General features: G+C 41.7%; 52 protein-coding genes and 1 pseudogene (1 of these 53 running past the window's edge). 49 read left to right on the top strand and 4 right to left on the bottom strand.

Features of this window, described 5'->3' with window-relative positions; genetic code table 11:
- From K6V48_RS06065 to K6V48_RS05960, 22 genes and pseudogenes are all read left to right on the top strand, one after another.
- On the top strand, positions 1-240 hold the final stretch of the coding sequence (locus tag K6V48_RS06065; protein ID WP_172006487.1) for an isoprenyl transferase. It extends 516 nt beyond the left edge of the window; the window shows 240 of its 756 coding nt (coding positions 517-756); its start codon lies beyond the left edge, outside the window; it ends in the stop codon at positions 238-240.
- A gap of 9 nt (positions 241-249) precedes the next feature.
- Entirely contained in the window at positions 250-1,056 is an 807-nt protein-coding gene (locus K6V48_RS06060; protein ID WP_172006486.1) for a phosphatidate cytidylyltransferase, read from the top strand.
- 9 nt (positions 1,057-1,065) lie between these two features.
- On the top strand, positions 1,066-2,325 hold the full coding sequence (gene rseP / locus K6V48_RS06055) for an RIP metalloprotease RseP (RefSeq protein ID WP_222368538.1): 1,260 nt from the start codon (positions 1,066-1,068) through the stop codon (positions 2,323-2,325).
- Positions 2,326-2,888: 563 nt separating this feature from the next.
- On the top strand, positions 2,889-4,751 hold the full coding sequence (locus K6V48_RS06050; RefSeq protein WP_222368536.1) for a proline--tRNA ligase: 1,863 nt from the start codon (positions 2,889-2,891) through the stop codon (positions 4,749-4,751).
- Positions 4,752-5,181: 430 nt separating this feature from the next.
- A complete protein-coding gene (locus K6V48_RS06045; RefSeq protein ID WP_172018527.1) occupies positions 5,182-9,573 on the top strand; it encodes a PolC-type DNA polymerase III in 4,392 nt (1,463 codons plus the stop codon).
- A 153-nt stretch (positions 9,574-9,726) separates the two neighbouring features.
- Positions 9,727-10,329, top strand: a complete 603-nt coding sequence (locus K6V48_RS06040) for a nitroreductase family protein (protein ID WP_024391671.1) — start codon at positions 9,727-9,729, stop codon at positions 10,327-10,329.
- A gap of 491 nt (positions 10,330-10,820) precedes the next feature.
- The gene (locus K6V48_RS06035) at positions 10,821-12,062 is read left to right on the top strand and encodes an aminopeptidase (RefSeq protein WP_222368533.1); all 1,242 of its coding nucleotides are present in this window, start codon (positions 10,821-10,823) and stop codon (positions 12,060-12,062) included.
- Positions 12,063-12,121: 59 nt separating this feature from the next.
- Positions 12,122-12,355: a GlsB/YeaQ/YmgE family stress response membrane protein gene (locus K6V48_RS06030; protein ID WP_024391424.1), complete on the top strand. Its 234-nt coding sequence runs from the start codon at positions 12,122-12,124 to the stop codon at positions 12,353-12,355.
- A gap of 344 nt (positions 12,356-12,699) precedes the next feature.
- A complete protein-coding gene (locus tag K6V48_RS06025) occupies positions 12,700-15,294 on the top strand; it encodes an SEC10/PgrA surface exclusion domain-containing protein (RefSeq protein ID WP_222368531.1) in 2,595 nt (864 codons plus the stop codon).
- A 162-nt stretch (positions 15,295-15,456) separates the two neighbouring features.
- Positions 15,457-16,122, top strand: coding sequence for a TIR domain-containing protein (locus K6V48_RS06020; protein WP_222368529.1), 666 nt, complete (start codon positions 15,457-15,459; stop codon positions 16,120-16,122).
- Positions 16,123-16,200: 78 nt separating this feature from the next.
- A complete protein-coding gene (locus K6V48_RS06015; protein WP_222368527.1) occupies positions 16,201-16,404 on the top strand; it encodes a hypothetical protein in 204 nt (67 codons plus the stop codon).
- Between the two features lie 27 nt (positions 16,405-16,431).
- The gene (locus K6V48_RS06010; protein ID WP_222368525.1) at positions 16,432-17,358 is read left to right on the top strand and encodes a hypothetical protein; all 927 of its coding nucleotides are present in this window, start codon (positions 16,432-16,434) and stop codon (positions 17,356-17,358) included.
- 133 nt (positions 17,359-17,491) lie between these two features.
- The gene (locus tag K6V48_RS06005) at positions 17,492-17,818 is read left to right on the top strand and encodes a hypothetical protein (protein ID WP_222368524.1); all 327 of its coding nucleotides are present in this window, start codon (positions 17,492-17,494) and stop codon (positions 17,816-17,818) included.
- Between the two features lie 200 nt (positions 17,819-18,018).
- Positions 18,019-18,735 carry a hypothetical protein gene (locus K6V48_RS06000; protein WP_222368521.1) on the top strand — a complete coding sequence of 239 codons (717 nt, stop codon included), beginning with the start codon at positions 18,019-18,021 and terminating at the stop codon, positions 18,733-18,735.
- 104 nt (positions 18,736-18,839) lie between these two features.
- Complete coding sequence (locus K6V48_RS05995; RefSeq protein WP_222368517.1) at positions 18,840-19,382, top strand: hypothetical protein; 543 nt, start codon at positions 18,840-18,842, stop codon at positions 19,380-19,382.
- A gap of 9 nt (positions 19,383-19,391) precedes the next feature.
- Positions 19,392-21,041, top strand: a complete 1,650-nt coding sequence (locus K6V48_RS05990) for an AAA family ATPase (RefSeq protein WP_222368513.1) — start codon at positions 19,392-19,394, stop codon at positions 21,039-21,041.
- A 10-nt stretch (positions 21,042-21,051) separates the two neighbouring features.
- Positions 21,052-21,183: pseudogene (locus tag K6V48_RS05985) on the top strand (GlsB/YeaQ/YmgE family stress response membrane protein); the annotation flags it as partial.
- A 378-nt stretch (positions 21,184-21,561) separates the two neighbouring features.
- Entirely contained in the window at positions 21,562-23,124 is a 1,563-nt protein-coding gene (locus K6V48_RS05980; protein WP_174852559.1) for a 2-isopropylmalate synthase, read from the top strand.
- Positions 23,125-23,132: 8 nt separating this feature from the next.
- Positions 23,133-24,185 (top strand): 3-isopropylmalate dehydrogenase, encoded by a 1,053-nt coding sequence (leuB, locus tag K6V48_RS05975; protein WP_222368508.1) that lies wholly within the window; start codon positions 23,133-23,135, stop codon positions 24,183-24,185.
- Complete coding sequence (leuC, locus tag K6V48_RS05970) at positions 24,182-25,561, top strand: 3-isopropylmalate dehydratase large subunit (protein ID WP_222368506.1); 1,380 nt, start codon at positions 24,182-24,184, stop codon at positions 25,559-25,561. Before leuB ends, leuC begins: the two co-directional genes overlap by 4 nt.
- Entirely contained in the window at positions 25,561-26,154 is a 594-nt protein-coding gene (gene leuD / locus K6V48_RS05965) for a 3-isopropylmalate dehydratase small subunit (RefSeq protein WP_015647424.1), read from the top strand. Before leuC ends, leuD begins: the two co-directional genes overlap by 1 nt.
- A 62-nt stretch (positions 26,155-26,216) precedes the next feature.
- On the top strand, positions 26,217-27,002 hold the full coding sequence (locus K6V48_RS05960; RefSeq protein ID WP_014638675.1) for an L-threonylcarbamoyladenylate synthase: 786 nt from the start codon (positions 26,217-26,219) through the stop codon (positions 27,000-27,002).
- 298 nt (positions 27,003-27,300) lie between these two features.
- Here the strand turns inward: K6V48_RS05960 and def are convergent, their stop codons facing one another.
- Positions 27,301-27,915, bottom strand: a complete 615-nt coding sequence (gene def, locus K6V48_RS05955) for a peptide deformylase (RefSeq protein WP_222368504.1) — start codon at positions 27,913-27,915, stop codon at positions 27,301-27,303.
- Between the two features lie 129 nt (positions 27,916-28,044).
- Between def and K6V48_RS05950 the strand changes: the two genes are divergently transcribed.
- From K6V48_RS05950 to K6V48_RS05940, 3 genes are read left to right on the top strand one after another with little or no spacing between them, the layout of a single operon-like run.
- The gene (locus K6V48_RS05950; RefSeq protein WP_172089729.1) at positions 28,045-29,205 is read left to right on the top strand and encodes an MFS transporter; all 1,161 of its coding nucleotides are present in this window, start codon (positions 28,045-28,047) and stop codon (positions 29,203-29,205) included.
- Between the two features lie 36 nt (positions 29,206-29,241).
- Positions 29,242-29,892 (top strand): GNAT family N-acetyltransferase, encoded by a 651-nt coding sequence (locus tag K6V48_RS05945; RefSeq protein ID WP_222368502.1) that lies wholly within the window; start codon positions 29,242-29,244, stop codon positions 29,890-29,892.
- Positions 29,883-30,611 carry a pseudouridine synthase gene (locus tag K6V48_RS05940; RefSeq protein ID WP_222368501.1) on the top strand — a complete coding sequence of 243 codons (729 nt, stop codon included), beginning with the start codon at positions 29,883-29,885 and terminating at the stop codon, positions 30,609-30,611. Before K6V48_RS05945 ends, K6V48_RS05940 begins: the two co-directional genes overlap by 10 nt.
- 40 nt (positions 30,612-30,651) lie before the next feature.
- Here K6V48_RS05940 and K6V48_RS05935 read toward each other — a convergent pair whose 3' ends face one another.
- Positions 30,652-31,233, bottom strand: coding sequence for a xanthine phosphoribosyltransferase (locus K6V48_RS05935; protein WP_222368500.1), 582 nt, complete (start codon positions 31,231-31,233; stop codon positions 30,652-30,654).
- A 211-nt stretch (positions 31,234-31,444) separates the two neighbouring features.
- On the opposite strand from K6V48_RS05935, the gene K6V48_RS05930 reads away from it, so the two are divergent.
- Positions 31,445-32,752, top strand: a complete 1,308-nt coding sequence (locus tag K6V48_RS05930; RefSeq protein WP_222368499.1) for a nucleobase:cation symporter-2 family protein — start codon at positions 31,445-31,447, stop codon at positions 32,750-32,752.
- 346 nt (positions 32,753-33,098) lie between these two features.
- Positions 33,099-33,842 carry an aspartate/glutamate racemase family protein gene (locus K6V48_RS05925; protein WP_172071767.1) on the top strand — a complete coding sequence of 248 codons (744 nt, stop codon included), beginning with the start codon at positions 33,099-33,101 and terminating at the stop codon, positions 33,840-33,842.
- Between the two features lie 40 nt (positions 33,843-33,882).
- Here K6V48_RS05925 and K6V48_RS05920 read toward each other — a convergent pair whose 3' ends face one another.
- Positions 33,883-34,221, bottom strand: a complete 339-nt coding sequence (locus K6V48_RS05920; RefSeq protein WP_172066565.1) for a winged helix-turn-helix transcriptional regulator — start codon at positions 34,219-34,221, stop codon at positions 33,883-33,885.
- A gap of 182 nt (positions 34,222-34,403) precedes the next feature.
- Here K6V48_RS05920 and K6V48_RS05915 point away from each other — a divergent pair, with 182 nt between their 5' ends.
- The 15 genes from K6V48_RS05915 (at position 34,404) to rpsO (ending at position 49,903) form a co-directional block, all read left to right on the top strand.
- Positions 34,404-35,225, top strand: a complete 822-nt coding sequence (locus tag K6V48_RS05915; RefSeq protein ID WP_261311057.1) for an SIR2 family NAD-dependent protein deacylase — start codon at positions 34,404-34,406, stop codon at positions 35,223-35,225.
- The gene (locus tag K6V48_RS05910; RefSeq protein WP_222368498.1) at positions 35,213-35,959 is read left to right on the top strand and encodes a protein-ADP-ribose hydrolase; all 747 of its coding nucleotides are present in this window, start codon (positions 35,213-35,215) and stop codon (positions 35,957-35,959) included. The genes K6V48_RS05915 and K6V48_RS05910 overlap by 13 nt, the downstream gene beginning before the upstream one ends.
- A gap of 78 nt (positions 35,960-36,037) precedes the next feature.
- Positions 36,038-37,027, top strand: a complete 990-nt coding sequence (locus tag K6V48_RS05905; RefSeq protein WP_222368497.1) for a zinc-binding dehydrogenase — start codon at positions 36,038-36,040, stop codon at positions 37,025-37,027.
- Positions 37,002-37,451, top strand: coding sequence for a MarR family winged helix-turn-helix transcriptional regulator (locus K6V48_RS05900; RefSeq protein ID WP_222368496.1), 450 nt, complete (start codon positions 37,002-37,004; stop codon positions 37,449-37,451). The genes K6V48_RS05905 and K6V48_RS05900 overlap by 26 nt, the downstream gene beginning before the upstream one ends.
- Positions 37,444-38,175, top strand: a complete 732-nt coding sequence (locus K6V48_RS05895; protein ID WP_222368495.1) for an ABC transporter ATP-binding protein — start codon at positions 37,444-37,446, stop codon at positions 38,173-38,175. Before K6V48_RS05900 ends, K6V48_RS05895 begins: the two co-directional genes overlap by 8 nt.
- A complete protein-coding gene (locus K6V48_RS05890; RefSeq protein ID WP_222368493.1) occupies positions 38,175-39,689 on the top strand; it encodes an ABC transporter permease/substrate-binding protein in 1,515 nt (504 codons plus the stop codon). The genes K6V48_RS05895 and K6V48_RS05890 overlap by 1 nt, the downstream gene beginning before the upstream one ends.
- Before the next feature lie 9 nt (positions 39,690-39,698).
- Positions 39,699-40,460: a nuclear transport factor 2 family protein gene (locus K6V48_RS05885; RefSeq protein ID WP_222368490.1), complete on the top strand. Its 762-nt coding sequence runs from the start codon at positions 39,699-39,701 to the stop codon at positions 40,458-40,460.
- 329 nt (positions 40,461-40,789) lie between these two features.
- On the top strand, positions 40,790-42,652 hold the full coding sequence (locus tag K6V48_RS05880; RefSeq protein WP_261311056.1) for an AAA family ATPase: 1,863 nt from the start codon (positions 40,790-40,792) through the stop codon (positions 42,650-42,652).
- Between the two features lie 16 nt (positions 42,653-42,668).
- The gene (locus tag K6V48_RS05875) at positions 42,669-43,199 is read left to right on the top strand and encodes a hypothetical protein (protein ID WP_029751930.1); all 531 of its coding nucleotides are present in this window, start codon (positions 42,669-42,671) and stop codon (positions 43,197-43,199) included.
- Positions 43,200-43,232: 33 nt separating this feature from the next.
- Positions 43,233-44,183: a helix-turn-helix transcriptional regulator gene (locus K6V48_RS05870; RefSeq protein ID WP_222368486.1), complete on the top strand. Its 951-nt coding sequence runs from the start codon at positions 43,233-43,235 to the stop codon at positions 44,181-44,183.
- A 217-nt stretch (positions 44,184-44,400) separates the two neighbouring features.
- Positions 44,401-45,690: a DUF262 domain-containing protein gene (locus K6V48_RS05865; protein ID WP_222368484.1), complete on the top strand. Its 1,290-nt coding sequence runs from the start codon at positions 44,401-44,403 to the stop codon at positions 45,688-45,690.
- Entirely contained in the window at positions 45,687-47,582 is a 1,896-nt protein-coding gene (locus tag K6V48_RS05860) for a GmrSD restriction endonuclease domain-containing protein (RefSeq protein WP_222368481.1), read from the top strand. Before K6V48_RS05865 ends, K6V48_RS05860 begins: the two co-directional genes overlap by 4 nt.
- Positions 47,583-47,776: 194 nt before the next feature.
- Positions 47,777-49,054 (top strand): uracil-xanthine permease family protein, encoded by a 1,278-nt coding sequence (locus tag K6V48_RS05855; RefSeq protein ID WP_222368480.1) that lies wholly within the window; start codon positions 47,777-47,779, stop codon positions 49,052-49,054.
- Positions 49,055-49,131: 77 nt separating this feature from the next.
- Positions 49,132-49,482, top strand: a complete 351-nt coding sequence (locus K6V48_RS05850) for a hypothetical protein (RefSeq protein ID WP_172006714.1) — start codon at positions 49,132-49,134, stop codon at positions 49,480-49,482.
- Positions 49,483-49,633: 151 nt separating this feature from the next.
- Positions 49,634-49,903: a 30S ribosomal protein S15 gene (gene rpsO, locus K6V48_RS05845; RefSeq protein ID WP_024391455.1), complete on the top strand. Its 270-nt coding sequence runs from the start codon at positions 49,634-49,636 to the stop codon at positions 49,901-49,903.
- Positions 49,904-50,011: 108 nt separating this feature from the next.
- On the opposite strand, the gene K6V48_RS05840 is transcribed toward rpsO, so the two are convergent.
- A complete protein-coding gene (locus K6V48_RS05840; RefSeq protein WP_222368479.1) occupies positions 50,012-50,539 on the bottom strand; it encodes a GNAT family N-acetyltransferase in 528 nt (175 codons plus the stop codon).
- A 201-nt stretch (positions 50,540-50,740) separates the two neighbouring features.
- Here K6V48_RS05840 and pnp point away from each other — a divergent pair, with 201 nt between their 5' ends.
- From pnp to K6V48_RS05805, 7 genes are read left to right on the top strand one after another with little or no spacing between them, the layout of a single operon-like run.
- On the top strand, positions 50,741-52,960 hold the full coding sequence (gene pnp, locus K6V48_RS05835) for a polyribonucleotide nucleotidyltransferase (RefSeq protein ID WP_222368478.1): 2,220 nt from the start codon (positions 50,741-50,743) through the stop codon (positions 52,958-52,960).
- A 55-nt stretch (positions 52,961-53,015) separates the two neighbouring features.
- A complete protein-coding gene (gene cysE / locus K6V48_RS05830; RefSeq protein ID WP_024391461.1) occupies positions 53,016-53,633 on the top strand; it encodes a serine O-acetyltransferase in 618 nt (205 codons plus the stop codon).
- Between the two features lie 43 nt (positions 53,634-53,676).
- Positions 53,677-54,537, top strand: a complete 861-nt coding sequence (locus tag K6V48_RS05825; RefSeq protein WP_222368477.1) for a GNAT family N-acetyltransferase — start codon at positions 53,677-53,679, stop codon at positions 54,535-54,537.
- 1 nt (position 54,538) lies between these two features.
- Positions 54,539-55,312, top strand: a complete 774-nt coding sequence (locus tag K6V48_RS05820; protein WP_172055793.1) for a nucleoside phosphorylase — start codon at positions 54,539-54,541, stop codon at positions 55,310-55,312.
- The gene (locus K6V48_RS05815; RefSeq protein WP_024391464.1) at positions 55,306-55,491 is read left to right on the top strand and encodes a hypothetical protein; all 186 of its coding nucleotides are present in this window, start codon (positions 55,306-55,308) and stop codon (positions 55,489-55,491) included. Before K6V48_RS05820 ends, K6V48_RS05815 begins: the two co-directional genes overlap by 7 nt.
- 10 nt (positions 55,492-55,501) lie before the next feature.
- Positions 55,502-56,845, top strand: a complete 1,344-nt coding sequence (cysS, locus tag K6V48_RS05810) for a cysteine--tRNA ligase (RefSeq protein ID WP_160863988.1) — start codon at positions 55,502-55,504, stop codon at positions 56,843-56,845.
- Positions 56,838-57,242: a Mini-ribonuclease 3 gene (locus K6V48_RS05805; protein ID WP_024391466.1), complete on the top strand. Its 405-nt coding sequence runs from the start codon at positions 56,838-56,840 to the stop codon at positions 57,240-57,242. Before cysS ends, K6V48_RS05805 begins: the two co-directional genes overlap by 8 nt.
- Positions 57,243-57,671 lie beyond the last annotated feature (429 nt).

The following is a 57,671-nucleotide window of genomic DNA, read 5'->3' as shown; positions in this document are numbered from 1 at the left end:
ATTGACGAGAAATTAATTGCGGACTACCTCTATACAGGGACCTTGTCACCAACGCTACGCGATCCCGATCTAGTTATCCGTACAAGTGGCGAACTCCGTCTCAGCAATTTTCTGCCTTGGCAATCAGCATATAGTGAGTTGTATTTTACAGACGTTGCTTGGCCTGATTTTGATGGAGATGCCCTCAAATTAGCAATTAAAGAGTATAACCGGCGTCATAGACGATTTGGTGGTGTATAAGGAGAAGTTATGACAAATGATTTACAGAAACGAGTGATATTTGGTGCAATTGCTTTAGCTATTTTCACTCCCTTCTTGCTAGCTGGTGGCATGGCCTTTCAATTTTTTGTCGGTTTATTAGCTATGATTGCGACAGCTGAGCTGATTAAGATGCATCGTCTAGCGCCGAATTCAATTGAAGGTGTTTTAGCCATGTTGGCAAGTCTAGTATTGACGCTTCCGTTACAGAATTATTTAACATTCTTGCCGACAGATGGGAACTATACAGCATATGCGATTGTAGTCTTCCTTCTTCTTGGGTCTACAGTTATCAATATTGGTCAATACAATTATTCAGACGTAGTCTTTCCAATTGCATCAAGTTTCTATGTAGGAATTGGTTTCCATAGCTTGGTATTGGCTCGAATGGATGGTCTAGATAAGGTCTTTTTTGCCCTCTGTTTGGTTTGGGCTACGGATATAGGCGCTTACATGATTGGACGCCAGTTTGGACGCAGAAAACTATTACCAAAGGTTTCACCGAATAAAACAGTTGAAGGCTTTGTAGGTGGTATTCTTTCTGCGGTGGTAGTTGCTATCATTTTCTTGATTGTCGATAAGTCTTTGTTGGCTGGTTATTCCTTCGGCATGATGTTGTTGTTAGTTGTGATTTTCTCGATATTCTCACAATTTGGAGATTTAGTTGAAAGTGCTATTAAACGCCATTTTGGTGTAAAGGATTCTGGAAAAATTATTCCAGGACATGGTGGTATATTGGATCGCTTCGATGGTATGATTTTTGTCTTTCCGATTATGCACTTCTTTGGCCTATTTTAAGGAGGTCCTATGAAGGGAATTTTAGCATTTATTTTTATTTTTGGTGTCATTGTAGTCGTCCATGAATTTGGTCACTTCTACTTTGCTAAGAAATCAGGTATCCTTGTAAGGGAATTTGCGATTGGGATGGGGCCAAAGATTTTCGCTCATACAGGTAAGGATGGGACGCTTTACACGATTCGTATTCTTCCTCTTGGTGGTTATGTTCGAATGGCCGGTTGGGGTGAGGATAAGACAGAGATTAAGACAGGGACTCCTGCTAGCCTCAGCTTGAATGAAGCTGGTGTTGTGACGCGGATAAATTTATCTGGAAAACAGCTAGATAACCTTAGCTTACCGATGAATGTGACTAGTTTTGATTTCGAAGAAAAATTAGAAATCACAGGCTTGGTCTTGGAAGAAAGCAAGACTTATAAAGTCGATCACGATGCAACGATTGTCGAGGAAGATGGCACTGAAGTCCGAATTGCTCCGCTGGATGTTCAATACCAAAATGCGACAGTCTGGGGGCGCTTGATCACCAACTTTGCTGGGCCGATGAATAACTTCATTTTGGGCATCTTAGTTTTTATTCTTTTGATGTTCATGCAAGGTGGGGTCGCCGATTCGTCAAGCAATGCAGTTAGTATTACTGATGGTGGTGCCTTACAAGCAGCTGGACTTGTGACAGGTGATAAAATTTTATCTGTCAATGGTGATGCAACAGACAGCTACACAGAAGTCGCGACGATCATTAGCAAGGCGGCGGCAGATGCAACAACTGCTCCAAGCTTTGATTTGGTTGTGGAACATGATGGAGCAACCAAAAATGTGACCGTTACTGCGGAGAAAGTGGACGGAACCTATCGAATTGGAATTTCACCAATCTTGAAGACGGGCTTCGTTGATAAAATAGTCGGTGGTTTCCAAGAAGCAGGTGCGACAGCACTCTTGATTGTGACGGCTTTGAAAAATCTTATTGCAAACTTTGATGTGAAACAATTGGGTGGTCCTGTAGCCATCTATAAAGTTAGTGCCCAAGCTGCTGAATTTGGTTTAGCATCTGTATTGGGGCTAATGGCCATGCTTTCCATTAACCTTGGAATATTTAATTTGATTCCAATTCCAGCCTTGGATGGTGGTAAAATTGTGATGAATATTCTGGAAGCAATACGTAGAAAACCATTAAAGCCAGAAACAGAATCTTATATTACCCTAGCGGGTGTGGCCGTAATGGTAGTTCTTATGATAGTAGTCACATGGAATGACATTATACGTGTTTTCTTCTAGACTAATTGAAATTTATATAAGGAATTGAATGCGGGCTGAAACCTGTGTCTTCCTGTCAAACAAAAGATGAAAGGAATTAAGGAGGTTCGTAATTGAACTCGGTCTAAAAACTCGGAAAATAGATTGAGGACTACCCCTCTGGATTTCCAGATGATAAATATAAGAAAGGAATTGAATGCGTGCTAAACGCAGGATGTTCTGAAAACTACGAAAAAGAAAGGAACAGAGAGTTTCAGATTTGAACTCGAGCGTCAGCGAGTGGTTTGAAAAGTTAATTCTTTGTCTTCCAAATAAAGTAAACTACGAAAGGAATTGAATGCGTGCTAAACGCAGGATGTTCTGAAAACTACGAAAAAGAAAGGAACAGAGAGTTTCAGATTTGAACTCGAGCATCGGCGAGGGTTTTGAAAAGCTAATTCTTTGTCTTCCAATCAAGTAAACTACGAAAGGAATTGAATGCGTGCTAAAAACTTTACGAAAAAGATAAACCTGCCTAGTGCCAAAGGCACTGCGTTAGGTTTCCTATTTTCGTTTCGTTTTCTTAACGCACTTATATCTTAACTATGAAACAGTCTAAATTGATTATCCCTACTTTGCGGGAGATGCCTTCGGATGCGTCGGTGATTAGCCACGCTTTGATGTTGCGTGCGGGCTATGTCCGTCAGATTTCTGCTGGTATTTACAGCTATTTGCCATTGGCAAACCGTGTGATTGAAAAAACGAAAAAAATCATGCGTGAGGAGTTTGACAAAATTGATGCTATTGAATTCTTAGCGCCAGCGCTTTTGTCAGCAGATATCTGGCGTGAGTCAGGTCGTTACGAAACATATGGCGATGACTTATACAAACTCAAAAACCGCGAAGGTTCTGATTTTATCTTGGGACCAACCCACGAAGAAACGGTGACACTTTTAGCGCGTGATGCAGTTCAATCTTATAAGCAGTTGCCGCTTAATATCTATCAAATCCAACCAAAATACCGCGACGAAAAACGTCCTCGTAATGGTCTCCTCCGTGGGCGCGAGTTCATCATGAAAGATGGCTACAGCTTCCACGCTAGCTATGAGAGTCTGGACCAGACCTACGATGACTACAAGGCGGCTTACGAGGCAATCTTCACTCGTGCAGGCTTGGAGTTTAAGGCTATTATCGGTGATGGTGGTGCAATGGGCGGTAAGGATAGTCAAGAATTTATGGCTATCACCCCAGACCGTACCGATCTAAATCGCTGGGTTGTCTTGGATAAATCGGTTGCTTCTTTTGAGGAAATCCCAGAGGATGTCCTTGAAGCGATTAAAGCAGAACTCTTGGCTTGGTCTGTATCTGGTGAAGATACTATCGCTTACTCAAGCGAATCTGGCTACGCTGCCAACTTAGAGATGGCAACGAGTGAGTACAAACCACGGACAGCTGTGGTTGCTGAAGAGGCATTAGTAAAAGTTGCTACACCAGATGCAAAAACAATTGATGAAGTGGCTGCCTTCTTGAATGTTGCGGAAGAGCAAACCATTAAAACCATGCTCTTTATGGCAGATGGGGAGCCTGTTATTGCCCTACTTGTTGGCAACGACCAGGTCAATGATGTTAAGTTGAAAAACCACCTTGGAGCAGATTTCTTTGATGTAGCAAGTCCAGCGGATGCTGAAAAAGTCTTCGGTGCAGGTTTTGGTTCCCTTGGACCAGTCGGCTTGCCAGAAAACATTAAGATTATTGCAGACCGTAAGGTGCAAGATGTGAAAAATGCTGTTGTCGGTGCCAACGAAGACGGTTTCCACTACACAGGTGCCAATGCGGGACGTGATTTCCAAGTGACTGAGTATGTGGACATTCGCGAAGTCAAAGAAGGGGAGCCATCACCAGACGGTCACGGTGTTCTTAACTTTGCCCGTGGTATCGAGATTGGTCACATCTTCAAACTCGGTACACGCTATTCAGACAGTATGAATGCCAACATCTTGGATGAGAATGGTCGTTCTATGCCGATTATCATGGGATGCTACGGAATCGGTGTTAGCCGACTCTTGTCAGCCGTTCTTGAACAACACGCTCGCCTCTTTGTTAATAAGACACCAAAAGGCGAATACCGTTACGCTTGGGGGATCAATTTCCCTAAAGAATTGGCACCGTTTGATGTGCATTTGATTCCAGTTAATGTCAAAGATGAAGCGGCAATGGAATTGACTCAGTCTATCGAAGCAAGTTTGGTTGGTGCAGGCTATGAAGTATTAACTGACGACCGTAATGAGCGTGTCGGCGTGAAGTTCTCTGATAGTGACTTGATTGGCTTGCCAATCCGTGTGACAGTTGGTAAGAAAGCAGCGGATGGCATTGTCGAAGTGAAAATCAAGGGCACAGGTGATACTGTAGAAGTTCATGTGGATCAACTCCTTGAAACCCTTCAAATTCTTACTAAAGAAAATGAATAAACAGAAAAAGACTTGGTTGATGATAGCCAAGTCTTTGTTGATATTATCGGTTATCCCACGACAAAAAAATATGCTGTTTCCACTTTTGAGGTTGTACAGAAGATTCTAGCTTCTGGTAGCATTTCCGTGGTTTTAATCAGCTTGTACAATAAATTCTTCACAGGACATGACAAAAAGGAATTGACGTCAATACTTTGGCAAGTAACGGCCGTTTCTTTAGTTAAAATTAACGAGTCACCGTCCGTTTAACGGTTCTACAGTGGGTAGTTGTTGACGCATTTGCCTTTTTCTATTTCTATGATAACAAGGAAACTTGAAAAAGCAAGTTGAATAATGATGGCCTGCCGGAAAAGTCCGTCCCTCACTTAGTCCAAGAAAAATTCCTCCATTTGTGGTAAAATGATTCTAACTAATTACAAAGGAAATGGTCATGTCAGATAAATTTCAGCTTTTGCTTCAACAAATCGGGATGCCTCTTGATGCACGACAATCAGGGGCTTTTTCGACTGCAAAGATTGAGAAAGTGGTCTTGCACAAGGTCAGTAAATTATGGGAGTTTACCTTCCGTTTTGAAAATCCACTACCACTTTTAGATTATCAACTCTTTAAGGCTCATTTGAAAACAGAGTTTGAAAAACTAGGGAACAAGATTCAATTTTCTTTGGTAACAGATGCGGACCGTTTTGAGGCGGGTTTGGTGGAAGCCTATTATCCAGAGGCTTTTATGGAAGATTTGTGCCAGAGTGCTGGGTTCAGGGCACTGTTTCAGCCACTTGCTGTGACTTATCGAGACGGGGTTCTGTGGATAAAAGGACCAGAAACGATTGATACAGCTCATTTTCGCAAGAATCATTTGCCGAATTTAGTTGAACAATACAAGCGATTTGGTTTTGGGAATCTAACTGTAGATATTGAAGTCTGCCAAGAAATGACGCAACAACAGGCAGAGGTTTTCCATGCACAAAATGAAGAAATTTACCAGCAGGCTAATGAGGAAAATTTAGCGGCCCTGGAACAACTATCTCAAATGGCTCCACCACCAGAGGCAGCTCAGCCATTTGTCCCAGAATATAAGAAAAACCGTCCTGCTAAAGTCAATATTGAGAAAGCGGATATTACTCCGATGATTGAGGTGGACAGTGAAGAAAATCGTATTGTCTTTGAAGGGTTAGTTTTTGATGTTGAGCAGAAAACCACGAAGACGGGACGTGTCATTATCAATTTCAAGATGACCGACTATACATCTTCTTTTACCATGCAGAAGTGGGCTAAAAATGAAGAAGAGGCTCAAAAATTTGATATGGTAAAAAAAGGTAACTGGTTAAGGGTTCGTGGAAATGTGGAGACCAATAATTTTACGCGTGATTTGACCATGAATGTACAGGAAGTTCAAGAGGTCAAAAAAGAAATTCGTAAGGATCTGATGCCTGATGATGAGAAACGTATTGAATTTCACGCCCATACCAATATGTCAACGATGGATGCCCTGCCAGCAGTTGAGGATTTAATCGCGCGTGCAGCAGCTTGGGGTCATAAGGCTGTGGCGATTACGGACCACGGAAATGTTCAGTCTTTCCCACATGGTTATCATGCTGCGCGAAAGGCCGGTATTAAAGCTCTCTTTGGAATGGAAGCTAATATCGTTGAGGATTCTGTTCCGATTGCCTACAATGTAGCAGATGTGGTGCTATCAGATGCCACTTATGTGGTTTTTGACGTGGAAACAACAGGCCTCTCTGCAGTCAATAATTCCCTGATTCAGATTGCGGCCTCTAAGATGCATAAAGGAAATATCGTTGCTGAATTTGATGAATTTATCGATCCAGGTCATCCGCTGAGTCAGTTTACGACTGAGTTGACAGGGATTACGGATGAACATGTGAGAGGCTCGAAACCACTTGAGCAAGTCTTACGTGAGTTTCAAGACTTCTGTCAGGGTTCGATTTTGGTTGCGCATAATGCTACTTTTGACGTCGGTTTTATGGATGTCAACTACGAGCGGGCTGGTCTTCCAACGATTAGTCAACCTGTAATTGATACCTTGGAGTTTGCTCGAAATCTTTATCCAGATTATAAGCGACATGGTCTGGGGCCGTTGACAAAGCGATTTGGGGTAGCCTTGGAACATCACCATATGGCGAACTACGATGCGGAGGCGACGGGGCGCTTGCTCTTCATCTTCTTAAAAGATGCCTTTGAAAAACATCAAATAGCGAATCTTAACCAACTCAATACCGAACTAATTGTAGAAGATTCTTATAAGAAGGCTCGTGTCAAACACGCCACTTTATATGTGACCAATCAAGTTGGTTTAAAAAACATCTTCAAGCTCGTATCCCTGTCAAACACAAAATATTTTGAAGGTGTTCCTCGCATACCAAGAACGGTTCTGGATGCTCATCGCGAAGGACTAATACTAGGGACAGCTTGTCAAGAAGGTGAAGTGTTTGATGAGCTTCTGTCCAAGGGAATGGATGATGCGGTAAAAAAGGCTTCCTACTATGATTTTATCGAAGTTATGCCTCCAGCTCTTTATGAACCAATGATTGCCAAGGAACAGTTTAAGAATATTGCAGAGATTGAAGAAACTATCAAGCAGTTAATTGAGGTAGGACGTAGGGCAGGACTGCCAGTTTTGGCGACGGGGAATGTTCACTATATAGATCCCGAGGAAGAAATCTATCGGGAAATTATTGTACGGGCTCTAGGGCAAGGGGCACCGATTAACTGGACCATTGGAAATGGGGAAAATGCCCAACCAGCTCCACTGCCTAAGGCTCACTTTAGAACGACTAGCGAGATGTTGGACGAGTTTGCCTTTCTGGGAGAAAGTTTAGCTCGTGAGATTGTCATTACCAATCCTAATGCGATGCTGAATCGGTTTGAAGATGTAGAAGTCGTGAAGACGGATCTGTATACCCCTTATATTGAAAAGGCAGAGGAAACAGTTGCTGAATTAACCTATCAAAAAGCCTTTGAGATTTATGGTAATCCTTTGCCAGATATTATTGACTTGCGAATAGAAAAAGAGCTGTCTTCTATTCTTGGTAATGGGTTTGCAGTGATTTACCTGGCATCGCAGATGTTGGTACAACGATCGAATGAACGGGGCTACTTAGTTGGTTCTCGGGGATCGGTTGGTTCTAGTTTCGTAGCAACCATGATTGGGATTACAGAAGTAAATCCAATGCCTCCTCACTACGTCTGTCCAAATTGCCAGCACAGTGAATTTATTACAGACGGTTCCTATGGTTCAGGCTTTGATTTACCAGATAAGGTATGTATCAATTGTGGAACCAAGTATAAAAAAGATGGTCAGGATATTCCTTTCGAAACCTTCCTAGGTTTTGATGGAGATAAGGTTCCCGATATTGACTTGAACTTTTCTGGAGATGATCAACCATCTGCTCACTTAGACGTGCGTAAGATTTTTGGTGAGGAATATGCATTCCGTGCGGGAACAGTTGGTACAGTAGCTGCTAAGACGGCCTATGGTTTTGTACGTGGGTATGAACGTGATTATGGCAAATTCTACCGAGATGTGGAAGTGGAGCGTTTAGCAGCAGGAGCAGCTGGTGTGAAACGAACAACGGGTCAGCACCCGGGAGGGATTGTTGTTATTCCTAATTATATGGATGTTTATGACTTTACCCCAGTACAATACCCGGCTGATGATATTACCGCAAGTTGGCAAACTACTCACTTTAACTTCCATGATATTGACGAAAACGTTCTTAAGCTCGATGTTCTCGGACACGATGATCCGACGATGATTCGGAAGTTGCAGGACTTGTCAGGCATTGATCCACAGACGATTCCCGCAGATGATAAAGGAGTCATGGCTCTTTTCTCAGGAACAGAAATTTTAGGTGTTACCCCTGAACAGATTGGGACACCGACCGGTATGTTAGGAATTCCGGAATTTGGGACTAACTTTGTTCGAGGGATGGTTGAAGAAACCCACCCAACAACTTTTTCGGAATTACTTCAGTTATCTGGTCTATCACATGGTACAGATGTGTGGTTGGGTAATGCGCAAGACTTAATCAAATCCGGGATTGCTGACCTATCTACGGTTATCGGTTGTCGGGATGACATCATGGTGTACCTCATGCATGCTGGTTTGCCACCGAAAATGGCCTTTAACATCATGGAACGGGTGCGGAAAGGGATGTGGCTCAAGATTTCAGAGGAAGAGCGAAATGGTTACATCCAAGCCATGAAGGATAACAAGGTACCTGATTGGTACATTGAATCATGTGGTAAAATCAAGTACATGTTCCCTAAAGCCCATGCGGCTGCTTACGTTATGATGGCCTTACGAGTTGCCTACTTCAAGGTTCATCATCCGCTATATTATTATTGTGCATATTTCTCCATTCGTGCGAAAGCCTTTGATTTGGCGACCATGTCAGGTGGACTGGATAAAGTCAAGTCCAAGATGGAAGAGATTGCCCTCAAAAAGAAGAACAACGAAGCTTCAAACGTTGAACAGGATCTTTATACCACGCTTGAATTGGTCAATGAAATGCTGGAACGTGGTTTCAAGTTTGGTAAATTAGATTTATACAAATCTCATGCTACAGAGTTCTTGATTGAGGGGGATACCCTTATCCCACCTTTTGTTGCCATGGATGGTCTGGGTGAAAACGTTGCTAAGCAGGTCGTTGCAGCGCGTGCTGAAGGAGAATTTCTCTCCAAGACTGAACTCCGAAAACGTGGAGGATTGTCAGGTACGCTTGTTGAAAAAATGGATGAAATGGGAATCCTGGGTAAAATGCCAGAGGACAACCAGTTGAGTTTGTTTGATGATTTGTTTTAATAAGGAAGGTCACTGTTTCTCGTTATTTTGAGAGACAGTGATTTTTTACAAAAAATGAAGTCAAAACTCTTGATTATTTTTTTGAATAGGTTTATAATCTCTACATAGTGATAAAAATTACTAAATAGTAATAAATAGAAAAGAGGAAATCCTATGTCAAATTTTGCAAAACTTCAAGAAACTCGTCGTACTATTTATGCACTCGGTAAAGAATTGCCAGTATCAAATGAAGAAGTAGTAGCTCTCGTTGAGAAAGCTATGAAAGAATCACCATCAGCTTTCAACTCACAATCAAGTCGTGCAGTAGTACTTTTTGGTGCTGAATCAGAAGCTTTCTGGAACGAAATTGCTTACAGTGAATTGGAAAAAGTAACACCAGCTGAAGCATTTGAAGGCACTAAAGGCCGCTTGGCTAGCTTTGCTGCTGGAGCAGGTACTATCTTGTTCTTCGAAGACCAAGACGTAGTTAAAGGCTTGCAAGAAAGCTTCCCACTCTATGCAGAAAACTTCCCAATCTGGTCTGAACAAGCTCATGGTATCAACTTGTACGCAGTGTGGTTGGCATTTGCTGAGAAAAATATCGGTATGAACGTTCAACATTACAACCCATTGGTAGATGCACAAGTTGCTGAAAAATACGGTATTCCAGCTAACTGGAAACTTCGTGCACAAGCTCCATTCGGTAGCATCGCAGCTCCAGCAGGGGAAAAAGATTACATGGCGGATTCTGACCGTGTAAAGGTTTTTGGTAACTAATACTCTGCGAAAATTGAAGTCAGACGTTGTTGACTTGATGTGATGAACTTAAGTTCTATCTACATCTGCGTCGCCTAGTCTGACTTCAATTTTCATTGAGTATACATACTTACAGTTTGCTTTATTACGTCGTTAATTCGCTTTGGCGTACGTTACGAGCGTTACTTACTATCGTAAGTATGATTTCCAACCTTCAGCAGTCACTACCCTGACTGTTGAAGCAGCCTGCAGCTGTTGACACGAACAGAGTTCGTGTTATCTCCCACCTCTAACTATCTCCCAGATAGTTAGAGGTAGTACTAAGAGCAAACTGAAAACTTAACCCTGCGAAAATTGGAAATGTCACTTGTCAGCTTGCCTAGTTGAGTGTAAAGCTTCAGTGAATATGACACAACCTTCCCACTAACTTCCTGTTTTGTAGGAAGTTTTTTTATCTGCCCTTTACCAAAATATGATACAATAATCTAGTATAATAACCTAAGGAGATGAACATGGTATTACCTAATTTTAAAGAAAATCTTGCGAAATATGCGAAACTTTTGGTATCAACTGGTATCAATGTCCAACCAGGTCATACAGTCCAATTGACAATTGCTGTTGATCAGGCAGAGTTGGCCCGTTTGATTGTTAAAGAAGCTTATGCACTCGGTGCAGCAGAGGTCTTAGTGAACTGGTCGGATGATGTCATTGCTCGCGAACGTTTGGTCAATGTAGATGTAGAACGCTTGGAACAAGTTCACCCACAACGTGTTGCTGAAATGAATTATTTATTAGAGCACAAATCTAGTCGTTTGGTTGTCTTGTCTGATGATCCTGGTGCATACGATGGCGTTGATCCTGAGAAATTGTCTCGTAGTGCTCGTGCAATCAGCCAGGCCTTGAACCCAATGCGTCAAGCCACTCAAGCTAACAAAATCAGCTGGACACTTGGTGCAGCATCTGGTTTGGAATGGGCCAAAAAAGTTTTCCCAAATGCAACGTCTGACGAAGAAGCAGTAGATCTGCTTTGGGACCAAATTTTCAAGACTTGCCGTATCTACGAAGAAGATCCAATCAAAGCCTGGGAAGAGCATGAAGCACGTTTGGTAGCAAAAGCTAAGGTTCTTAACGACGAGCAGTTTGTCAAATTGCACTACACAGCACCAGGAACCGACCTCGTTCTCGGTATGCCGAAAAACCACTTATGGGAAGCGGCTGGTTCGATCAATGCCCAAGGTGAGCAGTTTATTGCCAACATGCCAACAGAAGAAGTCTTTACAGCACCTGACTATCGTGTGGCCGATGGTTATGTAACTTCTACAAAACCGCTTAGCTATAACGGCAATATTATCGAAGGTATCAAGGTAACCTTCAAAGATGGTGAGATTGTGGACGTGACTGCTGAAAAAGGCGACGAAGTCATGAAGAAACTGGTCTTTGACAATGCTGGTGCACGCGGTCTGGGTGAAGTTGCCCTTGTACCAGATAAGAGCCCAATCTCTCAATCAGGTGTAACTTTCTTCAACACTCTCTTTGATGAAAATGCCTCAAACCACTTGGCAATCGGGCAAGCCTATGCCTTCTCAATTGAAGGTGGTACAGAAATGAGCCAAGAAGAGTTGAAAGAAGCAGGTCTCAACCGTTCTGATGTCCACGTTGATTTCATGATTGGCTCTAATAAGATGAACATTGACGGTATCCGTGAAGACGGTACCCGTGTACCAATCTTCCGTGACGGTGAGTGGGCAATCTAAAAATGATGCTATAAGACTGGGCAACCAGTCTTATTTTGTAAATGTTGGAGGAAAATAAGATGTTAACAAGCATTATCGCAGGTGCCATAATTGGTATGATTGCAGGAGCACTTACTTCGTCAGACGACCGTCGTGGTTGTCTGGGAAATATTATCCTTGGGCTTGCTGGTTCGTGGATTGGGCAGTTGCTCTTTGGTGATTGGGGACCACAATTTGCTGGCATGGCCTTGGTTCCATCTGTCTTTGGAGCAGTATTGCTAGTGGCCATTTTTTCAAGTTCCAGACGGAGTTAAAATGAACTCTAAAACCAAACTTCTGATGAGGTTTGGTTTTATTTGTGGAGGAATTTGCTAAAATTGCCAAATAGTTTGGTTAAAAAAATGACATAACTCAGACTAGTCGAGATCTTTCCCCCTCCCTTTTTTTGACCATATTATTTGTTACCCTATAGGGGAGAATCACTCTCATTCGTGCACTATACACTCCTTCCCCAAGCGAAAGTAATCATCTTTTGAAACTGATGAAAATTAGCTACGAAAAAAAAGCTAAAAATATACAAAAAAATCCCCAAAACCGCTTGACAAAAGGCTTCGGGGGGGGGGGTACAATAGTAGTGATAAATATAAAAGGAGTTTATATGAAGAAGAAAGACTTGTTAAAAACGGTAACGTTTGCCTCAGCCATCCTTGCGGCGGGTGCAATTAGTTTCTCTGGTGTGGAAGCAAGTGCCGATACGCTGGAGACGACACCAACAACAGCTAACGAAACTGAAACAACGACGACCAATCAAGTGACGGAGGAACAAGTAGCAGCTGCTAAGGCCGAAGCTAGCGCCATTGGAGATGCGGTCAAACATCAAGAAACGGTGGTTGCAGATGCACTAACGACCAAGCAGTCAGCGCAAGCTGTCGAAGCCGCAACACAAACAGAACTTGTAGCCGCTCAAGAAATAGCAGAAGCCGCAACGCCTGAAGCTATTCAAGCAGTAGAAGCTGAAATTGTTGAAGCAGAAACCACAGTATCAGAAACTGAAGACTTGCTTGAAACCGCAAATCAAGAAGCAACAACTGCTCAAGAACAAGCTGACCAAGCACAAGCTGTAGCTGACACTGCAAACACTGCTTATACTGAAGCTCAAGCACAAGCAGACGCAGCTCAAGAAACTGTTGCACAATTGGAAAACCAAACAGTAAATGTTGACCAAGCTCAAGCTAATGTAGATACTGCAAAACAAGAAGTAGTTTCTGCAGAAGCAAATGTTGCAACAGCAGAACAAGCCGTGGTTAAAGCAAAAGAAAGTGACCAAAGCTTAGCACAAGAAATTGCAGACGCAAAAACAGTAGTAGATGAAGCTAAAGTTGCAGAAAGCGATGCACAAAAGACGGTTGATGGTTTGGAAGCACAAGTAGCTGAAACAGCAAGCAAGGTGACAGAAGCACAAGCCTTGGTTAATTCACTCCAAAATGAAGTATCATACACAATCGATATTAATTTGCCACAAGTGGTAAAAGATGCTGTGAAGAAATTCATGACAACACCAAAAACCTTGGACACAGTTGCTGAGTTGAGTAAGGTATTCGACGATAATAACGTATATGATAATTTAAACAGCTATTGGAATGTTGAAATTTCTGGTGATGAGCAAGTTAATTTGAATTCCTTAACAGATACACAAGTTGAAAAAATGAATCAATTTGTTGTAGATGTATATAACAAATTAGCGGAAAATATTGGATTAACAAAAGTTACAGCAAATACTAAACTAATCGAAGTTGCAAAACTACGTAGTGAAAAGTATGATGAAATAAACGCACCATACGAGCACAATACAACAATTCTTCGAGAAAGTCAAGACAAAGTATTTGAAAACAATGTTCTTGTTGGGGAAAACATTACATTCCCAATTGTGACGAAAACAATTATGACAATGCGAGAGTTCTTGAACATCGCGAGTGAAGCACTGCAATCCTTTACATTTTACGATAGAAGTAGTGAATATACACATTGGATTAACATTGATACTGCACAGAGCATTGGTGTGTATTCACACATTGAAGAAAATGAAAATCACAAAGTGTTGGATATGACATTTGACACCAATTGGTTAGTAATGGCAACATATAAAGATAGATACACAATCGGTGGTCTTGATAAAAACGCTATCGCAGCAAACGCTGAAGTGCATGCCGCGGATGTGACATTCACAAATGAGTCTAGCTCATTAACTGAAGCGACTACACAATTAGCACTTGCTAATGTGGCTCAAAATCGTGCACAAGCTGATTTGGCACAAGCAGTAACAGCATTGAATGAAGCAAAAGCTAACATTGTATCAGCAACAAACGCTTATAACACTTTGTTGTCTACAGAAAGTGAAACAACAAAAGCTCAAGCGAACTTAGATGCAGCAAATACAAAATTGTCTGAAGCACAAGCCAAATATGAACAAGCTGTGGATGCCCTAGATGCTCTGACAGCCCAAAAAGCTGAACAAGCTCAAAAACTGGCTACTGCTAAAACAGTTCTTGACCAAGCTCAAACGAAGGCTACTAGCTTGTATTCAGACTATCGAGCCAAACAAGCCCAAGCTGATGTCTTGAAAACAAAAGTAAACCAACTCAACCAAGAAGTTCAAAACTTGGAAACGGACTTAGCAAATGCCAAACAAGCAGTGGTAGATGCCAAAGCAAAACTCTTAGGTTTACAAGAAGCTGAAGCAAACTTGGTCAAAGCTCAAGAAGCCTATGACAAGGCTGTGAAAGCTAAAGATGAAGCATGTGCAGTCTACCAAACAGAGCTAGCGAAATTAACGGATTTGAAAAATTCCTTTACCCTTGCGGCGAATCACTACCTGACTCTCTCTAACCTTTACAAACTTCAAGAACAAGTGAAAACTCCTACTGAAGTGACAGGCGATAACCAAGGCACAGGTGGCTCCTCTGGTTCTTCTACATCAGGTCAAAACCAAAATGGCACGACTGTAGTAACAAAAGGGAACAGCCAAGCACCGCTTGATCAACTTGACAAGCCAAGTGCTGTAAAAGGAACAGCTGTGGCATCTGCTTCAAACGGACAGGTGAAATACTTGGATGTGGCAAACGCGCCAGTTCAGGCAGCTAGCCTACCACAAACAGGAAGTAACGAAAGTATCTTGTCTAGCTTAGCTGGTTTCACGGTACTAGGATTGGGACTATCCCTTGCAATCAAGCGTCGGAAGTATACCGAAGAATAATGGTAGACAACACTCTTCGCTATCAATTTGGGAATACAAGATGAAGAAGAGTGTTCTGCCTTTTTTACAAAGAAATTCAGTTTTAGGAAAATATGAAACGGCGAAACGTATTTTTATGGAAATACTAGTCTAAAGATTATTTGAAATCTTAAAGGAGTAACAATGTCTAAGTACGATAAGTTGAATGAGTTTATGATTGAAGAGTTTCTGAAACGAACTCCTTACAAACTCTTGGCCAAAGAAGGTCCGAGTGGAAATTTGAAAGCCCGTTTTAAGCTAGCAAACGGTAATATTAACTTTTATTCCAATGATTCGATCACTACGGACGGGAAAGAAGCTTCTATATTAAGTAAGCATTTGGACTACTGGAATGAAAAGGTGACCAATCTCCAGAAAACCATCTTTATCGTCTATGCATTTCAGAACATTGAAAAAAAGAATGAAGTGCAGGGGTTACTGGAGAAATGGGGGTTCAAGGTTGAGGTAATGGAAGAGCAACCTGGAAATGGATCTACCCTCTTGAATAAATTGGAGAAATCTGTAGCCAAGGCGGATTACGGGATTGTGCTTTTATCACCAGATATCGAGATTAAATCAGGGAAGTTCCTACCTCGTCCAAATGTTATGATGGAACTTGGTTTGCTACTGGGCTATTTAAAAGACTCAGAGCATCGTATCTCGGTAATAAATTATAAAACAGATAAAGAGGATGTAGAAATAGCATCGGATATTCTAGGTGTTGCCTATGAAGAATATAGTCCAGCAACAATTGCTACAAAATTGATGAATGAGGTTTATCATTTGTATGGATTTGATGAAGAGAATTAGAATTACCGGGATAATAGTTCAAACATTTTTGCTTGCTGTGCAGGCTAGGAGACTAAGAAAAAGAAATGGAGTTTACATATGAAAAAGAAATTGTTCAGTTTTACCTTGCTGTCGGCAACCCTACTGTCACTAAGTGCATGTGGCTTGAGCAATGCGACTAGTCAATCAAGTTCGGAAGTGACAGGAACCAGCGAAGCGGCTAGCTCACAAACAACAGCTGCGTCATCTGAGGCTACAACTCCGAATTTAGACCTTGATACTTCAAATTTAAAACTAGTTTGAGATTCTCAAGAGGAAAACTACACTGTAGTGGATAATATTGAGGACTATGTTGGAACCTATAAGGGATATATTACTAGAGGAGCTGACGGTGTTCTTGAAGTTCAGACGGCAGTCTTTGAAGATGGAACCTTTCAAAGAATAATGACTAATTTTGCTACACGGAATGGAAGTAGTGATTATTATGTAGATAGTTCGGGGGATGTGAAGCAATCTAAAAATATAACAACGATTGATGGGAAGACCTATGACGACATTTTTAATATAGGTTATGCTAGAGGTGTGTTGATTGAAAAATTTGGCAATGTATACTTAGTACCTACGATGACTCAGCCATTAAATGTTGTCATAGATGAGACGGGTCAGTTAAGCTATACGGACTCACTATTGTCTTCCGCTTTACTCTCATACAATAAACCAATCAGTACGGATGCAGACTGGTCAGACTTTTATCAAAATCTAAAAAATGATTTTGAAGAGAAAACCACGCTTAAATTGGATAATTTAGATTTGGAGTCTTACTTTGCTGATGGCGAGTACTACTTGTCATTTAATCATTCTGATAAAAATTTACAGGTTAAATTTTTGGAAGGGGAAGTTTCTGACATTGTCAAAAATTCACTCACGGAATCTCTAAATGAGACAGATGTTTCTGAGTATGTTTCTGGTCCCAATGCCTTATTACATTTGACGTATTATAATGAAAGTATTAGAATTGGAAATTTAGAGAATGGAAGTGCACAATTTGAAATTATCCCTTCTGGGACAGCAATCTATGACAAAAATACTGGTGAGCAGTATGAAGTGATTTATGGTTTTGTATATCAAGATCCTTTTGAAACTGCTGGCAGCAAACAATTTTATGCATATGTGGGAGATGTTTTCAGAATCATTACAGGAAGTGAGGAAAATGGAAAATATATAGGATATCCTAATGCTTTCGTGCGGCGTAATTAGGTAGTTTATTTGGGGAATAACTTTCCGAATATTACCATAAAATGATAGTCAGACAGTTAGACGCGTATTCACAAATAAGACACTATCGGATTGAGAAACTCAGATAGTGTCTTTGTTTCAAAAGGAGAAATTTATGAAAAAGATTTTACAATTAGTATTTTTGACAATCGTTGCAGTCGTTTTAACAGCTTGTGCCCCTTCGCTTGATGGAACTTATAAGGGTAAAGCTGACGGAGTAGAGTATATCTTAGTTGTTGAAGGAAAAGATGCCTCATTAGAAATTAACGCTTTGATTTTTGGTATGGACTTAGAAGGGCCTATTGATACCTCTAAGAAAACCATGGACTTGTCTGGTTCAATGATGGGACAAGACATAAATGAAACAGCAACTTATACCTTGAAAGATAACGCAATGATACTTGAGATCAAAGGTGAAACAATCACACTTGAAAAGGAATAATAATTAACAAAAAGAATAGAAAATGTTACTGAAATACACAGTATAACGATGTAGATAAGAAAGCATTTGATTAAAAATAAATATCTGTAAACATATATTTCAAATCTGAATCGATCAGATACAAAAGTAATGAAATCCGCAATATAATAAGTGATCACAATGGAGTATTACCGATTCTTTTTGCAATAATGGAGAAAAAAATGAAAAAATACCTGTCGTTTGGACTTGTCTTGGTCAGCTTGTGCATTCTCAGTGGCTGCCAGTCAGCAATCGTTCAGCAACTGACAGGTGGTAACACGAGTTCATCAACAACCTCTTCCAGTAGGGTAGAGATGAGCTCATCTACCACTTCTTCGACTAGTTTGGAAAGCAGTTCGTCAACCGGGTCGGAAACGAGCACTAGTTCAACTTCCAGTTCCACGACTAGTAGTAGCCAACAAGAGACAGTGACGAGTTCAGCTGAAAAAGACTACGAGAGTCTGTATGCGGAAACGCTTACAAAGGTTGCTGAGGATCCTGAACGGACCGTTACGCACTATGCCTTTTATGACATTGACGGCAATGGAACCAAGGAATTGTTTACAGGTGGGCAGAACAGTACTGGTGCTATGTACGGAGCGGCAGTTTACTATCTGAATCAATCTGTTTCAACCTATCTGGCTCACTCTGAAGTTGCGCCAGTAGGTGGCTATCGGGCTAGTTTTACTATCAATTCCGATAGAACTGTGACCCAATATGAATGGACTTCCTTTAGAGGAGAAGGGATTAAAAAAACTTATCAATTAGCGGCAGATGATAGCTCAGCTATCTTGGTGCAAGAAAAAGAAATCATCATGGGAAGCGCAGAACAACAGGCTGAGGCAGATCCTAATCCACTGGATTTGTCGATATTAAATTGGCAGGTCCTAGGCTATTAAACAACTAAAAAGCGTTAGATGGCTCCTTATCTTGTTGGTAAAAAAGTGCTAGTAAGATAGTAGCCAGATTAACTCTTATGTATGAGAGAAAAAGGAGAGAAGGAATGAATAAACAGGATTGGTTGGATTACTTTCGAGCGGTCAATGGTCGGGAACCATCACCGCAAGAGTTTATGGATGCAAAGAATAATGGCGAATTTATAGTCGAAGAAGCAAGCTCAGGAGCAGGTGATGGAGTGGCGAGCGCAACCTTCCAAAAGGCGAGTGACGCGATTGGAAAAGTCAAAAATGTCAAAATCCCCACCTCCATGGCAAATGTTCTTTCAGCCTTGGACAAGAAGTGGTTGTTCAGACAGTATGTGATTACTATTTTGTTCGTAATGTTTTTATATATGACAGATGCTCATAAGAATATGTCTTTCTTTTACATTGTTCTTTGTACACTGTTGAATCCATGGGCTCGTTTCGTATGGTTGTCTATCATGGACTTCTTCTTTGAAGGGAGCAATCTATTTTATGTTACCAGCCTACCTATAATGTTGATGATAAAAATTGGTACCTATTTATTTGTATGGGGGCTCTCACCAGCATTAGCCCTTATCGGTTTTCTCTACCTCCATTTGCGGATAAATGTCTTTAAAAAGTAGGGTGATGGTATGAAAAATTTTGTTCGTGTTGGAAACAGTCGTGGCTGCGTCAGCCTTGCTGATGCCATTATGTCCAATAAGGGAGATACGATTATCCTGTTGGAACCAGGTTTTTATGACCTGAGCAGCTTCTATACTTTCGGTAGTAATTTTGAGTTTGTTGCGCAAGATGGTCAGTTGGGGTCAGTTGTTATCAAGGCTGGTTTTAAAACAAAACCTAATATTTCACTTATCTTTAGAAACTTGGTTATTCAGGGAGACTTTCGAAATAATTTACTGAATGTCAAGGAAGGTGGCTCTATCACACTTGATCGCTGTCAGGTCTTTCGGACAGAATTAGAGCAGGACTATCCTGATTATCCAAATGGCACCTACTATCCTATTATTCATAATACAAGTGGGCAATTGATTATCAAAGATTCTATGGTAAGGGATGATTATTTTAAAAACTCTATAGTTTTGAAAGATGATGCCCGATTGGAATTGATGAATTGTCAGGTTAGTGCTTTGGCGGCTTCCAATCGCTCTACTGTGGAAATGAGAGATGTCATCATTGATAATACGTTGTCGATCACCCATCAGTCTACTATGAAATCCTTTGGTACTTTGACCTTACGACAAAAAGATTCAAAATATGTTGGACTTCATGCCAATGACCAAAGTCAATTAATGATTGAAAAGATAGCATCCGATGTTGAAGGACATTTATCTGGGAAAATTTATAGTAGCCAGGTAGTGATTCAGGATTTAGCCTTGCAACCCAGCCAACAGTTCACCATTCATCATACAGCGGATGCTTACATTGAAGCGAGATTTCCACAGGTTACCTTCCAACTTCTCAAGCAGGCAGCATCCAGTAATCCCATGGATGAAATCAATCAATTGACTGGATTAGCCCAGGTGAAAGAAAAAGTTACTTCCTTTATGGCTGTCGCCCAGGTCAATAAAATCCGTGCCATGAAGGGCTTGCCGACTCAAAACATTAGTTTCCACTCTATGTTCTTGGGGAACCCTGGTACAGGGAAGACAACGGTTGCTCGGTTGCTTGGAAAGGCCATGTACCAAGCAGGCGTCATTGCGACAGATACCTTTATCGAGGTTGGTCGAGAAGACTTGGTTGGTGGTTATGTAGGTCAGACTGCAATCAAAACAAGAGAAATCTTGGAAAAGACAACGGGTGGAATCTTATTTGTTGATGAAGCCTATACCCTTTACAATGAGTCATCTAATGATTTCGGTAAGGAAGCTGTTGAAACCATCATGAAGTACATGGAGGATCATCGTGATGATATTATGATTATCTTTGCAGGTTATACACAACAGATGCGGAACTTTTTGAAAATCAACCCAGGTATTGCCTCGCGTATTTCACATGAATTTTTCTTTGAAGATTATAGTGTGGAAGAATTAGCTGACTTGGGTCTACAAAGTTTGGCTAAGGATCAGTATCACGTTGATGAAGAATTCTATCGAAAAGCCCTTTCCTATAAATATCAGCATGACACAGACAAGAGCAACGCCCGTTACGTTCGTGGATTCAATGAGCAATTAACCATGAACAATGCCTTGCGTGTCATGATGGATATGAATGTGGATGTGACAGAAATTACCAAGGCAGACATCGATAAGTTGCTAGGATTTGATGTTGCTGACTTATAGAGAACCTGAACTTGTAGATTCATGGGTTGGACAATTGCTCTTTGGTAATTGGGGGACACAATTTGCTGGTATGGCTCAGGTACCGTCAGTCTTTGGAGCAGTATTGCTAGTGGCCATTTTTAGCAGTTCCAGACGGAGTTAATAAATAAAGCCGAGCTTTGAAAAAGAGCTTGGCTTTATTATGTGAATTTGCGTGAATTGCCGTATTGTTCGGATTTTTCAGAAAATTTCCATTTTTCTGTTGACAAGTGAAAATAAGTGAGGTATCATAGTAAACAATTAGAACACAGAGAGGAAAAGTCAAATGAACACTGTCACTACAAAATTCTTTACTTTGTTGTTGCGACGGTCGGGCTAGTGCTGAAAGAATGCATTAGTCCTGTTTGGCTTACCAGGCGGGCGCTGTTGACAACATCTCGCGGGTAGTAATCCTCGAGGTGTTTTCTTTTATTTGGTTTGCTTAGAAAACTAAGAAAGAGAACCAAATATTTACGTTAGGGTTATTTAGAAAGGTATTCTTATGCGTGTGATTGAATTTTTAGATACGACTTTACGGGATGGTGAACAGACGCCGGGTGTGAATTTTTCAATCAAGGAAAAAGTGACTATTGCCAAGCAGTTGGAGAAATGGGGAATTTCTGCCATTGAAGCGGGTTTCCCAGCGGCCAGTCCTGATTCTTTTGAAGCGGTTCGTCAGATTGCGGCGGCTATGACCAAGACGGCTGTGACAGGTTTGGCTCGGTCGGTCAAATCAGACATTGATGCTTGTTATGAGGCTCTGAAAGATGCCAAGTATCCGCAGATTCATGTTTTCATTGCGACCAGCCCCATTCACCGTGAATTTAAACTTCAAAAGTCCAAAGAAGAAATTTTGGCACAAATCACTGAACATGTCGGCTATGCACGCGAGCGTTTTGAGGTAGTGGAGTTCTCACCAGAGGATGCGACACGGACGGAGTTGGATTATTTGCTAGAAGTTGTACAGACAGCGGTAGATGCTGGTGCGACCTACATCAACATTCCAGATACAGTCGGCTTTACGACACCTCAGCACTACGGAGAAATTTTCCGTTACTTGACAACAAACGTCAAATCGGACCGTGAGATTATTTTCAGTCCGCATTGCCACAATGACCTAGGTATGGCTGTTGCCAATACCCTTTCAGCTATTAAAAACGGTGCCGGTCGTGTTGAGGGGACAATCAACGGTATCGGTGAGCGAGCAGGAAATGCGGCCCTTGAAGAAGTAGCTGTTGCCCTTGAAATTCGGAAAGATTTCTATGATGTGACCAGTCCGATTGTTCTTAAGGAAACGCTCAATACTTCGGAATTAGTATCTCGATTTTCTGGGATTGCCATTCCACGCAATAAGGCGGTGGTTGGTGGCAATGCCTTCTCTCACGAGTCAGGTATCCACCAAGATGGTGTCTTGAAAAATCCATTGACTTATGAAATCATTACACCTGAGTTGGTAGGGGTCAAGAAAAATTCTCTGCCACTGGGTAAACTTTCTGGTCGCCATGCCTTTGTAGAAAAACTAAAAGAATTAGACTTGTATTTCGAAGAAGGAGACGTTGCTAGCTTGTTTGCACGTTTCAAAAACCTGGCAGACAAGAAAGAAAAAATCACAGATGCAGATATTCGTGCCTTGGTAGCTGGTACAGAAATCAGCAATCGTGATGGCTTTCAATTTAAAGATTTGCGTTTGGATAGTCAGTCTGACGGAAGTATTCAGGCTCAAGTTACCTTCATCAATCAGGATGAGGAAGAAGTGGTTGTTGTAGAGTCAGGCAAGGGTTCGGTTGAGGCTGTCTTTAATGCCATTGACCAATTCTTCCAGCAGGAAATCAGCTTAGAACGCTACCACATTGACGCCATTACAGATGGAATTGATGCCCAGGCTCGTGTGCTTGTCGCCGTAGAAAACAAGGCAACGGAGACAGTCTTCAACGCCTCTGGTATTGACTTTGACGTGGTGAAGGCTTCTGCTATTGCCTATATCCATGCTAATGTCATGGTGCAAAAAGAAAATAGTGGTCAAATGGATAAAAAGCTATCTGAGAAGGATATGCCCCACATCTAGGAGGAAGTATGACGAAAAAAATTGTAGCCTTGGCTGGTGATGGCATCGGTCCTGAAATCATGGAGGCTGGCCTAGCAGTCCTCGAGGCTGTTGCTGGGCAAGTAGGATTTGCTTATGAGATTGAGGAGAGAGCTTTTGGTGGCGCTGGGATTGATGCGGCTGGCCATCCTCTACCAGATGCTACCTTACAAGCCTGCCGTCAGGCGGATGCGATTTTGTTAGCAGCTATCGGTAGCCCTCAATATGATGATGCAGCTGTTCGACCAGAACAAGGTCTGCTTCAACTTCGGAAGGAATTGGGTCTCTTTGCCAATATCCGTCCGGTGAAAATTTTTGATAGCCTGAAAGACTATTCTCCTCTGAAAGCCGACCGGCTGGACGGTGTGGATTTGGTCATGGTACGGGAGTTGACAGGCGGAATTTATTTTGGAGAGCATATTCTGGAAACTGACCAAGCCAGCGATAGTAATACCTATCAGGCAGAAGAGATTGAACGAGTTGTCCGCTCTGCCTTTGACCTAGCCCAAAAAAGACGAAAAAAAGTTACTAGCATTGATAAACAAAATGTACTGGCGACGTCAAAATTGTGGCGGAAGGTAGTGGATGAGGTGGCTAAGGACTACCCAGATGTGGTCTTGGAGCACCAGTTGGTGGATAGTGCAGCCATGCTCTTGATTACCAATCCTAGTCGATTTGATGTCTTGGTGACGGAAAATCTTTTCGGGGATATCTTATCGGATGAGGCCAGCGTACTAACAGGAACGTTAGGAGTTCTGCCTTCTGCTAGTCATGCGGTGGCAGGTCCTAGTCTTTATGAACCTATTCACGGTTCGGCACCAGATATTGCAGGTCAGGGCATTGCCAATCCGGTCAGTATGATTCTATCTGTTGCCATGATGCTGGAAGAAAGTTTTGATTTGCTCCAAGCAGGTCAGACCATTCGCCAAGCTGTCGAAGCGGTCTTTGCACAGGGCATTTTCACTAAAGATCTAGGTGGTAGCGCCACTACCAAAGAAATGACGGAGGCTATTATTGCCCAGATTGAAAGGAGATCGCCATGAGTGGAAAATCCATTTTCGATAAGCTCTGGAATCGCCATGTGATTACAGGGCAAGAAGGTCAGCCTCAACTCCTTTATGTGGACCAGCACTATATCCATGAGGTGACTAGTCCCCAAGCCTTTGATGGTCTGCGAGAGGCTGGACGTCAAGTCCGTCGGCCAGAATTGACCTTTGGTACATTTGACCATAATGTTCCAACGGTTAATATTTATGATATTCGTGATGTCATTTCCAAGGCTCAGATGGATGCCTTAGCTCGCAATGTGGTGGAATTCGGCATTCCACATGCGCCACATGGATCTGCCAACCAAGGCATTGTCCACATGGTGGGACCAGAGACTGGCTTGACCCAGCCGGGGAAATTCATCGTCTGTGGAGATAGCCATACGGCAACCCACGGAGCATTTGGCGCCATTGCCTTTGGGATTGGGACAACAGAAGTAGAGCATGTCTTTGCGACTCAAACGTTGTGGCAAGTCAAACCCAAAAAGCTCTTAGTACGGTTTACAGGTAAGCCGAAAAAGGGGATATACTCCAAGGATTATGTCTTAGCATTGATTGCTAAGTATGGTGTGGCACTAGGGGTTGGCTATGTAGTCGAGTATGTGGGTGAGGCTATTGATGCTCTGACCATGGAAGAACGGATGACGATTTGTAACATGTCCATCGAGTTCGGATCCAAGATGGGGATTATGAACCCTGATCAAACCACTTTTGATTATCTAGCAGACAAGGAAAAACGCCCCAAAGACTTTGAGGCGGCGGTGGCTGATTGGAAAACCTTGGTATCCGACCCGGATGCAGTTTATGACAAGGTCATCGAGATGGATGTTTCTAATCTAGCACCGATGGTAACATGGGGAACAAATCCTTCCATGGGAGTCTCGTTTGATGAGACCTTTCCTGAAGTTCGCGATATGAATGATGAACGAGCGTATAAGTACATGAACTTACAGCCTGGACAAAGTCCAAAGGACATTGAAATTGGCTATGTTTTCTTGGGGTCCTGTACCAATGCCCGTCTTTCTGACTTGCAGGTGGCCGCAAAGATTGTCGAAGGCAAACGTGTGGCAGATCATGTGACTGCAATTGTGGTTCCGGGTTCGAGACCGGTTAAGTCAGCTGCAGAAGCACTTGGTTTAGACAAGATTTTCTTGGAAGCTGGCTTTGAATGGCGGGATCCGGGTTGCTCCATGTGTCTGGGGATGAACCCAGACAAGGTGCCGACAGGTGTCCACTGCGCATCAACCAGTAACAGAAACTTTGAGGATCGACAGGGTGTTGGATCGCGAACCCACCTTTGCAGTCCAGCCATGGCAGCAGCGGCAGCTATTGCAGGACGCTTTGTAGATGTTCGTGAATTGGAGGTGGTCTGATGGAAAAGTTTACAATCTACTCTGGGACGACCGTTCCACTCATGAATGACAACATTGATACCGATCAGATTTTACCCAAGCAGTTTCTCAAGCTGATTGACAAGAAGGGTTTTGGCAAGTACCTCATGTATGAGTGGCGTTATTTGGATAACAAGTATACTGAGGACCCTGATTTTATCTTTAATACGGCCCCATATCGTCAGGCAACGATCTTGATTACAGGGGATAACTTTGGGGCAGGTTCCTCTAGGGAGCACGCCGCTTGGGCCCTTGCTGACTACGGTTTCAAGGTTATCATTGCAGGCTCCTTCGGGGATATTCATTATAACAATGACCTCAACAATGGCATCTTGCCAATCGTTCAGCCCCGGGAGGTTCGGGAGAAATTGGCTGCGCTGGCATCAACTGATGAGGTGACTGTCGATCTCTACCAGCAAAAAATTATCTCTCCAGTCGGAGAATTTGATTTTGAGATCGATGCAGATTGGAAACACAAATTACTCAACGGTCTAGATGATATTGGGATTACCCTTCAGTATCAGGATTTGATTGAGGAGTATGAGAGGAATCGGCCAAGTTATTGGCAAGAATAAAATATATATTAGAAAACTAGCAGGTTGCTCTGCTATGAAACAAAAGAAAAGAGGAAATTATTATGACGAAACAAATTCACTGGGATGGCGCACTTTCACAAGAAGGTTTTGACATTATTAAGGGTGAGGGGGGCGTGATTGTCTGCCCGACGAAGGTTGGTTACATCATCATGACTGCCGACAAGGCTGGTTTGGAGCGTAAGTTTGATGCCAAAGAGCGCAAGCGTAATAAGCCGGGCGTGGTCCTTTGTGGTAGCATGGAGGAGCTTCGTGAGTTGGCGCAGTTAACTCCTGAGATTGATGCCTTCTACCAAAAACATTGGGATGAGGACATTTTGTTGGGTTGTATCCTGCCGTGGAAACCAGAGGCTTACGCTAAGTTGCAAGCCTATGGCGATGGTCGTGAAGAGCTGATGACCGACGTGCGCGGTACTTCTTGCTTTGTTATCAAGTTTGGGGTGGCAGGCGAGCAGATTGCTAAGGAAATGTGGGAAAAAGAAGGTCGTATGGTCTACGCTTCATCTGCTAACCCGTCAGGTAAGGGAAATCGTGGCAAGGTAGAAGGTATCGGTGAGCGTATCGCGTCTAAAGTAGACTTGATTATCGAGGCGGATGACTATGTGGCATCTATCCAGCCAGACAAGACCATTGAAACCCGCTATGAGCAAGGGGTTATGGTGTCAATGGTAGACAAAGATGGTAAACTGATTCCAGAACAAGGTGCAGATAGCCGTTCTATCAGCCCATGCCCAGTTGTCATCCGTAAAGGTCTGGACATCGATAAAATCATGATGCACTTGTCTGACCATTTCAACTCTTGGGACTACAGACAAGGGGAATACTATTAAGATATAGTCATTCAGTTTATCTTTTATTACGTCGACGAACGAGGAAACCCCGTTTCCTTATTTCCAACTTCAAATAATTTCATCATTATTTGAACTCACCTTGCCTAACTCCAGTTATGCCTGCAGCTCGTTGACACGAACAGTGTTCGTTTCATTTCCAACCTCTAACTGTCTCCCAGACAGTTAGAGCAAGTACTAAAAACAAACTGAAGATTATAAACTATAAATAGGAACGATCCGAAAGGGTCGTTTTTTCTAACAGAAAAAACTGACCGATATTTCAGTCAGTTTCTTATGTTTATTCAATCACCAGCATGCCTTCTTTAACGGCAAATGGGTGTTCCGGGTCAATGCGGTCGTAGAACATGACACCGTTGAGGTGGTCGATTTCGTGTTGGACCACGATGGCATTATATCCCTTGAGTTTGATGCGGTGCTTTTCTCCGTTTTTGTCCATGTAATCAACAGTTACACGCGCGTGGCGGACTACGTAGCCTTGGACTTCGCGGTCAACAGACAGGCAACCCTCTCCGCCTTCAAGAGCTGCATCTTGGACAGAATGGGCTACGATTTTAGGATTGTACAATACTTCTTGTAGAGAGTAGGCCTGGGCAGGTGGGTTTCCTTCCTCGTCTTCAGGGTTTGGAACTAAAACAGCGATGATGCGTTTGGATATGTCCAGTTGCGGAGCGGCTAAACCAACTCCGCCACGGAGTTTCATTTTTTCAGCCATGACAGGATCCTGTGAATGTTTGAGGAATTGCATCATTTTCTCACCTAAAATCACTTCTTGATCAGAAAGTGGAAATTGGACTTCCTCTGCAACTTGGCGTAGGGTTGGATGCCCTTCACGGATGATGTCATCCATGTCAATCAAATGGGCAGGTTTTGTAAGTTTTTCAATTACAGACATACTTCTCTCCTTTGGGTATTATTAAAATAAGTATAGCATGAAATGAGAGAGAATAAAAGCCTCACTCGCCTATCTATTCTGTAGCAAATCTGCTATACTAGTAAAAGACGAACGTTGAAAGGGAGAATGATGAAAAGAATTTTAGAAAAAGCTAGCCTGTTGGCCTTATCCACTATGCTGGTATCAACATTTGCAGTATCCCCTGCTATTCCACAGATGATTGACCATTTTGCCCAAGAAGGGATTGCGGCCAGTCAAGTAGAAAACTTAATTACAGTTACCTCATTTGCTATTATGGCAGCCCTCTTGATGAATGGTCTGATTGTTCGATTTATTTCTGAACGGAATATTATCATTCTTGGGTTGTTACTCCTTGCTATCGGTGGTTCCATGCCTATGTTTTTGTCGGCCTTCCCAATGATTTTCTTGGCTAGGATTTTGCTGGGATTAGGGATTGGTCTGATAAATGCACGGGCCATTAACATTATTGGTAATTTTTTCACCGGTCAAGAACGTGTGCAGATGATGGGCTTGCGTGGCTCGGCAGAAGTGTTGGGAAGTGCAGGCTTGACCCTATTGGTGGGATGGTTGACTCAATTTGGCTGGCAACCAGCCTTTATGGTCTATCTCTTTGCTTTGGTTGTTTTAGCCCTCTTTTTATTGTTTGTCCCCCAAGAAGAGTTTGTGGCACATAGCGAGTTGAAAAATGATAGTGGTTCTAAGGTCAAACTGGATAAGAAAATGTGGCAAATGGGAATCTACCTCGCATTTTTGGCTTTCTTTGTGATCAATGTCAATACTTTCTTGACTATTCGGATTCCACAGATTGTTTTGGAGAAGGGAATTGGGACAGCTCAGCAAGCTAGTCTGATTCTCAGTTTGATGCAAATAATGGGAATTGTAGCAGGAACGGTTTTTAGTAGCTTGGTTGGCCGCTTGAAGGACTGGCTTTTAGCAGTTTCCTATGTAATCTTTGGACTCGCAGTTATCGGCATTGCCTTTGCGGATAATCTTTGGGTGTTAGGCCTCGGCGGTATGGTATCAGGATTTTTCTACAGTATCGTTCTGACCATAGTTTTCAGCCAAGTAACGGACAGAGCACCCAAAGCTCTTCTTAATACAGTAATGACGATTGTTTTGATGGGCTGTAATATTGGTGGGGCCACATCTGCTATCCTACCAAGCTATCTTGAAAAACTCAACCCAACTCCAACGGGTGCCTTTGGTATCTATGCTATCGGTTGCGCTTTGATAAGCGCAGGTTTAATCTATCAACAAATAAAGAAATAGGGAGTGGATTTCCGCTCCTTTTGGTATAATGGTCTTATGTTAGAAAACAATCGACTCAATCAATTAATGTTGCGTTTCCCTGAAGATGTCCAGTTGATTTTTAATGAAATGATCCCTTCTTATCAATTGGGATATGCTGACTATGTCTATCAGACAGACGATGTTGCTACTCAGAACCGACGAATTAAAAATCTTGCTAAAAATTTTCGGAAGATGGATTACTTTTACGCAATGTCTTTACCGCAAGATTTGGCGTTGGAAATTGCCAACCAGTGGCAGTATCCGTCGCCATATGATTTTTATTCAGTGAGCTCTCAATCAGAAACGTATACCCAGTTCATAACGCCAGAGGCGCGTGGAGACCGGTTTTTTGCAGTCATTCGCAATGCAGCCCTCATGGGTTACTTTCAAGTGGAGAAAGTTGATAAGGAACTCAGCCTTCACTTAGGGATGAAGCCGTCTTTGATGGGACAGGGAAATGGCAGAGCTTTCTATCAGACGATTGAAGACTACATTGTTGAACATTATCATCCAATGCAACTCAGCCTAAGTGTAGCCATATGGAACCAACGAGCTCAAGCTCTCTTTCGAGCAGTTGGATTTTCTGTAAACGGTCATAGTATTCAAGTTTGTGGTGGAAACCAGTATGAATGTGTCAGAATGGAAAAGAAATTAGCATGCGATTAGATAAATTTTTGGTAGACTGTGGTGTTGGTAGTCGGACAGAAGTCAAGAAACTCCTGAAAAACAAGCAAGTCACAGTCAATGGCCAAGTAGAGACGTCTCCCAAACAACAAATAAATGAACAGGTAGATCAGGTAGCAGTAGCTGGCGACATTCTCCATCATGAACAATTTGTTTATTACCTTCTCAATAAACCCAAAGGAGTTATCTCAGCAACTGAAGATGACCACCATCAGACGGTTTTAGATTTATTGGATGAAATAGCTCAACATAAGGAAGTTTTTCCAGTTGGACGCTTGGACATCGATACCCATGGCTTGCTCCTTTTGACCAATAATGGCAAATTAGCCCATGCCATGCTCTCTCCTAAAAAACATGTTGATAAACTCTACCGTGCACAGATTGACGGGATCATGACCCAAGAGGATGTCGAGCGATTTGCGGCAGGAATTGATCTAAAAGATTTTACCTGTCAGCCAGCCCAGTTGACTATCCTATCGACAGATGAGGCCAAAGAGACTTCACTGGTTGACATTACCATCCGAGAAGGAAAGTTTCACCAGGTCAAACGGATGGTGCAGGCTTGTGGTAAGATGGTGACAGATTTGCAACGGTTATCAATGGGGCCCTTATGGTTGGACTCCAAACTAGCGATTGGGAAATACCGTAGATTAACAGCTGACGAATTGAAGCAATTAGAAGTGTTTGGTGTGGAATTATAGGTAATAAAAGACTCGCTTCCGATTTTGGAAGCAAGTCTTTTTAAATATCCGCAGGTGCAAAAACAACCTGACCATCTTGGAATTTTTCAATACGAGCGAGTGAAGTAACGGGGACACCTGCATCTATCAAGACTTGGCGGCCGTCTTGGAAGGACTTCTCGATGACGATACCAACGCCAATTACCTGAGCACCAGCCTGTTGGATAATATCAATCAAGCCTTTTGCTGCTTGCCCATTGGCCAAAAAATCATCAACGATTAGAACCCGGTCTTCCGGCGACAAAAACTTGCTAGCAATAGAAACGGTACTGGTTACTTGCTTGGTGAAGGAGTAGACTTCAGATGTCAAGATTCCTTCTGTCATCGTAATATTTTTATGTTTTTTAGCAAAAATCATTGGCACATCTAAACTTTCAGCGACATAAACAGCTGGAGCAATGCCGGATGCCTCAATAGTGACAACTTTTGTAATTTGCTTAGACCGATAAGCTTCTGCTAACACTTGTCCCATTTGTTTCATCAATTTAAAATCAACCTGATGGGTCAGGAATGAATCAACTTTTAAAATATTTTCTCCTAACACCTGACCATCTTTTAAAATACGTTCTTCCAAAATTTTCATGATTCTTCCTCCAAATGATTCCTTGGTGTATTATAGCATTTTTTTATCATAAGCAAAACAATAAACGAATTATTGTTATAAAAACATGTAAAAAAACAGGCTAAACGACCAAAAGGCGAACGGGAACAAAAAAACATCGTCAATTGTATTGAAATAAGTGAATTTTTCTGTTAGACTAAAAAATATTATTTAGGAACAAAAAGGAGAAACAATGTCTCAGAAAACAACAAATGAACATTCATCAGAAATGCTCTATGGAATTGATGAACAACCACCAAAAGGGATGGCTGTGTTGCTTGCTTTTCAGCATATTTTAGCAGCTTTTGCAGGAATCATCGCAGTGCCTCTTGTCGTTGCAAGTGCTTTGGGGTTATCAGTAGAAGATACTTCTATTATGGTATCGGCCTCAATCTTTGTTGCTGGGATTGCAACTATTTTGCAATCTAAAGGTGTTGGCCCTGTAGGTTCACGTGTTTCTGGTATGATGGGAACGGACTTTACTTTTGCTAATCCAGCAATCAGTGTTGGTAGCCAATTGGGAATTGCTGGTATCGTGGGTGCAACCATTGCGGGTTCATTTGTTGAAATCATTTTGAGTCGTTTTGTGAAACCCTTGATGCGTTTCTTTCCACCATTGATTACAGGGACCGTTGTTTCCCTCATCGGTATTACCCTCATGCCAGTAAGTATGGACTGGGCAGCTGGTGGAGCTGGCGCTTCAGACTATGCTTCAGTTGAAAATATCAGTATTGCCTTTATCGTCTTGGTCTTTACTCTGGTATTGAATCATTATGGAAAAGGAATGCTGAAAACAGCGTCAGTCTTCTTCGGTATGGTCTTTGGATATGTCCTCTGTATTTTGCTTGGAAAAGTAGATATGTCTGCTGTTGGAGAGGCAGCCTGGTTTGCTCTTCCTAAAATTTTCCACTACGGTGTAAAATTTGACTTATCTTCGATTTTGGCCTTTATTCCTGCTTATGTTGTATCCTTGATTGGTACGGTAGGGATTATGATGGCAATTGGAGAAGCATCTAACCAAAAAATTTCTTCTGAGCGGGCAGCAAATGGTGTTCTGGCAGACGGTGTTGGTTCTTTGATTGCTGGTATCTTTGGTGCAGGTCCAAATACGGCCTTTTCACAAAATGTTGGTCTCATTACCTTAACAAAAGTTGCTAGTCGTCATGTTATGATTATTGCGGGTGTTATTCTTGCTTTACTTGGTGTCTTTCCAAAATTGTCTGCCTTGATTTCCATCATGCCTCAGCCTGTTCTTGGTGGTGTTGGAATTATCATGTTCGGTTTGGTTGCTGCTCAAGGGATTAAGACGCTTGCAACTGTAAAAATTGGTGACCGTGAGCTCTTGATTATTTCCATTGCCTTTGCGCTTGGTATCGGTGTGACGGTACGTCCAGAATTGTTGAGCCATCTTCCGTCAGCGTTACAAATGGTCTTATCCTCAGGAATTTCTACAGGTACTTTAGCTGCACTCATTTTGAACATGGTTTTAAAAGAAAAATAATATTCAGATGAGGCTGGGCAAAAAGCCCAGCACCGCTTCACAAAATTAGTGTCAACATCTCAGCGCAGTGGTTGATTGGCAGATTTGTTCGTGTTTTACACTCCAAATCTGACCATTACGACTGATGCGAACAGAGTTCGCTTCATCTCCAACCTCAAACTGTCTCCCAGACAGTTTGAGCTGTGCGGGGGTGGAAAGACGAACTCTTCTATGAATGGTCGAGTTCTTTCCCACTCCCATTCTTATAGATAGTCATAATTTATTGGTATTGGCCGGGAGAATTTGGTTTTGGTATACTGTAGTAAATGGTGAACAGAGGTATAAATGACACACTTTAGAGCAAGTATTGAACAAAGCTGGGCAATTGGCTCAGTTCTTTCAGGTACAAAATGCCTCTGTAGCAGGATTTTCGATTGGGATTATCACTATCAATTTAAACTATGTCAAGTTGCCGGGTAATGTAGCCAACATGACTACTTTTTCTTTTCCAGTTGTCTATGAGGATATTGTTTTAGAAATTGAGGATCTGTTCAATGGTGAGGAGAAACTGTTTGGAAAGGTCATTGAGGCAGCTAAGAAGTTAGAGAAAAAGGGTGTGCGAGCCATTGTAGGCGCCTGTGGTTATTTTAACCATTTTCAGGAGCAGGTGCGAGATGCTGTAGCAGTTCCTGTCTATCTTTCTAGTGTGCTTCAAATTCCCTTGATTAAAATGGGACTCAAACCAGATCAGAAAATTGCGGTACTAGTAGCAGATGGTGAGGGAGCGAGTGCAGACTTTTTCGCCAAAGCCAACGCTTCCATTTCAGACTGTATTGTCAAAGAGATAGGTAGTCTGGATAGTTTCGCTCCAATTCGTTACAACAAACCATTTTTGGACAATGGGCGTTTGAAGTCAGACTTAGTAGCAGTCGTTCAGGATTTGCAAGCCAACCACCCAGAAATTGGTGCCATTTTGCTGGAATGTAGTGACCTACCTCCCTATGCTGCTGCTCTACATAGAGAAACAGGACTACCAGTTTTTGATTTTACTACCTTGATTAACTGGGTCCATTCAGCGGTCGTTCGTAGAGAATTTTATGGATATATGTAACAGAAAACTCCGATTAGAAACATCTAGTCGGAGTTCTTGCTTATTCAGCTTGTTGGTCATGGTACCACTCTCCCCAGTCTGACATAGAGTCGAGGATTGGTTTCAAGGAACGACCGAGTTCTGTTAGAGAGTATTCCACACGGGGTGGAACTTCGGGGTAGACCTTTCGGTCCACAATACCCTTGGCTTCAAGGTCACGAAGGTTACTAGTTAAGACTTTCTGGCTGATGGAACCAATGGAGCGTTGTAATTCCCCAAAGCGCTTGGTATCATTCATCAGGTCACGTAGGATGAGAATATTCCACTTGCCACCAATCAAGAGCAAGGTCGTTTCGACTGGACAGGCTGGCAAATCTTGAGGTAATTTTTTACTGGTCATGGCTTCCTCCAAAATTTTTTCAAAAAAACTTAGGTCACTTTCTCATTGGAAATATACATTTCTTACTTTTGGGTAACTACCCTACTTTAAGGTGTATACTTTCTAAAAGATACTGATAGTGTTAGTATAATGGCAGAGCTTGAAAAAAGCAAGGAAAATATATTATTTAAGGTGGAGTTAAAATGGTGATTCAAAAAATTGATCATGCCAAAAAATTGCTTGCAGAAGCAGAAGTAATCGTGATTGGAGCAGGCGCTGGTCTGTCCAGTGCTGCGGGCTTGACCTACTCAGGCCAACGATTTGAGGAACATTTTGCACCTTTTATCAAGTCCTATGGGCTGACAGATATGTATTCCGCTGGATTTTATCCCTTTACAACTGAGGAGAAAAAGTGGGGCTACTGGAGCCAGCACCTCTATCTCAATCGCTATCAGACAGGCAGCTTGCCACTCTATCAGGATTTGTATGAGGTGGTGGCAGGTAAAAATTATTTTGTTATTACCACCAATGTAGATAGTCAGTTTGAAAAGGCGGGGTTTGACAAAGAAAAACTCTTTGAAGTCCAGGGCAATTATGGAGAGTTTCAATGCTCCGTTCCTTGCCATGATGGTGTTTATAATAACCAAACAGCCTTGGAAATCATGCTTACCAACCGTCAAGGCTTGGAGGTCAGAAGTGAGGACATTCCCAAGTGTCCGAAATGCGGGGCAGATATGATGAGCCATTTGCGAGTGGATAATCGTTTTGTCGAAGATGCTAGCTGGTACAGACAAGAAGAAGCTTACATTGCATTTTTACAGGAAAATGCGGCGAGAAAAATTGTCTTTTTGGAACTGGGTGTGGGCTTCAATATGCCAACTATTATTAAATTCCCCTTTGAACGTTTGAATGAGGCTCTGCCAGCTGCTAGTCTGATTCGGCTCAATCTGGAAGACCCAGAACGTGAGGGCATTATCACCATCAACCAAGATATGCAGGAGGTGGTAAGAGCATGGAAAAACTAGAAAAATTGATTCACTATCTGGCGCCTGATCTGGATTTTCCTCAGACAGAGGACGAACAAGAATGGGCCTTGCGAGCCTTGATGAACCTTTGGGAGCCCAAGGTCATGCCGGCGGAGTTTTGGAGCTTGCAAGATGCCTATTTACAGGAAACATTAGCTCAGAAAAGGGTGACAGGTCTTTCCGACTTACAGGAAGTGGAGCCGCAGATTTATCTCTGGCAGGGAGACATTACTAGCCTAGTAGTTGATGCGATTATCAACGCGGCCAATAGTCAGCTCTTGGGTTGCTTTGTCCCACATCACTACTGTATTGACAATGCCATTCATTCACAGGCGGGGCTTCAATTGCGGTTGGCTTGTTATCAGCTCATGAAGACTCAAGGGCACTTGGAAGCAACAGGTCAGGCCAAGATTACACCAGCCTACAATCTGCCAGCTAAATATATCATTCACACGGTTGGACCGATTATTCAGGCGGAGGTCAGTCCTCAAGATGAGGCATTGCTTGCCTCCTCTTATCAAAAAAGTTTGGAAGTGGCTGTGGAAAATGGGCTGACCAGTATTGCCTTTTGTTGCATTAGCACAGGCGAGTTTCGTTTCCCTAATCAGCTGGCCGCGGAGATTGCGGTAAAAACTGTTCGCTCTTTTATCAAGAAACACCCGAATATTAGGGTTGTCTTCAATGTTTTCAAGGATTTAGACCGGGAAATCTATCAAGAACTCCTGCAGAGATAAATAGTCAAAAAAATTGACTATCTTTCTTTTTCTGATAAAATAGTAAAAAAGATTGACTAATTACAAAGGAGAGAGCAGATGAAAGCTGTTGTGGTTTCAAAAGCTGGTGGGCCAGAGGTTTTGGAAGTAAAAGAAATTGCCAAACCGCAAGTGAAAACAGGCTGGTCCTTGGTAAAAATCAAAGGCTTTGGTATCAATCATTCGGAGATTTTTACTAGACAGGGTCTGTCACCAAGTGTAGTGTTTCCACGGATTTTGGGGATTGAATTGGTCGGCGTGATTGAGGAAACGACAGAGCCAGACAGGTTACCAGTCGGGCAAAAGGTTGTATCCATCATGGGTGAGCTGGGCCGAGCCTTTGACGGTGGCTATGCAGAGTACGCCCTGGTGCCTAATCAAATCCTCTACCCTGTTCAGACTGATTTGGGCTGGGCGGAGCTAGCTAGTGTCCCTGAAACCTACTATACCGCCTACGGTTCCATGAAAAATCTCAAGCTGGAAGCGTCAGATCGGATCTTGGTGCGTGCGGGGGCTAGCGGGGTTGGACAGGCCTTTGTCAAATTGGTGCGGAGCCAGTTTCCAGATTTGCCAACCTACGCTTCTGTCCGCAAGCTAGAAAAGACCAATCAGCTGCTTGCCTCTGGTTTTAGCCAAGTCATCCTCGAAAAAGAGGGGCGTTTGCAGACGGACCTGACCTTTACCAAAATTTTTGAATTGGTCGGGCCTGCTACCCTGTCGGATTCACTAGCTCATCTGGAGGAGGGTGGTATCATCTGCTCGACTGGGCAGCTGGGTGGCAAGTGGTATCTGGAGAACTTTGATCCCATTGAGCAGTTGCGGCAGAATGTCTATTTGACTACTTTTTATTCGGGCAATGTCAATCAGGAAAAGTTGCAGGAGATGTTTGACTACCTAGCTCATTATCAGGTGCCAGTTGGGCCGGAGAAGATTTTTAGTTTGGATACCATACAGGAGGCTCACCGCTATTTAGAAGGGGCGGAGGCTTTTGGCAAGGTGATTGTGCTGAATAGGGAGGAAGATGATGACAGAATTGAGACAGCGGAGTAAGGCCTTGGCCCGTATCTTTGACCAGCAGGTCGGGCTCTATGAGGGTTATGCACGGCGACAGGGGCTAAACGGCAAGTGCCTATCGATCCTTATGTGGCTTTATTATCATCCCGGAGGTGTGACACAGAATTTGGTCAGTAAGAGGACTTACTCTAGTAAGCAGGTGGTCAATGCCACCATTAAGAAATTTCTTGATAAGGGCTATGTCTTTTTTGAGGAAAATCCAGCAGACAAACGGTATAAGAAGTTCAAATTGACCGAGGAAGGCCGTGTCTATGCCAGTCGGATTTTGGACCCCTTGGAAGAGGCGGAAAAAACAGCCCTGTCCCAGTTCAGCTTGGAAGAACAGGAGCAGTTACTAGACCTCTTTGGTCGCTATGGGCATGCCTTGACGGAAATTTTGGGAGGAGAAACCAATGATTGATTACCAAAATGTGTCCTTGACCTATCAGGTCAACGAACCAATCTTGAAGAACTTGACTTTTGACATTCAAGAGGGAGAATTCTTTGTTTTGATTGGACCAAGCGGTAGCGGAAAAACAACCACGCTGAAACTGATCAATCGCCTGATTGAGCAGACAGATGGAGATATTCGGATTCAGGGCAAGCGGCTGAAAGACTTTGACCTACGAGAACTACGCTTGGAAACTGGCTATGTTCTGCAACAGATTGCTTTATTTCCAAATATGACAGTGGCTGAAAATATCGCTCTTATTCCTGAGATGAAGGGGATGAGCAAGCAAGATATTCTAAAAAAATCCAGAGAGCTTTTAACTAAGGTTGGCTTGGATCCAGATAGTTATCTGGGGCGTCTACCCAAGGACTTGTCTGGGGGAGAAAAACAGCGGATTGGGATTCTGCGGGCCATTATTGCCAATCCCAAGGTCTTGCTGATGGACGAACCTTTCTCAGCCTTGGATCCAATTAGCAAGGGGCAGTTGCAGGACTTGATTAAGGAGTTACACGAGGAATTCAAGATGACAACGGTTTTCGTTACCCATGATATGGATGAGGCGGTTAAGCTGGCAGACCGTATCTGCTTGATGAGGGCAGGAGAAGTGGTTCAATTGGGTACGCCTGATGAACTTCGTAACCAGCCTGCCAACGACTTTGTCATCGAATTTATGAAAAATAGGGGAGGTGCCTAATGGATCAGTTGATTGCAACTTTTATCGAACGCAAAGCAGACTGGCTGACAGCCCTCTTTGAGCACCTGCGAATTTCCCTCTTGGCTTTGATCATCGCTATCGCTATTGCGGTGCCACTTGGCTTGATCTTGTCCAACAAGAAAAGGCTGACCGAGTGGAGCTTGCAGGTGACAGGTGTTTTCCAAACCATTCCATCCTTAGCACTTTTAGGTCTTTTTATTCCCTTTATGGGTATCGGTACTTTACCTGCAGTAGTGGCCTTGGTCATCTATGCAATTTTCCCTATTTTACAAGGGACTTTAACTGGACTTTCGGAAATCGATCCGTCGCTGGAAGAAGCTGCGACAGCCTTTGGGATGACTAAGCTAGAAAAACTGCGTAAATTCGAGCTGGCCTTAGCTATGCCTATTCTTATGTCTGGTATTCGGACGGCTTCCATTATGATTATCGGGACGGCAACACTTGCTGCCTTGGTCGGTGCAGGTGGTCTTGGCTCTTTTATTCTCTTGGGAATTGACCGAAATGACTCAGCCCTGATTTTGATTGGAGCAGTGTCGTCAGCTGTCTTGGCAGTTCTCTTCGGCTCGATTATCAAGTTCTTGCAGGACAAGAAGCCACGGACCATTTTGGTGGCTCTTTTAGTGACACTCTTGACAGTCGGAGCTAGTTATGTTCCACTCAATCAGTCGTCATCGAAAAAGCTGGTCATCGCTGGGAAATTGGGGGCAGAGCCTGAAATCCTCATCAATATGTATAAACTCTTGATTGAAGACCAGACGGATATCGAGGTGGAGCTGAAGCCAAACTTTGGCAAGACCAGCTTCCTCTATGAAGCCCTCAAATCAGGCTCGATTGATATTTATCCAGAGTACACTGGTACCATTACGACCACCCTTTTGACCAATCCACCGTCTAATCTGTCCAATAACCCTGAGGAGGTTTATACCTACGCTAAAGAAGCGATTTTGGAACAGGATGGTCTGATGTATTTAGCACCAATGGCTTTCCAGAATACCTATGCTTTGGCGGTAACGGAAGACTATGCTCAAAAAAATGGGATTGAAAAGATTTCGGATTTGGCAAAAGTGCAGCAGACAGCTGTTGCAGGTTTCTCATTAGAGTTTAACGACCGTGAGGATGGTAATGTCGGATTGACCAATCTTTATGGACTAAACCTCAATGTCAAAACCATGGAGCCTGCTCTTCGCTATGAAGCCATTAAAAACGGAGATGTGCAGCTTGTCGAAGCCTTCTCGACAGATAGCAAGGTGGTCACTTACAAGCTGAAAATCCTAGAAGACGACAAACAGCTCTTCCCACCCTATCAAGCCGCTCCGCTATTGACCAAAGAAACCCTTGAGAAATACCCTGAGTTGGAGCAAGTCCTAGGGACTTTGGCGGGGAAAATCTCGACCGAGGAAATGACCCAGATGAACTATGCGGTCGATGTGGAAGGCAAGTCGGCAGAGCAAGTGGCGAGGGAATACTTGGAGCAGGAAAATTTACTAAAATAGGAGAAAATCATGTCACATCAACTAGAAAATGCTAAAAATCTCTATCTCCGTGGCATTCGCGACGGGGAAATCAAGGAAGTTCATGAAAACTATATGGGAGCCACTTACACTCAGCACAGTACGGGTGTTCCTGATGAGAAAGAGGGATTTGCGGCTTTCTTTGAGGACTTTTTCAAACGCAATCCCAAGCGGGAAATAAATATTGTTCGTGCCATTGAAGACGGAAATTTTGTCTTCGTTCATGTCCACCAGAAACTCAATGATGGTGAGGCTGAGTGGGTGACAGCGGACATCTTCCGTTCAGATGCTAATGGTCGTATCGTTGAGCATTGGGATGTTATCGATGCCTATCCAAAAACCATTGGCCAAACAGACCCGATTTACGCTGACTTTGAGCTGACAGACCTAGACAAGACCAAGGACAACAAGAAAATCGTCCGTCGTTTCTTGGTCGATGTCCTTCAAAATGGGGAAATCGAGAAATTTGACGACTATGTGGCAGCTGATCTTATTCAGCACAACCAAGAGATTGCCCAAGGCGGTGCGGCCTACAAGGACTATCTTGTAGAGAATCAAGTCACCTACGACTTTGTCTTCAAGGTGATGGGACAGGGTGATTATGTGGTGGCTTATTCTAAAGTCTGGATTGCAGGTCAGGACTACGCCCACTTTGACATCTATCGCCTCAAAGACGGCAAGATTGTCGAGCACTGGGACAATAAGGAAGTCATGCCAGAGAAAAAAGATTTGACGAATTTAGGGAAGTTTTAAGAGAAAAAGAGAAGCGGGCAGAATATTTTCTGCCTCAGAACGTAGACAAACTCCTAAAAATATAAAAAATTGAAGAAGTTTGCAAAAGATAGCAAGTCATTAAACTCTTAGAAACGTTGATATTTCGGCGTTTTTGAGAGTTTTTTATTTTCAACATAAAGAAAAAAGATTGAAGAAAATTGTCCAAAATGGACTTTTTCTTCAATCTGGGGCAGAATATTTTCTGCCTGTTTTCTTATTTTGAGAAACAAATTAAACAGATGGACAAAAATTGTCCACCTGTTTTTATATACTCTCTCTAGAGTACATAATAAATGAGGGGGATGAAAATGAATTATTATCATATCAGGATTATGGGAGTGATACAACAATTAGAAAATCCTAGTGAATCGTTTATTCAAGAAAATAATTGGATGTATTTTTTGAAGGAAAAAGAAGATTTATTTATTGTAACGGGAGCTGCAAATACAAAACGAGAAATAGCAAAAAAGGTTCAGTCACTTTGGGAAGTGGATGTCTATTTAGATGGCTATTCTTCAATAACTGAGGATGATTTTATTGACAAAGTTGGACGTGAACAGTTGGGAGAATTTGGTTATTTCTTATTGAAGCAATCAAAGGAAAATAAGCAAGGTCTTACTCCGAATGAGGATGTTTTATCAGAAAATATGAGTGGACTTACTACATTCAAAAATAGTATTCAGCATCTTATAAACTATTTAGACTATCAATCAAACTATTTAGAATCGCATACGAAAGAGCCGTTTTTCTTAATTTTCAATGGTCAAAAAGGCAGTGGGCGAAAATATGCTCTCCAATATTTAGAACGCTTGTTCGACTTGAAAGCGGTTGATATTCATTGTAGCGAATATTTTCTTCCCAAGACTGATGAAAAGCAATTTCCAGTTGTTTATGACTATTTTAAGGCAAGGGCTCGTCCTAAATTAGAACTTTTCGCTAATATCAATGCGAAGAGGGAGAATAATATTTGTATTCTAATTGCCCAATCGACTGAAGAAGCTAAAAAAATAGAAATGGAATTACAGGAGGAATACTATAATGTAAATAGAATCGAGTTTCCTCCTTATACAAATGACGAACTGGTTGAAATTGCTATTCAACTATTAGCAAAAAGACGAATTAGTATAGACAAGAAAATTGTTAGGGAGTATGTAGAAAAGGCTTCAAATCTCAACAATGCAAAAGATATTCGACGAATGGTTCAGAGAATCCATGAATATGCGGTGGCAACCAATTATTGTCAAGAAAATGGATTGCTGGATCTGGGTCACTTTAGTTTGCAAAAGGAACAATCTAAAAGCAAATGTGGCCAAGCTGAAAAGAGGCTGAATCAAATGATTGGTCTTCAATCTGTCAAAAAATTAATCAGACAACAAGTTGCTTTTGAACAACTATCTAAACTTAGGAAAGAAAAAGGCTATCATGTTGAAGAAAGTAATGGGCACTTGTTATTCACAGGAAATCCAGGGACAGGTAAGACAGAGGTAGCTCGCCTTTATACAGAGATCCTGTATGAATATGGCTTGATTGCAGAAAACAAGATAGTAGAGGTGGGAAGAGCAGATCTTATTGGGGAATATGTTGGCCAAACAGCACCAAAAATAAAAAAGGTGTTTGATAGTGCAAGTGGTGGTGTACTGTTTATCGATGAAGCTTACAGTCTGATTCCACAGAGTGAAAGAGATTTTGCCAATGAAGCTATACCCACCATTATTCAAGAAATGGAAAATCGTCGCAATGAGGTAGTTGTTATTTTTGCCGGTTATAAAGAGTTGATGCACAATTTCATAGACACGAATCCGGGATTACAATCTAGAATTTCAAACATCATTCATTTTGAAGATTATTCCGTGGATGAACTCAATGAAATTTTTAGAATAATGTTGAGTAATAAGGGCTATTCCATTGAATCGAGCTGTGAGAGTGCATTGCACTTGCACTTTTTGAGTCGTATTAGAAATGAACATTTTGGTAATGGACGCCATGTTCGTAAATTAATAGAAGCTATCTTGTATCAACAGGCGACTCGGGTAATGGAAAGGATAGGTAAGAGGGATTTGGATGAAACAGAGATGAATGCCGTAATAGAAGTTGATATTAAGAATGCCATTCAAGAATTATCAGAGTTGGAATCAACTCAACGGTTAATAGGTTTTGGATTACAGGGATAGAAGAAAGGAATTGCACATGAATAACAATGGTTTGAACGAAAACGCTGTGTTTAATGATATGGAAATTTTAGAAATATTTATCGATTTGCTATACAGAAATTTGGACTCGGATACCAAGGTGAGAAGCTCTTTTGACAGCATCAATCGGGAAGTGAGCGATTTTCTTGGAATCCCTCAAAAGAGCTATATCGGACAACTTTTATACATTATTTCGGATGTTGATCACATCAGAAGGAGCTTTGTTGACCACATAGAATTTTACTATCAAGAGATGAATAGGAAAGTGAAAAGAGTAGTCGGAGTCAGTCTGGCTATAGAAATAGTACAAAATGTTCATTTTCTAGAAGAATTTGATGTTGTGATGATTGAAAATATTGAAGAATTTTATAATAGTACCGATGCGATTCAGAAGAAGTTGGCAAGAATTTTAGAAAGCTACCTAAAAACAGGTGGGAAATTATTGGTAACTGGTTGCGAATTTGATAATTCAAATGACGCATTGAGCAAGATTCTCTACCAAGGAAATTTATTGAATTTGACTTGCTAAGAGTGTTATAATCTTTTTAGAATTGAGGTTTCTATGAACGATCAGGAAAGATTACTTACTATATTTTTACGTTTGCAATCAGGAGCACATCTGAAAAAGCCACAGTTGGCAGATGAATTTGGAGTCAGTGAGAAGACAATTCAGAGAGATTTTGCTCTGCTAGGAGGATTTATCGAAAGTCAGCCGATGATTGCAGCAGAGTTAGCCTATGATTCTAAGCACCATACTCGCTTTTTGAAAGGGAAATCACTTTTTAACAAAAAGGAAATTCTAACCATTTCTAAGATTTTGCTAGAAAATCGTGCTTTGAATAAGGAAGAAAATAAGGCTGTTTTAGATAGCTTATTTGCTCTGGTATCGAAAGATGAGCAGAAAGAAATTTCTGCCATCATCGCTAGTGAACTCTTAAACTATGCCCCGCTTTCAGATACTCAAAATAGAATCGATAAGATTTGGGAATGGTCAGAGGCCATTCGTAAGGAATTGGTATTAGATATTCGCTACCAATCTCCCTACAATGTAGAAAAGAAACACACAGTTTTTCCTGTGTCACTCTACTACGATAGTCATTACTTTTACCTTGTAGCTTATAATCTAAAACATTCATCCTATATGACTTTAAAGTTAGATAGGATTTTAGACTGGAAACTTTCGACTGAGAAGAAACCGGATATTTCTTATGGCAAAAAGTTTCGAGATGGTGAGGTACGGAATAAGCGCGTGGATTCCTTTATGGGACGGGAATTAACCATAAGAGTCAGATTTAGCTATGATCCAACCATTGTCTTGGATCAATTTCCGACAGCAAAGATTATCGAAATCAACTCCGAAGGCAACATCATTGAATTTGTAAGTCAAGACACACCAGGCTTAAAACGTTGGTTGCTGAGTCAGGCGGATGCCCTGACTGTGCTTTCCCCGACTTCGCTTGTAGAAGATATGAAACATTTCCTCAAAAAGATGCAAGAAAACTATAAAAATTAGATATATGGGACACTATTTGTCCACTCTGTGTATTAGAATGGATGTATCAGTACTATAACTCTTGATTGAAAGGAGGGGAAGTATATGCAAGAATGGATTGTGGTAGATCAATTTGGAAATACGATTGCAGGACCGTTTTACGATAAAACAGCTGCGGAAATGCATGCGAAAATGATTCCGAATGCAAGTGTAGAGAAAAAATAGGAGAATAAGTAGAATGACTGATATTACTTTGAGGCATATGACGTTAGAGGAGCTTTTGAAGGACAATAGGCTCCATATCCCAAATTATCAACGCCCTTATAAATGGCAACGTAAACACATTCGCCACTTATTCTATGATGTCAAAGAAGTTATAGATTCTAAAAAGGACATTTATCAAGTTGGATCTCTTATTTTACATGATAAAAAACAAACTTTAGATATTGTTGATGGACAACAACGGACAATTTCCATTGCGTTATTTTTACAGGCTTTAGGAAAGTTGAATGACTATATCGGTGCCCAGCAGTTACTAAATCAAAAATTTGACGTGGTTTCGTGTCAACATGCTAAGGAAAATTTTGAAGAGTGGAAAATACTGATTGACCTTGATGATGAAAAGGCGCAAAAAGTTTGTGACTTTCTTCTTAAAAATTGTGAAATTGCTGTTATTACAATGCCACATAATCGATTATCTGAAGCTTTCCAACTTTTTGATTCTCAAAATAATCGGGGAAAAGCCTTAGAGCCACACGACCTGCTTAAAGCCTATCATTTGAGAAATGCCTCTGAAATCAGTGAAGATTTGATTGAAAATTGGGAAAAAATTGTTACAGACGAAAAGGTCAATTTAAAAGATTTATTTAACCAATATCTTTTTAGAGTGCGACGGTGGTCAATTGGCGAAACTGGGTTGACTAAACGTCGTCAGGGTTCATACCTTCGCTTTACAGAAGATTTTATCGATGATTTTAAAGGTGTCGGTTTACATCATAACGAATACCCTTATTTGAATCTCTTTAGACTATTAAAAGCACAAAATATTGATTATCCTATTTCTTTAACGATGCCAATTATTGATGGAGAGTACTTTTTCTCTTATATTAATCAGTCACACAAAATGATTCAAAATAGAGAAACTTGGTTTGAAAGTCTCAGTCTAGATTCCAAAATGCTCAAGATTTTATATTCTACTAAACAACGCTATAACCGGAATCGTAATTTATTCGATAATCTAGTATTGCTTTTTGTGGATAGGTTTGGTCAGGGAGCTTTAGATAAAGATATTGTTGAAACAATTTTTATATGGGCCTATTATCCACGTATAAAAGCGCGTGCCATTTATGATAGCACTTTAGCCAATTATGCTGCGGGTGGAATTTTTCAACGGCGTACAGTTCAAAAATTATTTCAGCTATTACATCATGCTAGTACACCAAGCGATTTTTTGCAGAAAATCAATCGTGATCAATTTGAACATTTTACCTTGGAGAAAATTCTTGAGGAAGAGGAGCTTAATAAATGACTAAGACAGCTACTTTGACAGTTACAAAACTTCTGACTGAAGATGAATACATTGTTCCTCTTTATCAGCGAAATTTTTCATGGACATATGATGAGATTGAGCAATTGCTTATTGACATAGCAGATGCTTACAACGAACGTGAAAAACGTCCTGATTATTATATCGGAACACTGGTTGTTCATCAAAAAGGAAATATGTACCATATTATTGATGGGCAACAGAGAACAACAGCTTTGACTTTGTTGGCATTGGTTTTGAGAAATGAGTATCACATTCAAATCCCTGACTTGAAACTCTTAAATTTTGAAGCGCGTAAGCAGTCCAATGCTTCTTTGCAGCAGTTATTTGAGAATAGCAGTGCTGAATTTGAGAATATGGATGAGATTATTAGGGGTTACCAAAACACCAAATTAGCACTCAATAAAATTCTGTCCGAACAGATTAAAATGGAAGCGACAGTATATGCGGAGTACCTCTTTCAACACGTCATTATTTTTAGAAATATGCTACCTACTGACTTAGATTTGAATCTTTATTTTGAGCGGTTTAATTCAAGAGGGGAGCAATTGGAAGCTCATGAAATTATTAAGGCTCAATTGATGGCGAAGCTTGATGATGAAGAAGCTGCTAAGTTTGCTAAAATCTGGGATGCCTGTGCAGATTTCGAAGAACCAGTAGTTAAAGCATTTCAAATGAGAAGGAAAAGAAAGGAAACGTTCAAAGAAAGAGAAAATATTTTTGGTTGGCATTTTTCAAATTATAAATTAGCCAATATCTATCGATTTATTGATAACACAAATAGTTCAAAAAAAAGTATATTAGATACCCTAGAAGACTCAAGTTCATTGGTATTTGATGACATCGTAGACGACGAAGAGACTGGAAAATATACAACCGTAATTAACTTTGAAACGCTACTCTTGTATACTGTTTCTATTATTGAAAATATTCCCCCACAAGATGTTCAGTTAGATGATAAGAAACTTCTTGATGTCTTTACGGTGAGTGAAAAAGGAGGGGATTGGGTCATTTACTTCTCGGAAACTTTATTAAGTATTAGACATCTATTTGATAACTATGTCATTAGAAATGCAAGCGAGGATACATCAAGGCGGTCAAAAAACGACTGGTTTCTTAGCAAAGGTACTTATTATGAGTATCAAAGAGACAATCGGAAAAATACAGATTTCTTTGTAAAAGAACATTTCGAGAATAATACTTTTTCGGATAAAGCAGTGAATGATACCATTATTATGCTTCAGTCTATGTTTGCAGTGACCTTTACATCAAATCGAGATAGTCGTTGGCTATATGAGACTCTGGTCTATCTATTCAAGAATGTTGAACATTTGCAAGATGAAGTATTTGGACACCAGTTTGTAATTTTTCTAGAAGCGTTGGCAGTTCGATATGCTGAAGGACGGTTATTTATAGAAGATGGTCGAAAATTTAGATGCTACCCTAATATGCCTATCTATGCTTTCAATTTTATTGATTATGTCTTATGGAAAAATCAAAATAATCTACAGGAGTACTTTTTTGATTCAAGGAATTTTAGATTCACTTATCGTCGTTCCGTTGAACATTGGTATCCTCAGAATCCAAATTTTGAAGATAGTGGGATGTTAAGAATGTCTGATAGTCTGCTTCATTCTCTCGGAAACCTTTGTATTATCACGGACAGTCAAAATTCGAAGTTTGGGAACTCTAGACCTCAGGCCAAGTATAGCCAATGGGAAAAGATATTTGGAAACCAAAGTCTAAAACTGCAATGGATGGCTAAACTTACTGGAAATTCGGATGACAATTGGAATAGTGAGGTAATCAGGGGGCATGAGGACAAGATTTTAAAGTTAGTTAAGGAATTTATTGAAAGCACGAAAAACATTTGATTTTTCAAACTTTTAGTATATGTCAGAAATAAATCCCTTGCCAAAATCCGAATGTTTATGATACAATGAAAAAAGCGTAGGTTTTTAAACTCATCCCGTGAGGTGAGAAAGACAACAGGATAATTCATTAAGGGCCTATGACTATGAAAATTTAGAAAGTCTGGGTCTTTTTGTGTACCCAGAGCGGGAGAATGATGAATACAAAAGCCAACCTTTTGTTTGATGTCCATGAGAAACCAGCTCCTCTTCAGGGGATTTTGCTCAGTTTCCAACACGTGTTTGCCATGTTTGGTGCAACGATTTTAGTACCTTTGATTTTGGGAATGCCCGTATCCGTGGCCCTATTTGCATCTGGTATTGGAACCCTGATTTACCAAGTAGCTACTCAATTTAAAGTACCGGTTTATCTTGGTTCTTCGTTTGCCTATATTTCAGCTATGGCCTTAGCTATCAAAGAAATGGGCGGAGATATCTCAGCAGCACAAACAGGTATTTTCTTTGTTGGTCTGATTTATGTACTGATTGCAGGTCTCGTCAAAGCCATTGGTACAAAATGGATTGATACTCTATTACCACCCGTGGTTATTGGGCCTATGATCATCGTTATCGGTCTTGGCCTTGCCAATTCGGCAGTTACTTCTGCAGGTTTTGTGGCGGATGGTGACTGGAAAAATGTTGTTGTAGCTATTGTCACTTTCTTGATCGCGGCTTTTGTCAATACCAAAGGGAAAGGCTTCGCCAAGATTGTTCCATTCTTAATTGCCATTATCGGTGGTTATATTGTTGCTCTCTTGCTTGGTCTGGTGGATTTCACACCTGTGCTCGAAGCGGCTTGGTTTGAGTTGCCAGGATTCTATTTACCATTTGAAACAGGTGTATTCAAATCGTATAATTTTTACTTCGGACCTGAAATGGTTGCCATTTTACCAATTGCTGTAGTGACTGTAGCTGAACATATCGGTGACCATACAGTTCTCAGCCAAATCTGTGGTCGTCAGTTCTTGAAAAACCCAGGTCTCAGTCGTACCTTGATTGGTGATGGTGTAGCGACAGCTGTTTCAGCTTTAATCGGGGGTCCTGCCAATACGACTTATGGAGAAAATACAGGGGTTATCGGTATGACTCGCATCGCGTCAGTATCGGTTATTCGCAATGCTGCTTTGATTGCAATTGCTTTCTCATTCTTGGGTAAATTTACAGCTCTTATTTCGACCATTCCAAGTGCCGTTCTCGGAGGAATGTCTATCTTACTATATGGTGTTATTGCATCAAATGGTTTGAAAGTATTGATTGAAAGTCGAGTAGATTTCGGTCAAGTTCGTAACTTAATTGTTGCAAGTTCTATGTTGGTATTAGGACTTGGTGGTGCAATTCTGAATATTGGTGCGATAACCCTTTCAGGAACAGCCCTCTCGGCAATCGTTGGGATTATCCTTAACCTCATTTTGCCCAAAGCTGAAAAAGCCAAGTAATTACACTCGATTTTGAAGTCAGCTCAGGCTGGCTTTTTTTATGAATTGTGGTATAGTAAAGGAAAAAGGAGAAGCTCGTGAAAGCATTAGCAAAAGAAATGTATAGCAACACTCTTCATATTTGGTATGAGACAGATGTAATGGCAGACCACGAATATGGTCGAATTTTTGATACTAGTTCAGCCAGCTTAAATGATGTTGCGGTTAGAATACAGGCAGATGTTGTGGACAATCCAAGTGTCGAAGCTATCTATTGGTATATGGGGCAAGGGTTGGATCAAATCGTGCTGATGGCCCGTTATCAGCAAGGCAGTTTGCAAGTTCAGGTCAACCTCAAGGACTTTGATTTTGCCCTGCATCTGGATGCGATTGAAATATGGAAAAACGACTTAATTGAAGCAGTTCAAACAGGTCTTTCGGAGAAATAGCAGAGCAGCTCATCAATTGCTCAAATCAGTTGACAAAAGCACCGTTCCTTGATAGAATGGATAAGGTCCAAAAGGACAAATCTAGCTTTTTCTTGGTCACAGGTCGCCAACCTGTCACTCGGATTGAGCTCAATAAAAAGGAGTATACATTATGGCAATCTCAAAAGAGAAAAAAAATGAAATCATGGCACAATATGCGCGTCATGAAGGCGACACAGGTTCAGTTGAAGTACAAGTAGCAGTACTTACTTGGGAAATCAACCACCTTAACGACCATATCAAACAACACAAAAAAGACCACGCTACTTACCGTGGTTTGATGAAAAAAATCGGTCGCCGTCGTAACTTGTTGGCATACCTCCGCCGCACAGACGTTAACCGTTACCGCGAATTAATCAATTCACTTGGCTTGCGTCGTTAATTAGCAGGTATAGAAACAAAAAAACACAGCACCAGTATCTTGTATACTGAGCTGTGTTTTTTTTATCGTAATAATTTAGAAAATTATTATGCATTTCAGGTTTTTATATTACAAATTTTCAATCCAATATCGGAGCATGCGGTCGCCGTCGTCAGGATCGATGCGGGTATCTTCGTAGACGCCGCCGTTGGCTAAAATCGTTTTTTGAGAGCCAATGTTCCAGTCGGCTGCAGTAATGAGGACGCGATTGATGCCCAGAGTTTTGGCTTCTTGCAGAGCGAGGGCCAATTGCTCTTTGGCGTAGCCCTTGCGCCGTTCATTCGGATGAATGGAGTAGCCGATGTGACCGGCGATATGGACCAAAAATTCTTGATTGAGATGATGGCGGATATTGCAAATGCCCACCATTTTTTTGTCCTGCTCGCGAATGCAGATAAAAGTTGAAGAAGAAGCGCGGTTGGGACGACAGGTCGCTGGAGATGCTTCGTTTTCAACGTGCTCCAGCCATTCCTCAACTGCTTCAAATTGTTGCAGTTTGCCACCACCATGAAGATGTTCATTGCTAAATGCTTCTTTATAGGCTAAGATTTGGTTCTTCCATTTTAAACTAGGAACTACAAGATGGCAAGTTTCCATTTTCTACCTCCAACTATTTTGAATAGTTTATCATGAGTATGTTTTCTTGTCAAAAATAGTTTCAAGCCTTTATTTCTACCTAAAATATGATAAAATAAGAATTATGCGTGATTTTGTGCAAAAGAGAGTGAAACAAGCTGTTTGATTGTCTTTTGTAGAAAACACGCAAGAAAAATTTCAGAAAAAAACAGGAGACAATTCATGTCAAAACAAGTATTTGAAACGGTTTTTGCTGGCAAGAAACTAGTCGTTGAAACTGGCCAGGTTGCCAAACAAGCCAATGGTGCGGTAGTTGTTCGTTATGGAGATTCAACAGTATTAACTGCAGCTGTTATGTCTAAGAAAATGGCAACTGGTGATTTCTTCCCCCTCCAAGTTAACTACGAAGAAAAGATGTATGCTGCAGGGAAATTCCCAGGTGGCTGGATGAAGCGTGAAGGCCGTCCGTCAACTGATGCGACCTTGACAGCTCGTTTGATTGACCGTCCGATTCGTCCAATGTTTGCGGAAGGTTTCCGTAACGAAGTTCAAGTCATCAACACAGTCCTTTCTTATGATCCAGATGCATCTGCTCCAATGGCAGCCATGTTTGGTTCCTCATTGGCATTAGCGATTTCAGACATTCCATTCAATGGTCCAATTGCTGGTGTTCAGGTTGGTTATGTTAATGGCGAATTGATTATTAACCCAGATCAAGCTCAACAAGAAGCATCCCTTTTAGAATTGACAGTTGCTGGTAACAAAGACGCTATCAACATGGTTGAATCGGGGGCCAAAGAATTATCAGAAGATGTGATGTTGGAAGCACTCTTGAAAGGTCATGCAGCCATTCAAGAACTCTTGGATTTCCAAAATCAAATCGTGGCAGCAGTCGGCAAGGAAAAGGCAGATGTGGAGCTTCTTCAAGTGGACCCAGAATTGCAGGCTGAGATTGTTGCAGCTTACAATGACGATTTGAAAAAAGCGGTGCAGGTTGAAGAAAAATTGGCCCGTGAAGATGCGACCAATGCCGTTCGCGAGACTGTCATCGCAGCTTACGAAGAAAAATACGCTGAGCACGAAGAATTTGACCGTATCATGCGTGATGTCCATGAAATCTTGGAACTAATGGAGCATGCGGAAGTTCGTCGTTTGATAACTGAAGACAAGGTTCGTCCAGATAGTCGCCGTGTTGATGAGATTCGTCCTTTGGATGCAGAAGTAGACTTCTTGCCAAATGTTCACGGCTCAGGTCTCTTTACCCGTGGTCAAACGCAAGCCCTTTCTGTCTTGACCTTGGCACCAATGGGTGAAACCCAAATCATCGACGGTTTAGATGATGAGTACAAGAAACGCTTCTTGCATCACTACAATTTCCCACAATACTCAGTTGGCTCAACTGGTCGTTACGGAGCACCAGGTCGTCGTGAAATTGGTCACGGCGCTCTTGGTGAGCGTGCTCTTGAGCAAGTTTTGCCTAGCTTGGAAGACTTCCCTTACGCTATCCGCTTGGTAGCAGAAGTCTTGGAATCAAACGGTTCTTCTTCACAGGCTTCTATCACAGCTGGTACCCTCGCCCTTATGGCAGGTGGTGTGCCAATCAAGGCCCCCGTTGCAGGGATTGCCATGGGTCTGATCTCAGACGGTACCAATTACACCGTCTTGACCGATATTCAAGGTCTTGAGGACCACTTCGGCGACATGGACTTCAAGGTAGCTGGTACTCGTGACGGTATCACAGCCCTTCAAATGGATATTAAAATTGACGGTATTACACCACAAATCTTGGAAGAAGCCTTGGCACAAGCTAAGAAGGCACGTTTTGAAATCCTTGATGTTATCGAAGCGACTATCCCAGAAGTTCGTCCTGACTTGGCACCAACTGCACCGAAGATTGACACTATCAAGATTGATGTTGACAAGATCAAGGTTGTTATCGGTAAGGGTGGAGAAACCATCGATAAGATTATTGCAGAAACTGGCGTGAAAATCGATATCGACGAAGACGGTCTTGTGGCGATTTTCTCACCAGACCGTGCTGCAATTGAGCGTACAAAAGAAATCATCGCTAGCCTTGTCCGTGAAGCAAAAGTGGACGAAGTCTTCCAAGCAAAAGTGGTTCGTTTGGAGAAATTCGGTGCCTTTGTCAACCTTTTTGACAAGACCGATGCCCTCGTCCACGTTTCTGAAATGGCTTGGACACGTGTCAATAAACCAGAAGATTTGGTTGAGGTTGGCGATGTTGTAGATGTTAAGGTGATAAAAATTGATGATAAGGGACGTATTGATGCTTCTATGAAAGCTCTTCTACCAAAACCAGAAGGCTACGTGGAACCAGAAAAACGTGAACGATCAGAAAAACCTCGTCGTCATAAAGAACACAAAGAGAAAAAAGATAATAACTTTGGTGAATTTAAATTTCATAAAGTAGATAAAAAATAATAGTGAAGTAGGCAAGTCCCGAAATGGACTTGTCTTCTCGCTAGAAGGAGAAGACATGGGTTGGTGGAAGGATACCATAGAAATTGTAAAAGAAAAAGATCCGGCGGCACGGAACTCCTTGGAAGTCCTTTTGACCTACCCAGGAGTCAAGGCGCTGGCTGCTCATCGTCTCTCTCACTGGATGTGGCAAAATGGTTTTAAATTATTAGCTCGGATGCACAGTCAGTTTTGGCGTTTTTGGACCAATATTGAGATTCATCCAGGTGCCGAAATTGCTTCGGGAGTCTTCATTGACCATGGAGCTGGTTTGGTTATTGGTGAGACAGCTATTATTGAGTCTGGTGTCATGCTTTACCACGGCGTAACGCTGGGTGGAACGGGTAAGGATACGGGCAAACGCCATCCAACTGTCCGAAAGGGTGCCCTTGTCTCTGCACACGCACAGGTTATTGGACCTGTTGAAATCGGAGAAAATGCCAAAGTGGGTGCAGCTGCCGTTGTCCTAGCCGATGTGCCAGCAGATGTGACAGTGGTCGGCATGCCAGCTAAAATTGTCCGTGTACACGGTCAAAAAGATGAAAAGGTCATTCATGACATGGAAGATGGCCGTGAACACTACACGACTAAGCTTGCAGAATTACGAGAAGCCAGCCACCATTCGTCGCATTTGTAGGAAAGCCTTCCTATGTGAGTAGTTATAGAGATAAGAGGTAAGCATGATAATAGCAACTAATGTTCTAAATCCCAAGCAGTTATCCGCTGCAAAAACTCTGATAAGCACTGTGCAATCCCATGACGGCACCTATCGTGACCCTTACCTGTCAAATATGCTCAACTTTGACCCTGAAATGCCAGCTTTTTTCTTGGCCTATCAAGGTGAACAGTTGGTTGGACTCTTGACTGTGTATGCCGATGATGAGGATGTGGAACTTGCGATTATTGTGCACCCAGCCTACCGCAGACAGGGGCTGGCACGCAAGCTCTATGATTGCTACCAGATGAAGACGGCTAACTATCCTATCGCTAGTGTGACCTTTCAGACAGAACGTGTATTTCTGGACAAGCACCCAGACCTTGCGCTAGCATGGAACTTGGTAGAAGATACGGATACTGAGACATGGCTGGGACGTGAGCGAGAGCCTTATCAGTTCTCGCAACAGGCTGAACTCACAATAAGCTTGGCACAAGCTCACCATGCAGACGACATTGCGTATTTCCAGACAAAGGTCTTTGATAGCGACTATGAGGTGGCTCTTCGTTACGCACGTGAGGCTATCGCTGATGCGGATAGCTTGCTTTATCTTTTGGAACATAGCGGAGCGGTTATCGGTTCTTGCACAGTAGATATATCGACCGATGATAACTATCTTTACGGTTTAGCTATTGCACCCGACCAGCAACAAAAAGGTTACGGCACTTACTTAGTCAAAGCTGTCATCAATGACCTTATCACGAAAAACGACAACCCCTTTCAAATCGCCGTCGAAGATGACAACCTCATCGCTAAGCGGCTGTATGAAAATATCGGTTTTACCAAGCAGACACAAGTGGTCTACTTAGACCCGAAAGAAGGTTGATATGCTGCTAGAAGAATTTGAAAACACCTCTGCAGTTATTGAACCGACGGATGCCTCTATTCGGGGTGGTGGTGAAACCTGTAATACTTTAATTCTGTCATTTAATGGAGAAATCATTGAGAGAGTTGCCGAGTTAGAAAATGTATATGAGGGTGGAGCTCTTCACAATCTAAATGGCCAGTTGCCATGGTATATTTATGAAGAAAGTGGAGTGAGAGTTGGTGTCATGTTAGCCCCAATTGGAGCTTCTATGATTGTTGGGAATCTAGAAGAATTGAGAGCCAAAGGGTTTCAAAATTTTATTGTATTTGGTACTTGTGGAGTACTGGATCGGTCTATTGCAGTAGATAAGATTATCCTACCAAGCTCAGCCTTACGCGATGAGGGAACTAGTTATCATTATGCACCAGCCAGTGATGAGATTAGCTATCATTCGAAACTATTATTGACCATGGAAGAAGCCTTAGATCAAGCAGGAATTGAACATGTTCGGACTAAGACATGGACGACAGATGCATTTTATAGAGAAACAGCAGCTAAGGTTAAACGTCGCTTGACTGCTGGGGCAATGGTGGTTGATATGGAAGCATCAGCTATTATGGCATGGTCCCAGTTCCGACAGGCTAATGTTTATCAATTTTTCTACACAGCTGATTATGTGGATCACCATAACAATGAGTGGGATACTCGTCGTGAGGAGAGAAATGTTGACTGTATGACTTTCTTTGAAATCGCGATGGACATTGCTAAAAAATTAGAAAGTACAGTATGTTAAAAGAATTAGTGAAACAGAATTGGCCCTATATCTTGACTTCCATCGTTGGAACGATTCTATTTGTCGTTAAATTTTCACAAGGTAATTGGCAGGTTGGGATGATTTGGTTGGCAGCAACAGCCTATTGGCTAGTAAAACTATATCAAAAATACCAAATCTTGAAGAATGTTCAGAAGTAAAGGAGCATCTATGATTAAAATTTACGATACCATGACCCGCAGTTTACGTGATTTTGTACCCTTGGAAGAAGGCAAGGTAAAAATGTATGTCTGCGGACCAACGGTTTATAACTATATTCATATCGGTAATGCACGAAGTGTGGTAGCTTTTGATACCATCCGCCGTTATTTTGAATACCGTGGCTTTGATGTAGCTTACATTTCAAACTTTACGGACGTGGATGACAAGATTATCAAAGCTGCAAATGAAGCTGGTATGACAACAAAGGAATTATCTGATAAGTTTATTGCGGCATTTAAGGATGACGTGGCAAAATTAGGAGTTAAACCTGCAACCAAGAATCCTCGTGTTATCGATTATATGGACCAAATCATTGATTTTGTCCAAGCTCTATTGGATAAGGGCTATGCATATGAAGCAGAAGGGGATGTTTATTTCCGTGTTGAAAAGGCAAAGAATTATGCCCGTTTGGCCAATAAAACTTTGTCAGAGTTAGAAGCTGGAGCATCTGGGCGTGTCGATGGAGAGGGGCAATTGAAAGAACATCCATTTGACTTTGCCTTGTGGAAATCAGCTAAGCCAGGAGAAGTGTCATGGGAAAGTCCTTGGGGTCTAGGTCGTCCAGGCTGGCATATCGAGTGTTCGGTTATGGCAACAGAGATATTGGGAGATACCATAGATATTCATGGTGGCGGAGCAGACTTGGAGTTTCCGCACCATACCAACGAGATTGCCCAATCAGAATGTAAAACAGGCCAGACATTCGCAAATTACTGGATGCATAATGCTATGCTGAATATCAATGATGAAAAAATGTCCAAGTCATTAGGGAATTTTTTAACTGCACATGATATGTTGGAGAACATTGATGGGCCAGTTTTACGGTTTTTCCTTGCGACCCAGCACTATCGCCGACCACTGAACTACACGGAGAAAGCTATCTCCGATGCGGAAACTAATTTAAAATACTTAAAAAACACCTATACTCAACCAGTGCTGAATGTGTCTAATCACACGGTATTAGCTAAACATTTAGCGGCGTTCGAGACTGCAATGGATGATGATTTTAATGCTGCAAATGGCATTACAGCAATTTTCGACTTTGCCAAATGGATCAACTCCGGAAACTATGATGCCATTGTCAAGGAAGCCTTTGGAAAAATGTTGGCAGTCTTTGGAATTGTCTTTGAGGAAGAGGTCTTAGACAGTGAGATTGAAGCCTTAATTGAGGAGCGGCAAGTAGCGCGTGCCAATAGGGACTTTGCAACAGCGGACCGTATTCGGGATGAATTGGCGGAGCAAGGGATTAAATTATTAGATACAAAAGATGGCGTGAGGTGGACACGTGACTAGTGTAGTTGATGTGAACCTTATCAACGGAATTGCTCTTGCTTTTGAAGGTGACGCAGTATATTCTATGTATATCAGGCGACATTTGATATTCAAGGGATTGACCAAGCCCAACAAATTACACAGTGAAGCAAATAAATACGTCTCGGCAAAGGCACAAGCCAGTCTTATCGTAGCTCTCTTAGAAACTCAGCTATTAAATGAGAAAGAAGAAGAAATCTATCGAAGAGGTCGTAATGCAAATAGCCACACAAAGGCTAAAAATGCAGATATTGTGACTTATCGTATGTCTACAGGTTTTGAGGCAGTTTTGGGCTACCTCCATATGACAAATCAATTTGAACGACTCGATGAGCTTATCACTTGGTGTATTGAAACAGTAGAAAACAAATCCATATAAAGAAGATAGTCTGATGAGATTGTCTTCTATTTTTTTATCAGATAAGATTTTGAATAGAATTTACTCTCCCTACCAACTGAAATTCTCTAGCAGAACCATCCTTCTGCCTCCGTAAAATAAGAAACAAACATAGCTCTAGCTTCAACCAGTAGACATGAACAATGCTTTTTCTAATTCCTACATTCCATTACCTACAAAAAAAGTTAATACATAGCCGCTGTTTATTGAATTGTCAAAGGATATAATCTTTGCTATGACACGCTGATTTTTTCAACTCTAAACGATTTACTGGATCGTCAAAAATAAAAAAAACCCAAATTTCAAGTTGAAATTAGCCACCCATAAGAAATTCACTCGGCGACTTGTAGTCCAAGCATTTTTTAGGGTAGTTGTTAATCCAATTTTCGATAAAAGCGACTTCTTTCGAGG

Source organism: Streptococcus suis, assembly GCF_019794555.1.
Taxonomy (GTDB): Bacteria; Bacillota; Bacilli; order Lactobacillales; family Streptococcaceae; genus Streptococcus; species Streptococcus suis_AB.
The sequence above is the reverse complement of the archived record's forward strand: the minus strand, read 5'-3'. Positions and strand labels throughout refer to the sequence as shown.

What these genes read in the sequence shown, in the direction of transcription:
- K6V48_RS06060 (WP_172006486.1), top strand. Translation starts at nt 250, where the DNA reads ATGACAAATGATTTACAGAAACGAGTGATATTTGGTGCAATTGCTTTA.
- rseP (WP_222368538.1), top strand. Translation starts at nt 1,066, where the DNA reads ATGAAGGGAATTTTAGCATTTATTTTTATTTTTGGTGTCATTGTAGTC.
- K6V48_RS06050 (WP_222368536.1), top strand. Translation starts at nt 2,889, where the DNA reads ATGAAACAGTCTAAATTGATTATCCCTACTTTGCGGGAGATGCCTTCG.
- K6V48_RS06045 (WP_172018527.1), top strand. Translation starts at nt 5,182, where the DNA reads ATGTCAGATAAATTTCAGCTTTTGCTTCAACAAATCGGGATGCCTCTT.
- K6V48_RS06040 (WP_024391671.1), top strand. Translation starts at nt 9,727, where the DNA reads ATGTCAAATTTTGCAAAACTTCAAGAAACTCGTCGTACTATTTATGCA.
- K6V48_RS06035 (WP_222368533.1), top strand. Translation starts at nt 10,821, where the DNA reads ATGGTATTACCTAATTTTAAAGAAAATCTTGCGAAATATGCGAAACTT.
- K6V48_RS06030 (WP_024391424.1), top strand. Translation starts at nt 12,122, where the DNA reads ATGTTAACAAGCATTATCGCAGGTGCCATAATTGGTATGATTGCAGGA.
- K6V48_RS06025 (WP_222368531.1), top strand. Translation starts at nt 12,700, where the DNA reads ATGAAGAAGAAAGACTTGTTAAAAACGGTAACGTTTGCCTCAGCCATC.
- K6V48_RS06020 (WP_222368529.1), top strand. Translation starts at nt 15,457, where the DNA reads ATGTCTAAGTACGATAAGTTGAATGAGTTTATGATTGAAGAGTTTCTG.
- K6V48_RS06015 (WP_222368527.1), top strand. Translation starts at nt 16,201, where the DNA reads ATGAAAAAGAAATTGTTCAGTTTTACCTTGCTGTCGGCAACCCTACTG.
- K6V48_RS06005 (WP_222368524.1), top strand. Translation starts at nt 17,492, where the DNA reads ATGAAAAAGATTTTACAATTAGTATTTTTGACAATCGTTGCAGTCGTT.
- K6V48_RS06000 (WP_222368521.1), top strand. Translation starts at nt 18,019, where the DNA reads ATGAAAAAATACCTGTCGTTTGGACTTGTCTTGGTCAGCTTGTGCATT.
- K6V48_RS05995 (WP_222368517.1), top strand. Translation starts at nt 18,840, where the DNA reads ATGAATAAACAGGATTGGTTGGATTACTTTCGAGCGGTCAATGGTCGG.
- K6V48_RS05990 (WP_222368513.1), top strand. Translation starts at nt 19,392, where the DNA reads ATGAAAAATTTTGTTCGTGTTGGAAACAGTCGTGGCTGCGTCAGCCTT.
- K6V48_RS05980 (WP_174852559.1), top strand. Translation starts at nt 21,562, where the DNA reads ATGCGTGTGATTGAATTTTTAGATACGACTTTACGGGATGGTGAACAG.
- leuB (WP_222368508.1), top strand. Translation starts at nt 23,133, where the DNA reads ATGACGAAAAAAATTGTAGCCTTGGCTGGTGATGGCATCGGTCCTGAA.
- leuC (WP_222368506.1), top strand. Translation starts at nt 24,182, where the DNA reads ATGAGTGGAAAATCCATTTTCGATAAGCTCTGGAATCGCCATGTGATT.
- leuD (WP_015647424.1), top strand. Translation starts at nt 25,561, where the DNA reads ATGGAAAAGTTTACAATCTACTCTGGGACGACCGTTCCACTCATGAAT.
- K6V48_RS05960 (WP_014638675.1), top strand. Translation starts at nt 26,217, where the DNA reads ATGACGAAACAAATTCACTGGGATGGCGCACTTTCACAAGAAGGTTTT.
- def (WP_222368504.1), bottom strand. Translation starts at nt 27,915, where the DNA reads ATGTCTGTAATTGAAAAACTTACAAAACCTGCCCATTTGATTGACATG.
- K6V48_RS05950 (WP_172089729.1), top strand. Translation starts at nt 28,045, where the DNA reads ATGAAAAGAATTTTAGAAAAAGCTAGCCTGTTGGCCTTATCCACTATG.
- K6V48_RS05945 (WP_222368502.1), top strand. Translation starts at nt 29,242, where the DNA reads ATGTTAGAAAACAATCGACTCAATCAATTAATGTTGCGTTTCCCTGAA.
- K6V48_RS05940 (WP_222368501.1), top strand. Translation starts at nt 29,883, where the DNA reads ATGCGATTAGATAAATTTTTGGTAGACTGTGGTGTTGGTAGTCGGACA.
- K6V48_RS05935 (WP_222368500.1), bottom strand. Translation starts at nt 31,233, where the DNA reads ATGAAAATTTTGGAAGAACGTATTTTAAAAGATGGTCAGGTGTTAGGA.
- K6V48_RS05930 (WP_222368499.1), top strand. Translation starts at nt 31,445, where the DNA reads ATGTCTCAGAAAACAACAAATGAACATTCATCAGAAATGCTCTATGGA.
- K6V48_RS05920 (WP_172066565.1), bottom strand. Translation starts at nt 34,221, where the DNA reads ATGACCAGTAAAAAATTACCTCAAGATTTGCCAGCCTGTCCAGTCGAA.
- K6V48_RS05915 (WP_261311057.1), top strand. Translation starts at nt 34,404, where the DNA reads ATGGTGATTCAAAAAATTGATCATGCCAAAAAATTGCTTGCAGAAGCA.
- K6V48_RS05910 (WP_222368498.1), top strand. Translation starts at nt 35,213, where the DNA reads ATGGAAAAACTAGAAAAATTGATTCACTATCTGGCGCCTGATCTGGAT.
- K6V48_RS05905 (WP_222368497.1), top strand. Translation starts at nt 36,038, where the DNA reads ATGAAAGCTGTTGTGGTTTCAAAAGCTGGTGGGCCAGAGGTTTTGGAA.
- K6V48_RS05900 (WP_222368496.1), top strand. Translation starts at nt 37,002, where the DNA reads ATGACAGAATTGAGACAGCGGAGTAAGGCCTTGGCCCGTATCTTTGAC.
- K6V48_RS05895 (WP_222368495.1), top strand. Translation starts at nt 37,444, where the DNA reads ATGATTGATTACCAAAATGTGTCCTTGACCTATCAGGTCAACGAACCA.
- K6V48_RS05890 (WP_222368493.1), top strand. Translation starts at nt 38,175, where the DNA reads ATGGATCAGTTGATTGCAACTTTTATCGAACGCAAAGCAGACTGGCTG.
- K6V48_RS05885 (WP_222368490.1), top strand. Translation starts at nt 39,699, where the DNA reads ATGTCACATCAACTAGAAAATGCTAAAAATCTCTATCTCCGTGGCATT.
- K6V48_RS05880 (WP_261311056.1), top strand. Translation starts at nt 40,790, where the DNA reads ATGAATTATTATCATATCAGGATTATGGGAGTGATACAACAATTAGAA.
- K6V48_RS05875 (WP_029751930.1), top strand. Translation starts at nt 42,669, where the DNA reads ATGAATAACAATGGTTTGAACGAAAACGCTGTGTTTAATGATATGGAA.
- K6V48_RS05870 (WP_222368486.1), top strand. Translation starts at nt 43,233, where the DNA reads ATGAACGATCAGGAAAGATTACTTACTATATTTTTACGTTTGCAATCA.
- K6V48_RS05865 (WP_222368484.1), top strand. Translation starts at nt 44,401, where the DNA reads ATGACTGATATTACTTTGAGGCATATGACGTTAGAGGAGCTTTTGAAG.
- K6V48_RS05860 (WP_222368481.1), top strand. Translation starts at nt 45,687, where the DNA reads ATGACTAAGACAGCTACTTTGACAGTTACAAAACTTCTGACTGAAGAT.
- K6V48_RS05855 (WP_222368480.1), top strand. Translation starts at nt 47,777, where the DNA reads ATGAATACAAAAGCCAACCTTTTGTTTGATGTCCATGAGAAACCAGCT.
- rpsO (WP_024391455.1), top strand. Translation starts at nt 49,634, where the DNA reads ATGGCAATCTCAAAAGAGAAAAAAAATGAAATCATGGCACAATATGCG.
- K6V48_RS05840 (WP_222368479.1), bottom strand. Translation starts at nt 50,539, where the DNA reads ATGGAAACTTGCCATCTTGTAGTTCCTAGTTTAAAATGGAAGAACCAA.
- pnp (WP_222368478.1), top strand. Translation starts at nt 50,741, where the DNA reads ATGTCAAAACAAGTATTTGAAACGGTTTTTGCTGGCAAGAAACTAGTC.
- cysE (WP_024391461.1), top strand. Translation starts at nt 53,016, where the DNA reads ATGGGTTGGTGGAAGGATACCATAGAAATTGTAAAAGAAAAAGATCCG.
- K6V48_RS05825 (WP_222368477.1), top strand. Translation starts at nt 53,677, where the DNA reads ATGATAATAGCAACTAATGTTCTAAATCCCAAGCAGTTATCCGCTGCA.
- K6V48_RS05820 (WP_172055793.1), top strand. Translation starts at nt 54,539, where the DNA reads ATGCTGCTAGAAGAATTTGAAAACACCTCTGCAGTTATTGAACCGACG.
- K6V48_RS05815 (WP_024391464.1), top strand. Translation starts at nt 55,306, where the DNA reads ATGTTAAAAGAATTAGTGAAACAGAATTGGCCCTATATCTTGACTTCC.
- cysS (WP_160863988.1), top strand. Translation starts at nt 55,502, where the DNA reads ATGATTAAAATTTACGATACCATGACCCGCAGTTTACGTGATTTTGTA.